Source organism: Streptomyces sp. NPDC006372 (assembly GCF_040612515.1).
In the GTDB taxonomy this organism is placed as follows: domain Bacteria; phylum Actinomycetota; class Actinomycetes; order Streptomycetales; family Streptomycetaceae; genus Streptomyces.
This window is the reverse complement of sequence record NZ_JBEXQJ010000040.1, coordinates 1-56468: the sequence shown is the minus strand read 5'-3', so window position 1 is coordinate 56468 and position 56468 is coordinate 1. Positions and strand designations below refer to the sequence as shown.

Sequence of the window (56468 nt, the reverse complement as noted above, 5' to 3'; positions counted from 1 at the left end):
GCGTCGAAGGCGCGCAGGCGGCCGGACCTGGAGAGGATCGAGCCCTTGACGTGACGGTAGCCCAGGACCTGCGGCACATGGACGGCGGTGGCGCCGACGAGGGCGATGTCGCAGTCACCCATGAGCAGCGACTGGGCGGCCGACTGCACGCCGACGAGGGAACTGGAGCAGCCCGTCTGGAGGTTGACGGCGGGGCCGGTCAGGCCGAGCCGGTAGGCGACACGGGTGGCCGTGAAGTCGGTGTAATTGCCGACCGTGATCTGCATGCCCGCCGTCCAGTCGGAGACGGTCTGGCTGGGCAGGACGTTGTTGAGGAGATAGTGCTGGAAGGTGTAGAGGTGGTACCCGGTGCTGGCGAAGACGCCGACGCGGGTGCCGTCCCGCTCGCCCGGGTACCCGGCGTTCTCCAGGGCGTGCTGGGCGCATTCGAGGAACATGCGGTGCTGCGGGTCGGTGAGCCGGGCCTCGCGGGCGCTCATCGCGAAGTGCTGGGCGTCGAAGCCGGCGATGTCGTCCAGTACTCCGGAGGCTCCGACGAAGTCCTCCGCCCCGTACTCCTCGGCGGGGACACCGGCGGCGGCCAGTTCCTCGTCGGTGAAGCGGGTGATGACGTCGGTGCCGTCCCGGATGATCCGCCAGAGTTCCTCGGGGGTGTCGGCGCCGGGCAGCCGGAAGGCCATGCCGATGACGGCCATCCGCGGGTCCTGATCGGTGCTGCTCATCAGCCGCGTCCCTCCGTCACCGTCGGTTCGTCACGGCCTGCCGCTTCCTCCGCGGGCGGGGCCGGTCTGGTCCTGCCCCGGCTGACCAGCAGCAGGAGCAGGGCCGCGCACAGGACGATGGCGAGGCCGTGGAAGGCGGCCACCACCTGGAGCGGCGAGAAGGTCTCCAGGAGCGCGCCGCTCACGAGCATGCCGAGGCCGAAGCCGGTGTTCTCGGCCGAGGCGGAGAGCCCGAAGAGACGCCCGCGCTGCTCGTCTGGGGCGGTCTGCAGCCTCGACACGTAGACGATCTCGGTGAATCCGTCTGCGGCTCCGGCGACGAGCGCGGCGATGACGGCGGGTGCGGTCGGCAGCCCGCTGAAGACCGCGATGAACCCGGCCGACATCACACAGGCACCGAGCGCGAAGGCCCGCTCCCCCGGTGTCCGCCCGGTCTTCCTGGTGACCCGGCCGATCACCTGCTGGGCGACGATGTTGCCGATGGCCCAGGTGGCCCAGAACTGGCTGATGAACGTGGCCGGATGGTCGGGGTCGAGGCTGCTGGAATAGATGGGGAGGGCGACGTTGTGGGACGAGGACCCCAGCCCGTCGACCGCCCGGATGACGATCATCGCCATCAGCAGTGGCGCCGTGCCCAGCAGGATCCGGGCCGTCAGGCGCGCGGCGTCCGGGGTCTTCGCGGAGCCGGCGGCCGTTGCGTCGGCGGCCGCCCTGGTGCGGACCGGCAGCAGGAACAGCACCGTCGCCGAGACCAGGAACGTCGCGGCGTCCAGCGCGAACGCCGCAGAGTAGCCGAGGTGCGCCACGACAAGGCCCGAGGAGGCGAAGCCGGCGATCATGGCGAGCGAACGGCCGGTCACCAGCAGGGCGTTGGCCCTGACCCGGTGTTCGGCGCCGACGATCTCGGGGATGCTGCTGCGCAGGGCCACCTGGGAGAGTGTCGAGCAGCCGCCGGTGACCACGGCGAGGGCGTACAGCAGGCCGGTGCGCACGCCGTCGGGAGCGAGCAGCAGTGTCAGCAGTGCCACGGCCTGGCACAGGTCGGCGCCGACCATCAGGCGCTTGCGGTCGTAGAGCGAGACGAGCCGTCCGCTCACCCAGCCCGACACGACGTTCGTCGCCAGCCGGACGGCCATGAAGAGGCCGGCGGCCAGCGCACTGCCCGTGGCGTCGTAGACGAAGACGTTCAGCGCCACCATGTTCAGGTAACTGCCGTACGCCGAGATGCCGTTACCCAGGACGAGCAGACGGAAGTACCTCATGCACCTTCCCCAGGGTCTGCATGAAGGGCGTGACCGGTGTGGGACCGGGCCTGCCCTGCCCGCCTGCTCAGTGGTGAGACGGCGTCCGGGCGGGCGGCAGGCCCAGCACGGAAACCGTTCCCCCCAAAGGCCGCCGGACGGCGGCCAGTGATCCGCAACACAAGCAGATGCGGACTGGCGCGTTCAAGACTCGGGAAGTGGTCCAGACGACTTCCGGTCCGGATTTGGCGATTTCGCAGCGCTGGCCGGTGGGGCACCTTTCAGTGCCCCACCGCGGTCGCCGGGTCTCAGGCGGACCGGTTGCGCCGGGTCCTCAGCCACCAGGCACCGCCACCGCCGAGGACGAGCACGGCAGCGACGATGCCCAGCGGCACGGCGACGGGCATACCGTCGTCGTCCTTCGTGTCGTCGGCCACGGGCTGCGCGGACGACGCGTCGTCCGGCTCGTCCGAGGCGGTGCCCTTCGACGGGGCGGGAGTCGTCGGTTCCTCTTCAGGGGCGGGGCTCACGAACTCGGCGCCGGGAGCGGCCGCCTTCAGCTTCAGGCGGGGTGCGGGATGCCCGTGCCCGTGGCCGTCGCCCTCGGCTTCCTCCTCCAGTTGGATCCAGCGGTCGATCTTGCCGTCGCTGTAGCTCTGCAGGGTCTTGAAGACCAGCTCATTCGCGTCGGGCAACTGCCGTACGGTCACGACGTATTCGGCGTCCTCGCCCACGGCGAGCTTCGGTCCGGACACGGTGTAGCCGCGGCCGGTGGGGGCGAACTTCCAGCCCTGGGGGCCTTTTTCGTAGGTGATGTCCTGCGGGGTGATGCCCTCGGGCAGGACCACCTCCAGCTTGCTGATGCCCGCCGAGGCGGACTCCGACTCAGCGGAGAAGGTCAGCGAGACGTTCTTGTCGAGGGCCCGGGCGCCCTCCGCCTCCACCTCGGCGTGGGCTGCGGCCGGGCCCGCGGCGGCGACGGCGATCGCGAAGGCGACCGCGCTGAGCGCGACGGCGGTGGTGCGGGTCTTCCTGGTCACGGTGAGTGCTCCAGTTCTCTGTCGTGCGATGGTGTGTGGGGGCGCCGGCGTGCACGGCGGCGAGCGGCGCGGCGGGCCCGGTGAAGGGGTGAAGTGACGAGGGCCGGGCGTGCGTGTGCCACGGCCGATGCCCGGAGCGCGCCCCGGGAAGCCGGCTGTCGTCAGGCGACAGCTGTCCCCGTGGGTGGACCTCGCGAGGTGATCGCGTGACAGAGGAGAAGCCGCCGCGGCTTTGGAACGGAGCGGTGCCGGACGCGGACGCGCGGCCGGTGCGGCGGTGCGGGCAGTCGCAGGAGCTGGCGCAGCGGCGCCACGAGCCATCCGGCGAGGGCCCTCAGGATGCGGAAGGCGGCGCGCTCACCGTGGGCGAGCCAGAGTCCGCACAGCAGCGCGGCCAGCAGGTGCGCGGCGAGCATGCCGGACGAGGACACGTCGCCCATGCCGTGATCCGGCGCATGGGCGGCCCCCATGTGGTCCAACGACCCCATGGGGTGCGAGGTCCCCGGGCCGTGGCCCGTCGGGTGGCCCGCGGCCGCAGGGGCCATGGACTGGGCGAGTGAGAAGAACGCGTGGAGTACCGCCTGGGTGGCGACGGCGACGGAGCCGACGAGGGCCGGACCGCGTTCCCGGCCGGCCAGTCGCCAGGCCGTGCCGCCGGTCGCCGTCGCTCCCGCGGCCATCGCCCACCAGGGCACGGCGGTTTCGGACATCATGACGTGGCCCAGGGAGGCGAGCAGCACGCAGACCGCCGCGAAGACGGCGGCCCTGAGCGTGCGGGAACACCACCCAGCGGTCATGGCGCCTCATCCTCGCAGTCCGGCTCCCACACGTCAGGGGAGGGTACGGAACCGCCCCCGGTGCCCGACTCAATCCAGCCGCTGTGATCCACGCCACAACGAGGGAGGGTGCGGTCGTTCAGCGTCTCAGGTCGGCGTCGTTCGCGGCCTTGATGACGCGGTCGTGTTCCGTGCGGGTGAACAGGTCCTCCGACAGCCAGCGGCGCGCGAGGGTACGTACGGTGCGCACGAAGTGGGCGTGGTTCTGGAAGGGCGCCTGATCCCACAGGGTGTCGAGGAAGGTCCGGCCGTCGGGGCCGACGCGGTTGGGCACGCCCGAGTCGGTCGTGCCGAACGCGATGACGGGCTCGGAGCGTTTGAAGTAGGCGTGGTAGGGGGTGTCGCTGCCGATGTGGAAGGGGGCCAGGGTCAGGTCGTGCGTGGTGAAGTGCAGGGGGCGGGAGGCTGGTTTGACCGCGTCGGCCAGGTCGCCCCGGAGGGTGAAGTCCTTGTAGAACGAGAAGGTGCGGAACCCCTGTTCGGGGCTCTGGGCCGTCAGGAGGAGGGGGCCGTAGAAGAGTGACTGGGCTGTCGGGTCGTCCAAGGCCCGTTCGATGCGCAGGCGGTAGGGCGTCGAGACGCGGATACGGTCGCCCGGGCGCCAGGTTCTGTTCAGGGTGAGGTAGGTGCCGGGCGCCGCCCGGCCTCCCTGCCTGGTTCCGTTGACCGTGACGGTGACGCCTGCCGTGGCCCAGGACGGGATGCGGAGTTTCACGGCGAGCGGGCCCCCGCCCTCGCGGAAGGTGAGGGTGCGTACGCCGTCGGCCGGGAAGTCGCTGCTCTGCTCGATGACGAGGCCGCGTTCCGGCCAGTGCAGGACCGAGGCCAGGTAGAGGTTGACGTACAGGGCGCTGCCGTCGGCGGAGCGGAAGTAGATCGAGTCCTGGTACTTGGTGTGGTTCTCCATGCCGGTGCCGCCGCAGCAGGTGCCGGTGTTGCCGTACTCGCGGACGACGCCCGGGCCCATGCCGACGAAGTAGGTGACCTCGGGGCCGGTCGTGCTGGGGGCGTCCCGGCGCGAGGCGAGTATGTGGTTCGTCAGGCCCCGTTCGTAGTAGTCCATGTAGGAGGGGTCGGGGTCGCGGAAGAAGAGCTGCCGGCTCAGTTTGAGCATGTTGTACGTCGCGCAGGTCTCGGCGTTCTTGTCGTCGAGGGTCGCCGCGATGGCGCCGCGGGCGCGGAACATCTCACCCTGGCCGGTGCCGCCCAGGGCGTACGTGCGCGGCCCTGCCACCATGCCCCAGAAGTTGCGGGCCGCTGCGGCGTACCTCTCCTCGCCGGTGTGATCGGACAGCCGGAGGTAGCCGGTGAACTGCGGGATGTGCTGGTTGGCGTGCTTGCCCTCCAGGATGTCGCGGTTCTCCGCGCAGGCGTCGAGCAGTGTGGTGTTGTCGAAGCAGCGGGCGGCGGCGAGGTGTTCCTCCCGGCCGGTGAGGGCGTACAGGTCCGTCATGACCTCGTTCATGCCGCCGTACTCACCGGCGATGTAGATCGACCACATGCGTTCCAGCTGGGCCTTCGGCAGCCCGCCCAGGCGGCTGTGCACCCAGTCGCCCATCTTCGCGGCGATGGTCAGGGCCTGCTGGTTGCCGGCCAGGGTGTGGGCGTCCAGCAAGCCGCGCATGATCTTGTGACAGGTGTAGTACGGAGCCCAGATGGTGGGGTACGTCGTGTAGCTCTCCAGGAGGATGAACTGGGTTTCCGGGTAGGCCGCAAGATAGCCGGGGTGGCTCGGTTTCGGGTTGCCGTGGTCGGCGAGGGCCTGCTGGCACTCGCCCAGGGCGGTGACGAGGTGGTCCAGCTTGGACTTGAGTGCGGGCTCGCGTGTGTCGGCGTAGGCCTGGGCGATGAGGGTGAGGAAGTGGCCGCCGTAGTGGCCGCGCAGGTTGCCGTCGGCGGTTTCCCAGCCGCCCGGCGGCCGGGCGCCGCGCGTGTCCAGGCCGGCGTTGGCGCGGAACACCGCGAGGATGCGGTCGGCCGGGTAGGCGCGGGCGTAGTCGAGCATCAGGTCCCGTTTGTCGCGGAAGACTCCCCCGCCGAGTGCCACTTCGTGCAGGGCGAAGGGCCGCACCGCCCAGGCGGGCTGGGCGGGCGGCACGGCGGCAGCGGGGGCTGCCTCGGCCGGGGCGGCCTGCGCCGGCGGGGCGGAGGCCAGGAGCGGGGCCGCGGCGGCGCCGGCGGTGAGGCTCAGCACGCGGCGTCGGGTGGGTGGCTGGGACATGGCGCACTCCGATCGTCGTGGGGTCGTCAGCGGGTGGGAGAGGCCCGCTCGGGTCACGTGGGGGGTGTCACGGTGATCGTGGCGGTCGCGCGGAGGGAGGTGTCCGGCACGGTTCCCTCGACCTCGAAGGTTCCCGGGCCCGCGTACTGGTCCGGGTCCACCGGGTCCCAGGTCACCCGTGTCCGGCTGTCCTTGGAACCGTCGTTGTAGGTGGCGACCACCGTGCCCGGGAGCGTGGGGGGCCTGCCCGGGCGGGTGGTGAGGCGCTCCTCCGCGATGCCGGTGATCTCGACCGCCTCGGTGTGCCGGACCCACACGGTGGCGGTGACCGGCTGTGCGGTGCGGTCGGCGAGGCCGGTGACTGTCACTCGGGTGCCGCCCTCGGCGACCTGGTCCTCGGTCAGGGCCGGCCAGGCCACCGGTGAGCGTGCCGTGGAGCCGTCGGCGTACACCAGCGTCACCTGGGCGGGCAGGGCGGGGACGGTGCCGCGGGTGGTGGGGATGTGGACCTCGCGCACCGATTCCGGGGGCTCGGCGTAGACCTTCCACTCCTGCACGCCCAGGGCGAGGTTCGGGTGCCCGGTGAGTCTCGCCCGTAGGGCGGTGGTGGTGACCGGGGTGAAGGTGGTGCGGTTGTAGCGGTCCTCGGCGGTGCCGTAGCCGCTGGGACCGGGGACTTCTCGCCAGGTGTCGCCGTCGCGGTACTCGATCGCCCAGGAGGCCGGCACTCCCACACCGTCGGACGCGCCGGGCTGCGCGTCACGGAAGAAGTACAGGTCGGATCCGGCCACACGGACCGGGTCGTCCCAGGTGTACTGGATCCACTGGGTGCCCTTCTGGGGCCAGCTGCCCCAGCGCGGGGCGTCGGACGAGGAGGACGGCTCGCGGCCGTCGTTGATCGCGGCAACCGATTCCCAGCCGGAGGTGTAGGAGGCGGTGGGGGTCGCGGACGGAGCCACGTTCACCTGATCGTCCGACAGGCCCTCCACCTTGACGACCACCTTCTTCGACGTCCTCAAGGCGCCGTCGTCGGCGGTGAGTTCGAGGGTGTAGGTGCCCGCCTTGGTGAAGCGGGCGACGGTGGTCGAGGCGTTCGGGGTGCCGAAGATGACGGTGCCGTCCTCGGGGCCGTCCGCCGCCTTCCAGGAGGAGGTGAGCTTCCTCTCCGGGAGGCCGTCGTCCTCGACGATCCCCGTCAGCCTGACCTGACCGGGGCGACTGTAGGTGGTGTCACGCCACGTCTCGACGTAGGGGGCGTGGTTCCGGGCCGCCGGCGGCCGGACACCGGTGGCGAAGGCCTGGATCTCCTTCAGTCCGCTGGTGTGACCGTCCCGGTGGCGCATCAGCACCCGCAGCTTCTCGGTCGTCACCTTCCCAAAGCGCACCTCATTGAGGTTGGCCCGCGGGTCGACGGGCGACTTGACCGGTCCGGCGACGTCCTTCCACTGCCCGCCGCCCTCGTGGTACTGCACGGTGTAGAGGGCGGGCTCGGCGTAGCCGCCCGGCCGTTTGTCGCTGTAGAAGTGGAGCCGGACGTCGTCGACCTCGCGTGGCCGGCCGAAGTCGACCTCGTACCAGTCCTCGGTGTTGCCCGAGCCGCGGGCGCCCCAGAAGGGCTCGTTGATCGTGAAGCCGTCGACGGCTCCGGCCACTCCATGGCCCTGCGCCTCGTGGGAGGCGCGGACGGTGGCGCCGGCGGCGAGGTTCTCCGTCGCCGTGCCTGTCAGGTCCCGGCCCGCCTTGGCGAAGAGGTCGGTGACGCGGTCCTTCCGGCCGTAGGCGACGTCCTGCGGCTCGGCAACGGCCGTACGCAGCCCGGTGGTCCGGGCCTTGGCCCCTTGGCCGTCGGGAAAGGTGACCTTGCGGGTGGCGGGGTCGTAGACGAGGTGGGTGAGGCGGTCGGCGGTGAAGGCGAGCTTCCCGTCGAGGTAGACCGAGTATCCCTCGGGGACCTGGCGGCCGTACGGCCGTTTCCCGTCGCCCGGTTCGTCCCACACCACGGCCGCGTCCGTGCCGCGGTAGTTGATGTCGGTGACGGCGAAGTGGGACCAGTCGACGTCGATCGGCCACAGTTCGATCTTCCGGTCGTCACGCGGCCGAAAGCCCATGGCGTCCTCGATGACGGTCCAGTTGGTGGCGCCGAGGACGGTGTGGTGGATCCAGGAGCGGTAGCCGATCTTCTGCGGGTCGGCGCTGCCGTCGGACCAGAACTCGTTCTGGTCGGGCCACCGGTTGTCGCCGTCGACGTAATGGGCCCAGGCGTTCCAGGACAGCAGCTTCTTGTACCAGGTGCTGTCGATGTACTTGCTGGGGTACTTCCGCAGCACCGAGGACAGGAAGCGGAAGGTGACGGTGGAGTTGATGACGGAGAAGTTGTTGCTCCCGGGATTGCCCTGTTCCGCCGCCTCCGCCTTGTCGGCCTGGTTGGCCGTGAAGAACGGGAAGACGGGGTACTGCTTCGCGTCCGCCCACAGCCGCAGCGCCTCGAGGTACTGCGGGTCCTCGTCGGGGGTGGGCATCAGGCCCACGCTGTACGGGTAGTAGTTGTTGATCTCCTTCCAGGGCACCAGGGTGTCGGTCGCGACGTGCCGGTGCTTGAGGAGCTTGTCCTTCGGGTCCCAGAGGTGTTCCAGGACGGCCTTGCGCACCCGGGCGGCCGTCGCGCGCATCTCGTCGGCCTTCGCCTTCTCGCCGAGCAGGTCGTAGGCGCGGGCCGCCGCTGTCGCGTTGCTGTAGACGTAGGCCGATTCGGTCCGGTCCAGGTTTCCCGGCTTCCAGTGGAACGACACCGCGTCGGCGTCGTTGCCGGTCATGGCGCCCCAGTCGTACTCGATCAGGCCGTTGCCGTCCTCGTCGTAGGTCTCGAGCTGCCCGCGGACGTCCCGCTCGGCGTAGCGGGCGAGGTTGCGCACGATGCCGTCGGGGCCGCCGTGCACCTGGTAGGAGCGCCAGGCCGCCTCGGAGAGGTACTGGGTGTAGCTGTTGGACCAGTTCTCCGGGTCGCCGGGGTTGTCGGAGTACCTGCCGTTCTTCGAGACCTCTCCGGCCGACACCCACGGGCCGTAGGACCAGGCCGGGTCGCGCAGGTACTTGAGGTCGTCGACGAACATGCCGACGGTCAGCGCGATGGCGTTGTTGTAGCCGAGCACGCCCTCCATCGAGGTGGGGAACTGGTAGTCGTTGCCCGGGATGTCGGCGTCGAGGTAGTTGTAACGCAGCAGCCACCAGCGGTAGTAGAGCGTCTTCTCGATGTTGTCGTCAGGGATGTCGAGGTACGGCAGGTTCTCGGCCCACCAGCGGTTGTACGTCTGCACGTGCCGGCGGAAGGCGGTGGCGGGGGACGTGGTGCGCACCGCGTCGTACTCGGGGCGGGATCCGGTGATCTCCTCCGTGACGAAGCCGAGTTGGACCTTGGCGCCGAGAGTGCGGCCCGCCCGCAGGGAGAGTGTGCGGGTCAGTGACGCGCCGTCGGGAGTGAAGCCGTCGCCGCTGAGGCGGGGGAAGACTGTCGTGAGGTTGTTCTTCGCCGGCACGGCACCGGTGAGCTCGCGTCCCTCGGGCGTCGTCGCGTACGGGGACGTGGCGCGCAGCCGGACCTCGCGGCCCCGGGGGCCGGAGTTGGTGACGGCCAGGTTCGTGACGGCGACGTTCGCCTCGGTGATGAACTTGGTCTGGGTCACGTTCAGACCGGTGGCCTCGTGGGTGAACTCGCTGCGCCAGTAGCTGGGAGTCTGCGTGCGGGCGGCGGTGTTCTCCCGGAGGGTGAGGTCCTCGTCGTCGACGTTCAGAGTGATCGTGTAGGCGGAGCTGTTGTCGATGCTCTCCCAGTAGGCGACCTTGCCGGCGAAGCCGAGCCTCGCGGGCTCGTGCTCCTTCATGAACACGGCGCGTCCCCGGGTGAACAGCCAGTCTCCTGCCGGGTCCTCGCCCTTGCGGGCCAGCATCCGGTCCATCCAGAAGTCGGTGCCGTCCCCGGCCGCGTGGTCGGCCTCGTACTGGGCGCGCAGGGTGCGGTGGACGGTGAAGCCGGCCGGGAGGGTGGGGACGGGGTCGTCGGTCCCCGAGTAGACCGGGTAGCCGATCGCCGAGTTGTCCGCCGCGGCCGGGGCCGTGGCGGCGAGCGGGGCCAGCAGGCCCAGGGTCAGCGCCGCGGCCAGTGTGCCGCGGTGGCGTCGTCTTCGCGGTGCGGGCACGGCTACCTCCGGGTGGGCGTCGTCGGGGGCGGGGTCGTCGGCAGCCATACGCGCATGGTCGAGGGACCGCGGTTCGCCCAGGAGTGGTAGGGGACGAGGGTGATCGCCGTGCGGGCGGTGGCGGGTGCGGTGGCCTGGTCGAGTGGCTGGTACGGCCAGGTGGTGTCGCGCGGGCCGGCGAGTCCGCCCTCGGCGACGACCGAGCCGCCCGGGCCGTCCTGCGGTGCGGTGGACGGGTCCACGCGGATCGCGTCGGCCTCGTGGCCGCCGGGCAGGTCGGTGGACTCGGCGCAGTAGACGAGGGGACCGCGCTGGACGGCGACGGTGCCCCGGGCCGCGTCGACACGGGGGTCGGCGCGGATCCAGCGCGGGGCGACGGGCAGTTCGAGGCGGATCTCGTCGCCGGGCCGGAAGGTGCGGGTCAGCTGCGCGGTGCCCGGGGTGACCGTGCGTTGTTTCCCGTCCGGGTCGACCAGCCGGGCGGTGGCGCCCGCCGTCCAGCCGGGGACGCGCAGCGACAGGGTCCAGGGCCGGGCCGGGGACCGGCCGATCCGCACGGTCACGGTTCCCCCGGAGGGGTAGTCGGTCCGGACGCGTAGCGCCACGCCCTGCCCGTCGGCCAGGGAGGTGCTGAGTTCCGCGTCGGCGTACTGGTGCAGTTGTACGCCGTCGCCGTCGGTCGTCGCCAGATAGGCGGGCAGTTGGGCGAGCGTACGCGCCACGTTGGTCGGGCAGCACGACACGGCGAACCAGGGGGCGCGCAGTCCCGAGTCGGCACGCGGGCTGACCCGGTCCGTCGGGGGCGCGACGCCCCGGTGGCGGCGGTGCAGGGTGTTGGCGTAGAAGAAGGACCGGCCGTCCTCGGCCGGGGAGGTGGCGATCACATTGAACAGGGTTCGCTCGGCCAGGTCCGCGAAGCGGGGCTCGCCGGTGGCGAGGAGCAGCCGCCAGGCAAGCATCACGGAGGCGACTCCGGCGCAGGTCTCGGAGTAGGCACGGTCGGGCGGCAGCACGAAGTCGTCGCCGAAGGACTCGTCGCGGTGGTGCGAGCCCATGCCGCCGGTCAGATAGGTCCGCCGGGCGACGGTCGCCTCCCACTGCCGTACGGTCGCGGCGAGCAGGGCGTCGTCGCCGGTCTCCACGGCCACGTCGACGGCACCGGCCGTGAGGTAGAGGGCGCGGACGGCGTGGCCGCGCAGCACCTCGGCCCGGCGGACGGGCACGTCGTCCTGGTAGTAGGCGCGGCCGAACTCGATGTCGGCGAGGGTGCCGTGGCCGCGTCGCTCGACGAACAGGGCGGCTTGGTCGAGGTAGCGCTGCTCCCCCGTCAGCCGGGCGAGTTCCACGAGGGCCGTCTCGATCTCCGGGTGTCCGCAGACGCCCTGGATGCCGCCCGGGCCGAAGGTGTCGCAGACATGGTCGGCGGCCCGGCGGGCGATCCGGGCCAGCTCGCCCTCGCCCCGGGAGCGGGCCTGGGCGACACCCGCCTGGACGAGGTGCCCGTGACAGTAGAGTTCATGGCCCCATTCGAGGTCGCTGTAGCGGGGCGGCTGTCCGGGACGGCCGAAGGCGGTGTTCAGATAGCCGTCCGGGTGCTGGGCCGGGGAGATCGTGCCGGTGAGCGCGGCGACATCCTCGTCGTACGCGGCGCCCTCCCACGCCATGGCCTCGAGGAGCTTGTACACCTCGGAGTCGGCGAACTCCCGGCCGCGCCGGTCCCGGTCGATCCGGCCCTTTGCGGCGGCCCGGAAGTTGCCGGTCCAGCCCTCGCGTTCCATCCAGTCGCGGCAGTGCGCGAGCGTCGCGGTCGCGTTGACGTGGCGGCGCCGGGCCCAGAAACCTCCGGTGATCCTGACCTCGTCGAGACCCAGCGGACGGAGCCGGCCGCGGGTCGGCGCCACGGGCAGGACGAGCGAGCGTGCCGTGTTCTCCCTCACCAGTTCATGCCTTCGGTACGTCCCTTCCGGTGGTCCGTCGATGGTGATGCGGCGCTTCAGCCCTTGAGCGCGCCGGACATGAAGCCCCTGATGTAGTGCCGTTGCAGCAGCAGGAAGAGCAGCAGGCAGGGCACGGCCAGGACGACGACGCCCGCCTCGGTGGCGCCGTAGTCGACGGCGCCCATGCTCTGCTGCCGCAGGTTGGCCACGGCCAGGGGCAGCGGTGCCTTCTCGCCGTCGGAGATGAGGATCAGTGGTGCGATGAAGTCGTTCCAGGCGGCGAGGAAGGCGAACAGCCCCACCGTGATCAGCCCCGGCCGCACCGCCGGCAGGAGCACGCGCCGCAGCGCACCGGCCGTGCCGCAGCCGTCGACGAGCGCCGACTCCTCCAGTTCGCGGGGCACCGCCTCGAAGGAGATCCGCATCATGAAGGTGGCGAACGGCAGTTGGAACATCGCCAGCACCAGGCTCAGCCCGATCAGCGAGTTCTGCAGATGGAGCCGGCCCAGCAGCACGTAGAGGGGGATGAGGAGCGTGGCGTACGGGACCATCAGGATGGCCAACGTCAGCAGGAACAGCAGGTTCCGGCCCGGGAAGTCGAAGCGGGCGAAGGCGTAGCCGCCCAGCAGGGAGACCCCGAGGGTCAGGGCGACGGTCAGTGCCGAGACGACGGTGCTGTTGAGGAGGTAGCGCCACAGGCCCGCGTCGTACTCGAGCAGCGTCCGGTAGTTGCCGAAGCCGTGGCCGGACTGCTGGGCGGTGCCGGGCTGGCCGCTGACCGACGCCCAGGCGTTCCACAGCAGCGGGAACAGGAAGATGACGGCCAGTCCTGCGGCGACGACGTAGTGAGGCGTGCGGCCGAGGGCGCGGGTGAGCACCGTGGGGTCCCTTCTGGGTGCGGCGGTGGTCATGACTCGTCGGCCCGGCGCAGGCCCCGGAACTGCAGGGCGTTCAGCAGGAGCAGCGCGGCCAGCACGACGATCGACAGGGCGGCCGCGGTGCCGAGGTTCATCCGCTGGAAGGCCTCCCGGTAGATCAGCTGGACGACGGTGACGGTGCTGTTGTCCGGTCCGCCCTTGGTGAGGATGAAGAACTGGTCGAAGGCGAGCAGGGAACCGGTCACGCACAGCAGCAGGCACAGGGCGAGGGAGGGCCGCAGCAGCGGCAGGGTGATGGAGCGGAAGATCTGGCCGCGGCTCGCGCCGTCCATCCGGGCCGCCTCGTACACCTCGTGCGGGATGCGCTGGAGGCCGACGAGCAGGATCAGCATGTAGAAGCCGGCGAACTTCCAGACGATGAGGAACACCGTCGACAGCAGCGCCGAGGTCGGTGTGCCGAGAAAGGACACGGGGTCGTCGACGAGTCCGAGTTTTTCCAGGATGCGGCTGAGCGGGCCGGTGGTGGGGCTGTACAGGCCCCAGAAGAGCAGCGAGGCGGAGGCCAGTCCGAGGGCGCTGGGCAGGAAGTAGACGGTGCGGAAGAAGCCGGCTCCGGGGCGCGACTCCTGGACCAGCAGGGCGAGTCCGAGTGCCAGGGCGAGGAGTACGGCCGTGACGATGACGGTGTAGAGGAGGGTGAAGCGGACGGCGGGCCAGAACAGGGTGCTGTCGATGATGTCGGTGTAGTTCTCAGGGGCGTTGACGCCGCGGTCTCCCGCCAGCAGCGGCCAGTCGCTGAGCGACATCTGCCCGACGAGGAGCAGGGGCAGCAGGAAGAAGACGGCGACGAAGACGGCCGTGGGGGCCGCGTAGGCCAGGCCCTGGGCCGTGCGGGACCGCCAGCGGGGCGGGGCGGTCCGGGACGGGCGTGGTGGTGGCGCTTCGGGCTCGGCGGCCGTTCGGTCGGGCGCCTTCACCTGCATGGCTCTCCTCTGCCGTACGACGTGGGAGGGGCTGGGCCGGGCGCTCAGTCGGCCAGCGAGGCGGTCACGGCCTCGTTGTCCTTCGCGACGGACGACCCGTCGCCGAAGACGGCGTCGCGCATCAGGGTCAGCCAGGGCCCGTTGGGATCGTTGAAGGTCTGGCCGAACTTCAGCGCGTACGGGGTGCGGCCGTGCGCGACGAGTTCGTTGATCGTCACGAGCCGCGGGTCGGCCTTGGAGTGCTTGTTGGACGCGAGGTCGGTGCGGGCCACCACGTCCTTGTGGGCGGCGACCACGTCGACCTGGGCCTTCTCACCCAGGGACCAGGCGAGGAAGTTCCAGGCCTGGTCGGCCGAACCGCTCGTGGCGGAGATGCCGACGGCGTCCCCGCCCACGAAGGTGGACCGGCCGCCGTCGGGTCCGGGGATGCCCGCGACGCCGAGGTCGAGGTCCTTGGGCATCAGCCCGAGCGTGGTGGACGGCATGGGCATCACGCCGACCTTGCCCTTGGGGAACACGCCGGTCCAGGTCGTGCCGGTCTCCTCGCGCGCCCCGGGGGCGACGATGCCGTCCCGCACCCAGCCGCGGTAGGTGTCGTAGACCTTCTTCGCGGTGCCGGAGGCGAGGTCGGCCTCGGTGCCCTCCTGGTTCAGGACCTCGTCGCCGGCCGCCCAGATGGACGGCCACCAGGTGAAGACGCCGCAGCCACCGCAGTTGCCGCCGAAGAAGGTGCCGTCGACGCCGCCGCCCAGTTTGTCCACGGCCCGCGCCTGCCGGTCCCACTCCCCCAGCGTGGCGGGTGGCTTCCCGGGGTCCAGCTTCGCCTTGCGGTAGAGCTCCTTGTTGTAGAAGAGCACTGACAGGTCGAGGGTGTGCGGGACCACGTACTTCTTGTCCTCGTAGGTGCCGGCCTTGATGTGCGACGGGGCGAGGTGCTCGGCGAAGGGCAGGGCGTCGACGCGTTCGGTGATGTCGGCGAAGAGGCCGCTGGAGGTGTAGTTGGGCACGAACACGACGTCGGAGGCGAACAGGTCGGGCAGGTCGCGGGAGCCGGCCGCGGCGCCGACCTTGGCCTGGTAGTCGTCGGTGGGGACGACGGTCAGCTCGATCTTGTTCCGGTGACTCGCGTTGTACGCCTCGACCAGGGCCTCGCTCTGCGGCCGGGTCGCCGCGCGCGTCCACATCGTCAGCTTGGTGCCGTCGTCGACACCGCCGGCGGTCGCCGCCTTGTCCCCTCCCCCGCCGGATCCGCCGTCCCCCGAGCCGCAGGCCGTGACCAGGCTCGCGGTGGCGAGCAGGGCGATGGCGGTCGTGACGAGGCGGCGTGTGTGTCCACGCGGTCCGGCCGTGCTCCCCATGGTCGATTCCCCCTTGTGTCGCGGCGGGCCGTGAGCGGGCACGCCGGTCGGGACAATGGATGTGGTGGCACTGAACTCAGCGGCAGAAACGAACCGAAAAGGCTTTCTGAGACGCTAAGGACGCACCCTATGACCCGTCAATCCCCGTGCGTGAAGCGGTTTCTGAGGTGCCGTCGAAACGCAGCCGAGGGCGGTGCCGAAATTTTTCGCGTACTGTGTGGGGTCCCCTCGACGCCGTCGGCAGGCGACGTGAGACAGGAGAAGACGCATGGCACAGGCCACCGGTCCCTCGCGTTCGCAGCCGTCCACGCTCAGCGATGTCGCCCGGCTGGCGGGCGTGTCGATCGCCACGGCGTCCAAGGCCCTCAACGGCCGCAGCCAGGTACGGGCGGAGACCAGGGAGCGTGTGATCGAGGCGGCCGAGCGGCTGGCGTTCCGGCCCAATCAGGTGGCCCGGGGTCTGCTGGCCGGGCGGACGGGCACGGTCGGTCTGCTCACCAGTGACCTGGAGGGCCGGTTCAGCATCCCGATCCTGATGGGGGCCGAGGACGCCTTCGGAGCGGGCGAGGTCGCGGTGTTCCTGTGCGACGCCCGCGGGGACGCGATCAGGGAGCAGCACCATGTGCGTGCGCTGCTGGGCCGCCGGGTGGACGGCCTGATCGTGGTGGGCAGCCGGACCGATCCGCGTCCGTCACTGGGCCGCGAACTGCCGGTGCCCGTCGTGTACGCGTACGCGCCGTCGGAGGACCCGGAGGACCTGTCCATCGTGCCGGACAGTGTCGGGGCGGGCCGTATCGCGGTGGAGCATCTGCTGGCCTGCGGCCGTACGCGGATCGCGCACATCACCGGTGACCCCGGGTACGCCGCGGCGCGGGAGCGGTCCGAGGGTGCCCGGGCCGCGCTCGCCGACGCCGGTCTGGCCCTGGTCGGCGAACCCCGGTTCGGGGCGTGGTCGGAGGGCTGGGGGCGGGCGGCCACCGCGATGCTGCTCGACGGGCATCCGGACGTGGACGCCGTGCTGTGCGGCAGCGACCAGATCGCCCGGGGTGTCATGGACGTGCTGCGCGAGCGCGGTCACCGGGTGCCGGAGGACGTGGCGGTGATGGGCTTCGACAACTGGCGGGTCCTGACGTCGGCGTCCCGGCCGTCGCTGACCAGCGTCGACATGAATCTCGAACAGGTCGGGCGGGCAGCCGCGCACGCCTTGTTCTCGGCGTTCTCCGGCACGCGCCGGTCGGGCGTGGAGAGGCTGTCCTGCCGGGTGGTGATCAGGGGGTCGACGGTGCCGCTGTCGTGAGCCCGTGCCTACGAGGCGAGCCGGCCGAGCGCGGCCAGGACCGGTGCCACGCCGTCCTCCTCGGCCAGTCGGTGTGCCAGGATCTGCGCGCGGTCGCGGTGCACGGGGTCGCTCACGGCCCGGCGCAGGGCGGGTGCGAGGGTCTCGGCGGTGAGGCGGCGCAGGGGTACGGCGCGGGGCGCGGTGCCCAGCCCGACCAGGCGGGCCGCCCAGAAGCCGGCGTCGAACTGCACGGGCACCGGGACGGTGGGGACGCCCGCGCGCAGCACGGCGGCGCTGGTGCCGGCTCCGGCGTGATGGACCACGGCGGCCGTCCGGGGAAACAGGCGTGCGTGCGGCACGTCGCCGACCGTGATCACGTCGTCGTCGCGGGCGGCGAGACCGGCCCAGCCCCGCTGGATCACGCCCCGCAGTCCCGCCGTGCGCAGGGCGCGCACGATCTCACCGCTGAGGCGCTCGGCGTCCGGCACGGTGGCGCTGCCCAGGCCGACGAAGACCGGGGCGGGCCCGGCGGCGAGGAAGTCCTCGAGTTCCCCGGGCAGCGCGCGGGTGTCGTGCGGCCACCAGTACCCGGCGATCTCCAGTCCTGGGCGCCAGTCCCTGGGGCGGGGCACCACCAGTTCGCTGAAGCCGTGCAGCACGGGCCACCGGGCCCGCTCATGGGCCCGGCGGCCGGCGGCGCCGCCGCGCGGGTTCATCCCGTGCTGGATTCGCAGTCTGCGCATGGCCCGGGTGAAGACCCGGTCGACGGCGGTGACGACGGCCAGCCCGCCCAGGTGGTTGCCCACGAGGCCGAGCGAGCGTCCGCCGAGCATGGGAGCCCCGAACTCGCGTGTCGGATGCTGGGGTTGGAGGAACAGACCCAGGCTGGGCAGCTTCAGTCCTTCGGCGATGGCCCGGCCCAGCGGTGCTACGGCACCGGCGGCCAGCACGACGTCCGCGCCGCGGGCCGCCTGGACGAGGGAGTCGGTCATCTCCTCGGCGGCGGACTTCGCCATGGCCACCGCGCGCAGCAGTTTGCCGAGCCCTGTGGTGCTGGCGTGCAGGCTGCGGCCGTGGTGGGAGCGCAGCACGGCGTGCGGGTCGACGGGCGTCGCGTGGAACCGCACCCCGGAACCCGCGGTCAGCGACTCGAACAGGCCGTGGGTGGCGAGCGTGACCTCGTGCCCGCTCCGTGCCAGCCCCGCGCCCAACCCGGTGTACGGCGCGACGTCGCCGCGCGACCCCGCCGTCATGATCACCACCCGCATGCGTCCCAGTGTGGACCGGCCGGACGGGCGACACGCTGTGTACGGCGGCACATGGACGAAAATCGCCGGTCTGGCCGGGCGTGGCGACCGGGACTGTTCACGGCGGGCTCAGGTGCCCGGGCCGGTGTCCGGGGCTTCGCGACCGTGCGAGGCGCCCCTGTCAGGTGCTGGTGTCGGTGCTTGGCCCGGTGCCGATCCGCATGCCCGGGCGGCGGCGGTGGACGGTGACGTAGGACAGGCCACCATCGCCCGCGACCAAGCCGCGGGCACTGCCGTGCGGCAGCCAGACCAGACTGCCGGGAGCCAGGGGCTGCGGGTCAGCTTCCGGGGCCAGGGTGCCGTCGCCGGCGACGACGAGCACGAGGACGTCGAGGTCGGGCTCGGTGTGCGTGGCGATACGCCCTCCGGGCGGGACGCGGATGAGGTTGGCGTCCAGTTGCCGTCCTGGCTCGGCCAGCCGCCACAGCGCACCCGTCGCGGTCGAGTCGGCAGCCATGAGCGACTCGGTGTCGGCCAGAACCCGGGGGCCGGGGGCGCCGGCCGCGCCCGGGGGTGTCTCTGCTTCAGTCATCGATGCGCCACGATGCCACAGCGCCCACCCCGGGACTCGGCCGGGTCCGGCCTGCCGCGCCTCGTTCGGACCGGGACGGCCGGCGGCGAGGACCTGCCGCGCTCGCGCGCCCACCCGCTCCGCATGGCCGCCGAGGCGATCGGGCCAGGCCCTCGCTCTCCTCGTGCCGGAGGTCAGCGCGAGAGTTGTTCGCCGCGGTAGCGCTGGGCCAGCCGGGCCAGGGCGACCGCGCCGAGCAGCAGGCCGAAGTCGCGCAGCGCGATGTCGTAGTAGTCGGGGATGGTCAGCAGGTTGACGATGATGCCGGCCAGCCACCCGGCCACCAGCCAGCCCCCGAAGCGCGGGGCGACGGCCACGACGAGGCCCGCGACGATCTCGATGGCGCCTACGGCGTACATCGCCGCCTGGGCACTGCCGGGCACGATGCCGTCGATCCACGGCGCGAGGTAGTTGGGCCAGTCCACGAGCAGGTTGGCGAACTTGTCCAGCCCGAACAGGATCGGCGCCACGGTGAACCCGACGCGCAGGATGACGAACGCCTGGTAGCCGGGGTCGGTGTACGCAGCCCTCCGGGAGACGGCGGGCTCGGTGGTTGTGGTTGCGGACGACATGACGCCCTTCCTTCTATCGACAACTCTCACTATCGATAGAAGCGCGTGCACCTTCTTTAGTCAATGGCCGTGGGTTTTACACTGGTGTTCGTGGACCACCCGGAAGAAGGACCCGACACGGCCGTCTCCGCGGTCGCCGCTCTGGACGAGCCGACCCGCAGGCGGCTGTACGACCACGTCGTGCGCCAGCCGGCGCCCGTGAGCCGCGAGGATGCCGCCGCCGCCCTCGGGCTGGCACGTCAGACCGCGGCGTTCCACCTGGACCGTCTGGCGGACGAGTCGCTCCTCGACGTCGTCTACGAGCGGCGCAGCGGCCGCACCGGCCCGGGGGCCGGAAGGCCGGCCAAGCTCTACAAGCGCTCCACCACGCAGGTATCCGTCAACCTGCCCGAGCGGCACTACGAGCTGGCCGGACGGCTCCTCGCACAGGCCGTGGAGGAATCCGAGGCCACCGGCGAACCGGTGCGTGCCGTGTTGCACCGCAAGGCCCACGACCTCGGTGAACAGCTCGCGGGACAAGGCCGCACGACCGTGCTCGGCCTGCTGGAACGGCACGGCTTCGAGCCCCGCCCGGACGGTGAGGCGATCGTGCTGGGCAACTGTCCCTTCCACACGCTCGCCCGCGAACACACCGAGACCGTCTGCGGCATGAACCTCCATCTGCTCCGCGGCGCCCTCGCGGGCCTCGACGAGAGCGGTCTGCAGGCCTGTCTGGCCCCGAGTCCCGGCCACTGCTGCGTTCGCCTGGAGCCGGTCCCCTCCCCGCCCGCGGGGCCCGCGCCCGCCCGGGGCAACCCGGACGGCGCGCACGGCGTCTTCCCCGACGGACGGGACGGATCCGCCTCCGGTCCACCACGAGACGGGGACCACCATGAGTGACAAGGCCCGCAGACTGTTCGAGGCGCTGGACCTCGATCAGGACGGCATGCTCACCCGGGAAGAGGTGATCGTCGCCCTGCGGACCAAGGGGCCGTCCCTGGCCGCCTCCGGTGTGGTGCCGTACTGGGGGGTGCAGGACGCCGAAGCCTCCTCCGCGCTGTTCGACACCGCCGACCGGAACGGGGACGCGGTGGTGACGCTCGAGGAGTTCGCGGCGGTGGTGGACCGCCGGTTCGGCTGGTCCTGACACCGCTGTCCGCAACGCTCGCGGAAGCGATGCGGATCATCGCGTGGCGGCCGGCCTCCCGTGGAACTCCATGGTCAGGCGGTCCGGCTTGACGGTGACGACGGCCTGGGCACGCGGCTCCTCGGAGGTGAGCTCGAAGGACGGCCATGTCCGCAAAACGGTGGCCAGGATGATCTGGAGTTCGGCCCAGGCGAAGTTCTCGCCGATGCACTTGCGGCGTCCGTCACCGAAGGCGAGGAACGAGCCGCGGGTGGCCGACACGTTCTCGTGTGTCCAGCGGTCCGGGTCGAAACTGTCGGGGTCGGCGAACACCCGGGGATCGTGCTGGTGCAGGTAGGGACTCCAGACCACGTCGGCGCCCCGGGGGACGAGATGCCCCCCGAGGTCGATGTCACGGGTGGCGGTCCTGGTCACCAGCCAGGCCGGCCCGTACTTGCGGATGGCTTCCTGCAACACCCGGCGGGCGTACGGGAGGTGCTCGAGGTCGTCGTAACGCAGCGGGCGGTCCCCGCACACGGCGGCGAGTTCCTCGCGCAGCCGCTGTTCGACACCGGCATGACGGCTGATCTCGTACAGCGTCCAGGCGAGCGTGGTACCGGTGGTCTCGATCGCTCCGGTCAGCAGGGTGATGGCCTCGTCCTGGAGCTGCTGCCGGGTCAGCGGATCCTCGGCGGTGAGCAGGGTGTCGAAGAGGCCGGTCCGCTGCTCGCGGGCCGTCGCGTGCGGGCATCCCGCCTCAGCCGCGGCCGTCTCGGTGTCGGAGGACCGCCCGGTCGCCCGGCTCGCCCGGTGGTCGATGGCCTGGTCGATGAGGGCGCGCAGGCGTGCGACGCGCTGGGCGTGGGCGCGGTTGGCGGGCAGGGGCAGCCGGGTCGCCCAGGGCGGCAGGATGGTCTGCCGAATCGTTCCTTTCATGATCTCGGGCATGAGCGCGGTGAACTCGCCCTCCAGATGCTCGGGCAGGTCCGCGCCGAACAGGGCGACGAGGAAGGCCGCGAGGGTGACTTCGTTCATGTCCTCGTACACGTCGCGCGGCCGCGCTTCGGGCCACGCGCCGACCAAAGCGGAGACCTGCTCGATCATGGCGTCGCCGCGATCGGCGATGTGCGCCTTGTTGAACATGGGCTGCATCAGGCGCCGGTTGCGCAGGTGGGCGTCGCCGTCCGCGATCGTGGCGAGCCCGTCCCCGAAGAACACGCGCAGGGCGTCGATGATCTTGCCGCCCTTGGCGTAGTGCGCGGCGTCGGTGACCAGGACCTTGCGAGTGAGGGCGGGATCGGTGACGACGTAGGCGGGGGTGGGGCCTATGCGGATGCGCACGACGGAGCCGTGGTTGCGCAGGGAGCTGATGAACGGCAGGGGGCTGCGGGCGAGTTGGATGCCGTGGCCGATCAGGGGGAGCCCGCCGGGGGCGGTGCGGGTGGGCGACGTCGCTGGAGCGTTCATGGCCGGTTTCACTCCTTGTGGGGGCGTCGGCAAACGGTCGATGCATGCCCACCGCACGGTCGCGGAATTCCCGTCCGCGATGATCAGTGCGTCACACCGGTTCGCCGGAGACCGGGTGGGTAGGAGGTTCCCTCTCAGCACCGGAGGTGGACGATGGACATCGGTATTGGCCTTCCCAACACGGTTCCGGGGACCGAGGGTTCGGTTCTCGTGGAGTGGGCCCGGCGGGCCGAGGAGACGGGGTTCAGCACGCTCGGCACGATCGGGCGGCTGGTGTACCCGGGGTACGAGGAGCTGGTCGCGCTGAGCGCGGCCGCGGCGGTCACCAGCCGGATCCGGCTGACGACGAGCGTGCTGCTGGGGCCGCTGTACACCAACCCCGCCCTGCTGGCGAAGCAGGCCGCCTCGGTCGACCGGCTGTCCGGAGGGCGGTTCGTCCTCGGTGTGGGACTCGGCGGGCGTGACGACGACTTCGCCGCGAGCGGTCTGTCCACCGAGGGCAGGGGGCGCCGGCTGGAGGAACAGCTGACGGAGATGAAGCGTGTCTGGTCGGGTGAGGAGCGGGGGTTCGCCGGTGCGATCGGGCCGGAGCCCGTACGCGAAGGCGGCCCCGAGCTCCTGCTGGGCGGCTCGACCCCGGCCGGTTTTCGACGGGTGGCCCGGCTGGCCGATGGCTGGATCATGGGCGGGGGGACGCCGGAGATGTTCGCGGAGGCCTCAGCCGGCGTCGACGCGGCGTGGAAGGAAGCGGGGCGCGGCGGCACGCCGCGGAAGCTCTCACTCGCCTACTTCGCGCTCGGCCCGGACGCCCGGGCGCACGCGGACGGCTACCTCCAGCACTACTACGGCTTCCTGGGCGACGCCGCCGCACAGATCGCGGCGAGTGCCGCGGTGAGCGCGGAGATGGTCAGGTCGTACGTCGACGCGTTCGCCGCCGCCGGCTGTGACGAGCTCATCCTCGTTCCGACGTCGTCGGGACTCGAACAGGTGGGGCTGCTCGCCGAGGCGACCGGCTGAACCGCCGAAGCACGGCCGCTCACCGCTCGGTGCGGTCCGTCGGGCACGTGCCCGGAGGCGGGGCCTCCCCCACGGTCCGGAGGAGGGCCCGGTTGCCATGCCGCCGGTGGCTCAGGAGGACTGCGCGCTCTGGTACAGGTTCTGCGCGTCCGCGCCGAAGTACGGGCCGTACATGGCGTTCGGCAGGAAGTTGTACTTGAAGCTGTTCACCGAGGACTGCAGGCCTTTCCCGGTGGCCTCGTCGAACTGGGTGAACCACGGGCCCCCGCTGGCGCCGCCGGTCATGTTGCAGGTCAGGCCGTGGTCGCCGGACAGCAGGAAGTCCCGGAAGGTGGTTCCGCTGCAGTAGATGAACTTCTCGCCGTCGTACGGAGCGGCGGCGGGGAAGCCGAAGGAGTACATGGCCTTGTTGTAGCCGGTGTTGAAGGCCAGCCCCTGACCGCCGACGACATCGGTCAGGTTCTTGCCGTCGAGCGGGGCGACCACGGCCGCGCCGATGTCGTAGTTGATGTCCTCACTGGCCGTCCACTGCGGTGTGGAGGAGGTCTTGGCCGCCGTCCAGGTGCCGTACGGACGTTGCCCGTCGTGGTAGCCGGGGACGAAGACCCAGTTGGTGTGCCAGGTCCCCTCCAGCTTCACGCAGTGGCCGGCGGTGAGCACGGTGCTCTTGTTGGCGCTGGTGACAGCGTTGCCGGAGCAGGACGCGGTCCGGCCCTGGTAGGTGAAGAACACGCGCCCCGCGGTGGCGCTCACCGCTCCGCCTTGGGACCAGGGGCCGCCGCCCTGGGGGAACGCCAGCGGGCCCACGGCGGAGGCGGGTGCGCTGGGTGAGCTGGGTGCGACGACGGTTGCCCTCCCCTTGCGGGGTGCCGATGCCCGCACGTCGGACCGGTCGACGGACAGGACGTCGAGCGGGGTGGCCTCGCGCATCCGCTGCGGGGTCCAGAAGGCGAGGGCGCGTTCCTGCGCCGAGGGGGCGACCGCTCCGGGTTCGGGCGCGGCGCTCGCCGGTGTGGCGGTGACGCCGGTCGCCAGCAGCGCGGCGACGCCGGCGAGTGCGCCGAGGACGGTGTGCCGAACGCGGGCGCCGCCGGACGAGCGGAGGCTACGGGGGCTGCCTATCACGCGGTCTCCTTCTGCTGTGGGGGCCGGGTGATGGGGCCCATCCACCCGGTCAGGCAGGGGTGTCACTGCGCGCAGTCAGGGGGCAGCGTGCCACCGGGAGACCGAATTGGACAGGTGCATGTCACAAGGATGGCCGAAACGCCACCCACTGCTCGTCGGGGACCGCCGGGCACCGCCGGGCATGAGAAAACCCGGCCTCCACTGGGTGGAGGCCGGGTCCGGAAGGCGGGGCCGGGGGTGTCAGATGGTGGGACCGGTGCTGCCACCCGGCTGGATGCGTCCGCGCCAGGCGCCGGACTCGGCTCCGCGCTCCTCGATGTACTGCTTGAAGCGCTTCATGTCGCCCTTGACGCGCCGGTCGATCGTTCCGAGCATGTCAGCGGCCTTCTCGGCGGCTCCGCTGGTCTCGATGTCCATCACGAGCTCCACCCGGGTGTGGGTGTCGTCCACTCGCTCGAAGCGGACCGAGCCCTTCTGGTGGGTGTCCCCGCCCGTCGTGCGCCAGGTGACACGCTCGTCGGGCAGCTGGTCGACGATCTCGGTGTCGAACTCGCGCCGCACCCCACCGACCTTGGTGGTCCAGTGGTTGTGGCGGTCGTCCAGTTGCCTGACCTCCTCGACGCCCTCCATGAAGTTCGGGAACTCCTCGAACTGCGTCCACTGGTTGTAGGCGGTGTGCAGGGGGACGTCGACTTCCACGGTTTCCTTGACGGTGCTCATCTTCACGCCTCCGTTTTCCCTGATCGACTGCTGGAGGCCCATCGGCCCACACAGGTCCGGGCCCGGGGCGACGGGTACCCGGGATCTTCCGGTTGCCACACGGATCGGGTCGGGCGGATCAGACGGCGGGCACCGTCGTCCGGGCCGTCTCCGAACGGAATCCGTGGCCGAGCTCGGGGGCGAGGCCGTGGTAGTGGCGGAAGTTGTAGATGAGCGGGCTCCAGACGGCCGGGTCGATGTGGTGCGTGCCGGGTACGACGACGCGTTCGGCGGCATGGACGCGGAGGACCTCGCACTCGACGCTGAAGAAGAGCCCCCCGCCACCCGGTGTCAGCGCGCTGACCCGTGCCTCCAGCTGCAGGGCGCACTCCGCGACGCGCGGCGGCGCGACCAGGTCGGAGGCGGCGGGAGTGAGCCCGGCGGCGGCGAACTTGTCCCGCTCGGACCGGTACAACCCCCGCTTCGCCTCCGGCACCGGGCTCGCGCCGGTGAGCGGTGCGAGACGTTCCACCTGCTCCCAGAGCTCGGGTGAGGCGACGTTGACCACGAGCTCCGGGCGTTCGGCGAGGTTGCGGGCGGTCTGGCTCTCGCTGCCCAGGCCCAGGACGATGTGCTGTCCGAGGGCCCACACGGAGGAGATCGGAGCGAGGTTGTGGGTACCGTCGGCGTTCTCGGTGGTCAGCAGCACCACGGGGGTGCCGAAGTAGAGAACGCTCGGCCGGATCACTCGGTGGGTGTCGATCTTCATGGTCCAGGACGCTACGGGCGGGACGTTTCGGGCCGCGCCGAAGTATGCCCGGACCAGGACCCGCGACCGGCGGGTCCGCCGGCAGGGGGCCGCTCAGAACCTGTGCTGCTGCTGCGGCTGCCCGTGCGGACGGCCGCCGGGGCCGTCGCCCGCGCCCTGGGCCTGCAGCTGCTCCGCCTGCTCCTTGGTCACCTTCTGTTCCGCCCCGCAGAAGGTGCACTGCGTCAGGTACTTCGTCGAGATCGGGAACAGCGGTACGAAGAACAGCGTGAACTTCGTGACGCGCTTCCTGAGCGTGTGGGCGGCGGGGTTGCCGCACTGTCCGCACACCAGCGTCAGTATCGCCAGCTGGTACAGGTATCCCTTGGTGCCGAAGATGATCACGTGACATCCTTCCCGGTCGGATCTACGCCCAGTGTCCTGTATCGCGGTGCACCAGGACGAGCCGGCACCCGCCGGGGCCCGGGCCGCCCCGATGCGGTCCGGGCCGTACCGTGCCGGTGGTCAGTCCGACAGGGCCGTCAGCACCACGGTCTTGGCCTCCTCCTGGACCCGGCCGAGGTGGTCGGGGCCGAGGAACGACTCGGCGTAGATCTTGTACACGTCCTCGGTGCCCGAGGGGCGGGCCGCGAACCAGGCGTTGTCCGTGGTCACCTTGATGCCGCCGATGGCCGCGCCGTTTCCGGGGGCCTCGGTGAGCACCGCGGTGACCGCGTCACCGGCCAGGGTGTCGGCGGTGACCTGTGCCGGGGAGAGCTTGGCGAGGAGGGCCTTCTCCTCACGGGTCGCCGGGGCGTCGATCCGGGCGTACGCCGGTGCGCCGAAGCGGTCGGTCAGACCGGCGTAGTGCTCCGACGGGGTCCTGCCGGTGACCGCCGTGATCTCGGAGGCGAGCAGCGCCAGGATGATGCCGTCCTTGTCGGTGGTCCACACGGAGCCGTCCCGGCGCAGGAAGGACGCCCCGGCCGACTCCTCCCCACCGAAGCCGATGGTGCCCTCGACCAGCCCGTCCACGAACCACTTGAACCCGACCGGCACCTCGACCAGTTCGCGGCCGAGGTCGGCGGCGACCCGGTCGATCATGGCGGAGGACACCAGGGTCTTGCCGATGCCGGTGGCGGCCGGCCAGCTGTCGCGGTGGGCGTAGAGGTAGGAGATGGCGACGGCGAGATAGTGGTTGGGGTTCATCAGGCCCGCGTCCGGGGTGACGATGCCGTGCCGGTCGGCGTCGGCGTCGTTGCCGGTGGAGATCTGGAACCGGTCGCGCTGCTCGATGAGCGAGGCCATCGCGTACGGCGACGAGCAGTCCATACGGATCTTGCCGTCCCAGTCCAGCGTCATGAACCGCCAGGTGGGATCGGTGTGCGGGTTGACCACGGTGAGGTCGAGGCCGTGCTGTTCGGCGATACGGCCCCAGTAGGCGACGGACGCCCCGCCCAGGGGGTCCGCGCCGATGCGCACTCCGGCCGAGCGGATCGCGTCCAGGTCGAGCACGCTCGGCAGGTCGGCGACGTAGGTGCCGAGGAAGTCGTAGCGGCGGGTGGTGGGGGCGGCGAGGGCCCGGGCACAGGGGATGCGCCGTACGTCCTTCAGACCGCCCCGGATGATCTCGTTCGCCCGGTCCTGGATCCAGGACGTCGCGCCCGAGGCGGCCGGGCCCCCGCTGGGCGGGTTGTACTTGAACCCTCCGTCGGCCGGGGGGTTGTGGGACGGGGTGACCACGACGCCGTCCGCGAGACCCGTGCTGCGGCCTCGGTTGTGGGTGAGGATGGCGTGCGAGACGGCGGGGGTCGGTGTGTAGCCGTCCGCCTCGTCGATCAGCACGGTCACCTCGTTGGCGGCGAACACCTCCAGCGCGGTGACCCGCGCGGGCTCCGACAGGGCATGGGTGTCGGCGCCGAGGAACAGCGGGCCGTCGATGCCCTGGTCGGCGCGGTACTCGCAGATGGCCTGGCTGGTCGCGGCGATATGGTCGTCGTTGAACGCGCCGGCCAGTGACGAACCCCGGTGTCCAGAGGTCCCGAACGTGACGCGCTGCCCCGGATCGTCCAGGTCGGGGTGGAGCGCGTAGTACGCGGTGACCAGACGGGCGACATCGACGAGATCTTCGTGACCGGCCGGACTGCCCGCTCGCTCGTGCTGCATGGGCCCGCTCCTCCGCATGGGTTGATCCTTCGCTTGCGGTCTCATCCTTCCTCGTCAACGCCGTGAAGCGCGAGAGGGGCACCATGTCGAGGACCGGATGTGCGCGAAGCCACGCGACGAACGGGAGTCGACTCCGGTGTCCACAAGCAGGCGGCGCCGCAAGGAGGCGGCGCCGCGTACCACCGGGACGTCCGGTGATGCGCCGCGCCGCCTGCCGACCTTGCGGGCGTCGTGTCGAGCGCCCTTCGCGAGGGTCAGATCCGCCCGCCGGTCATCCGGGTGAGGGGACCGTACGTGTGGCGTTCCGCTCGACGTCCCACTGCGTACGAGGCGGCGCTCAGGGCGGTCAGGCCGGCCCCGACACCCGCGGCGACGAGCTTGCGGTGGGCGATGACCGTCCAGGCGGTCTTGGCCGTGGCCACGACATGGCCCGAGGCCGTGACGACCGCCTGGCGGCCCGCCTCGACACCCTTGGCCGCGGTCTGCACGGCCGCCGACGCCGTCTCGGCGGAGCGTTCGGCGCCGGACTTGACCGCTGACGCCGCGTCATCGGCCTTGGCCGAAGCGCCCTTCGCCGCCCGGGATGTCGACGTGCTCGCCTTGTCCGCGGCGCTGCGGGCCTTGGACTGGGTCGTCTGCATGGTTGCCGGCTTCTGATTCGTGCGCTTGTTCTCATCCGTCATGGACACCGACTTGCCTCTGACTCCGACGGCAAACACGTTCGGTCGCGCACCATCCGGCGGGCACAGGGCTGAGTACCTCGCCCGGGGGGTAGGCGAACCCCAGGCAGGACGACGTCAGACACGAAAGAAGGTGCGGCATGGCCGGCATTCTGAATCGCATCAAGCAGTTCGCCCGGAGCCCGCAGGGGCAGCGGGTCGTCGCGGAGGCACGGCGGGCCGCGGCCGACCCTCGTAAGCGGGCCCAGGCGCAGCGCCTGCTGGGCAAGTTCCGCGGCCGCCACTGACCGGACCCCCGCCCTGCGCATCCCCGACTCCAACTCCGCGCGCGGCCAGGTGTGTTCATGCCCGGCATGGGCACTTGGGTCGCACCACACCGGAGAGGAGCTGGTTCGATGAACAAGGCGGGCAACGGCAGGAGGGTCTGTGCCTTAGGCGTCGCCGGGGTGTTGGCGGGAACGGCACTGGCCGGCTGCGGCGACGACGACGGAAGCGCATCCTCACAGCGGAGCGGCACTCAGGAGCTGGGCACCCAGGCGGTGCGCTCGGCCTACGACAGGACGGCCGAGGAGGACACCGCCAAGGTGAAACTGCGGGTGCAGACCTCGGCCCAGGGGCGTTCGGAGACCGCGAACGGGCAGGGCGCCGTGGACCTGGAGGACGGCGACAGCGTCCTGACGCTCACGGTGCAGGGACAGCGGATCGAGCAGCGGGTGATCGATCAGGTGCTGTACCAGAAGATGCCGAAGGGGCAGGCACCGCGCGGCAAACCGTGGATCAAGATCGACCTGGGGAAGGTCGCGGCACAGCAGGGTGCGGGAGATCAGTCCCTGAGCGATCCGGCACGATCCGCCGCGTACGCCAAGGCGATCACCGACAAGGACGTGACGAAGAAGGGCACGGCCACGATCGACGGCGTGCGGACGACGCACTACCGCGTCTCCGTCGATGTCGCCGAACTGCCCGACGGCGACACCCTGAGCAAGCAGGTCGGCCCGACCCTGCCGATGGACGTGTGGCTCGACGACGAGGGCCGTATGCGCCGTCAGCAGATCGACATGGCCGTCAAGGCCGAACCGGGTGCGGCGCAGCGGTCCTCGACCGGTGCCTCGTCCTCCCCCGGGAAGGTCACGGTGCGCACCGTCATGGACTTCACCGACTTCGGCACCGAGGTGGAGGCGGACGCGCCGCCCGCCGGGCAGGTGACCGACATGACCGGTCAGGCGCTGGAGCAGGGCAGGAAGGGCAAGGGGCAGAGCTGATCCCGGCTCAGTGATCCGCGCGCCTGCCGCGCAGCCGCCGTACGAGGTCGTCCGCGGCGTCCGGCCAGTCGGGGTGATCGAAGGCGAAGCCCGCGTCGAGCAGCCTGCCGGGGACGACGCGGCGGCTCTTCAGCAGCAGTTCGGTGTCCGAACGCAGGACGAAGGCGCCCGCCTCGGCCATCCAGCGCGTCGCGGGCAGGCCCACCGGGACGCCGCACGCGGTCCGCAGGGCGCGCATGAAGGCGCGGTGCGGCAGGGGCGCGGGAGCGGCGAGGTTGACGGCACCCGCGATGTCGTCCCGGGCGGCGAGGAACTCGACCGCGCGGACGAAGTCGTGCTCGTGGATCCATGACACGTACTGTGCGCCGCCGGCGACCGGGCCGCCGAGACCGAGCCGGGACAGACGCAGCAGGACGTCCAGGACACCACCGCGGTCCGGGCTCATCACCATGGCGGCGCGCAGGGCCACCTTCCGGGTGCGCGGGGTGCCGGCCGTCTCCAGTTCCCGCTCCCAGGCCTTGGCGATGTCGACGCTGTAGGACCAGTAGGCGGGGACGTCGGGTTCGGTTCCGCCGATCACGCCCGTGGCCTCGTCGTTGGGGGCGTCGAAGCGGTGGGCGTAGACGGTCGCGGTGCTCATCTGGAGCCAGACCCGGGGCGGCCGGGCCGCTGTCGCGATCGCCTCGCCCACGACCCGGGCGGAGTGGACCCGTGAGTCCATCATCTCCCTGAGGTTGGCCGGGGTGTAGCGGCAGTTCACACTGCGGCCGGCCAGGTTGACCACGAGGTCGCTGCCGTCGATCTCCCTCACCCAGGGCCCGAGCGTCGCGCCGTCCCAGGGCACTTCACCGGGCCGGCGCGGGCGCCTGCTGAGCACCACGACCTCATGTCCGGCCGCGCTCAGCGCGCGCTTCAGGACCGTGCCGACCTGTCCGGTCCCGCCCGGTATCACGATCTTCATGCGGCCTCCCCCATGGATGTGTGACAGCAAGCGTAGCCCAAATTTGAACGCGTTCAAAACCTTCGGGAAGGTCGTGCCGGGTCGCTTAACCGGGGCAGATGCGCCATCGGGCAAGATGGGGCCCATGAGCGTAGTCAAGATCAATGTGCTGACCGTGCCCGCCGAGCAGCGAGAAGTCCTGGAGAAGCGGTTCGCCTCCCGCGCGCACACCGTCGAGGGCTCCGACGGCTTCGAGTGGTTCGAGCTGCTCCGCCCGGTGGAGGGCACCGACACCTACCTCGTCTACACCCGGTGGCGCGACGAGGAGTCGTTCAAGGCCTGGATGGAAGGGCCGATGAAGGCCGCGCACCAGGGCGGCGGCGAGGGCGGCGAACGCCCCAGGCCCGCCGCGAGCGACTCCACCCTCTGGTCCTTCGAGGTCGTGCAGCAGGCAGGCCCGAAGGGCGCCTGACCCGCGGCGGTGCACGCAAGAGGTCCCTCGTGCCACCGGCACGAGGGACCTTCGCGCAGGGCCGATCCTCGCGCTCAGGGGCGCCAGGAGCGTGAGGGCGCGGCGGTACGGCCGACCGCTGCCGCCAGCTTGCGGAGCCGGCGCCAGTCCAGGCGCGGGGGTGCCTCGGGGACGCCGGGACGGTCGCGGGGCACCCGGACACGCAGGGCCCGGCGTGCGATACGGCAGTGCACAGGTGCGGGCAGGGTGAGCGCCTCGCCGTCCAGGCCGACCTCCAGGCTCGGTTCGTCGCCCTGGACGACGACGTGCTGGGCGGTGAGGACCGTGAGGCCTTCCGGGCGCGGGGACAGCAAGAGTTCGGCCGCTTCCACCGCGCTGTCCACGCGGACGGCGAGCACGCCCAGCTTCCCGGAGTTGAGCCGCTCGCGCCGGCCGAAGCCGAACGGGTCGTCCATGCGGTACGGGTTGTTGCTCACCAGGATGGCCTGTGGGTCGGCGACGGTGGTGCCGTCGGCCGTGGCCGTCAGGCGCGGCCCGCTCTGCCGGGTGAGCAGTTCGGGCAGCCGCTCCAGCGCCGCGCCCACCTTGTCCTCGCGATAACCGGGGCTCTGGACGACGGCCCCGTACACGCCGAACGACGCGTTGTTGACGAAGGGCCGGTCGTCGGCGAACCCGAGGTCCACGCGGAGTTCGACCCCGTCGGTGAGGGCGTCCAGGCAGGTGGACGGGTCGTCGCGGTCGAGGCCCAGGTCCATGGCGAAGTGGTTGCGGGTGCCGGCCGAGATGACGAGGAACGGAAGGCCGTGTTCCGCCGCGACGGCCGCGACCAGGGCCTGCGTGCCGTCGCCTCCGGCGACGCCGAGCAGATCGGCTCCGTCGGCCACGGCTGCTCTGGCCAGCTCGGTGACGTCCTGCTGCTGGTCCGGGTCGAGCAGGAAGACCTGGGCGCCCAGCGCCTCGGCCTTCTCCTTGAGGGAGAACTTCTCGACCTTGCCGCCGCCGGAGCGCGGGTTGAGCAGCAGGAAGGGCCGCCGCGGCGGTGGTGTGCGGTACTCCTTGACCCGGACCGGCCGCAGGCCCGTGCTGCGCAGCGCGTAGCGGCCGCTCCACACCGCGAGGCACCACAGCAGCAGGGACACGAAGACGACCCACAGCAGATTGGCCGTCGCGAAGAGGGTGATGACGGCGACGGGGGTGGCGGCTGCCAGCGTGGCCGCCGCGACGCGCACCGGTCCCCGGCGGGACAGGACCCACCAGAGCGCGGCCGCGGTCACGGCGAGGCCCGCGATGCCCGCCGCGAGCAGCAGCAGTCCTTTCAGACCGCCGGAGACGAGCGGCAGCGCAGCCGCCAGGGCGACCGCCGCCAGGGCTCCCCGGGCCGCCCATCTCTGGCGGTGGTGATACCGCTCGCTCATCGCCGACGCCATCTCGTCCTCCGCTCGAAGACCGGTGCGGGCACCCCCTCGGAGACCGCGCCCGGCCATGCAACATGGTGCCCGCCGACGGATCGGCTCGGCCACTGCCGTCCCTGATGACTCCCCCGCCGGCGGGTACGTCGGGCGTGAAGATCCCCGGGGCGGAGCCACCGGTAGCGTACGCGGCTCTTCGAGCACGGTTCCCCGCACCGGGGCACATCGGCGCTCGCCTGCGTCATCACCTGATGCGGAACATCTTCATCGCCTCTTGACCTGTTCAGTCTCATTACGAAACTCTGTCGGCACAGTCCCTGTCGACGAGGAGGCCGGCAATACGATGCAGTGGACGGGCGCGCGCTACGCGGACGGACCGACGGTCGAGGTGACGACGTGGATCGCCGCCCCGCCGGGAAGGGTGTGGGCGCTGGTGTCGGACGTGACGCGGATGCCCGGGATGAGCGAGGAGTTGCAGTCGACGCGGTGGGTCGACGGGGCCGTCGGGCCGGTCGTCGGGGCGCGGTTCGTCGGGCGGAGCAGCCACGAGGCGTTCGGCGAGTGGGAGACGACGTCCACGGTCGTCGCGTGCGATCCCGAGCGGGTGTTCTCCTGGGCGGTCGGCGATCCGGCCGAGCCCAGTGCGGTCTGGCGGTTCGGGCTCGAGCCCCGGGACGGCGGAACCGAGCTGTCGCAGTGGATGCGGATGGGGCCCGGCCGCTCGGGCCTCTCCTTCGCGATCGACGCGACGCCGGAGAAGGAGCAGAAGATCGTGTTCGTGAGGATGCGGGAGTTCGAGCGCGGCATGACCGCCACGCTGGAGCACATCCGGCGGCGGGCGGAGGCGTGATGCGGACGGCGACGACCGTCGAGGCGGCGGCCCTCGGCTCCTGGTCCCGGCAGGCCGACTTCGTCGTGGAGGCCGAGAAACTGGGGCTCGACATCTGCTGGGTGGCCGAGGCGTGGGGCTCCGACGCCCCGTCCGTCCTCGGCTACTACGCGGCCCGCACGGAACGGATGCTGCTCGGCTCCGCGGTCATGCAGGTCGGGACACGCACACCGGTGGCTCTCGCCCAGACGGCGATCACCCTGTCCAACCTCTCCGGCGGACGCTTCCTGCTGGGGCTGGGTCCCTCCGGGCCCCAGGTGATGGAAGGCTTGCACGGGGTGTCGTTCGCCCGCCCCCTGGTGCGCGTGCGCGAGACGGTGGAGATCGTGCGTCAGGTGATCGCGGGCGGCAAGATCTCCTACACGGGCTCGGAGTTCACGATTCCGCTGCCTGGCGGGGACGCGGTACCGATGCGCCTCTCCATGCGGGCCGAGCACGCCGTGCCCGTCTACGTGGCCGCGCTGTCGCCCGCGATGCTGCGGCTGACCGGCCGGATCGCGGACGGCTGGCTCGGCACGAGCTTCGTGCCGGAGGGCGCGGCGGACGCCTACTTCGCGCCGCTGGACGAGGGACTGGCCGCCGCCGGGCGCGACCGTGCCGGCTTCGACGTCTGCCAGGGCGCCGAGGTGGCCTTCGCCCCGGACGAGGAGGCGCTCGGCGCGATGGTCGCGGACCGGAAGAAGGAACTCGCCTTCAGTCTCGGCGGCATGGGTTCCGCCTCGACCAACTTCTACAACCGGGCCTACAGCCGTCAGGGCTGGGCCGAGGTCGCGGCGGAGGTCCGGGAGCGCTGGCAGGCGGGTGACCGGGACGGCGCCGCCGGTCTCGTCACCGACGAGATGGTGCTCGCCACCACGCTCATCGGCACGGAGGAGATGGTGCGCAGGCGGCTGCGCGTCTGGCGGGACGCCGGTGTCGACACGGTCCGCCTCTACCCCGCCGGTAACACCCTCGAAGAGCGGCTCGACACCCTCGGCAGGGCGATCGAGCTGGTTCGCGAGAGCGACGAGGAGAGGTGAGCCCGCAACGCCCGTCTCCCCTCCACCGGGATACCTGTAGGCTCCCGTGCTGATCATCGGCTGACACGACCAACAGGGGGGCTCCGTGCGGGCCATGGCTACCGCGACAACCGCGCTCGCATGCCTGCTGGCGGGCGCCGTCCTGGCCGGGTGCGGCGACGGCGGCGACGGCGAGGAGAAGTCCGCCGGCGCCCTCCTCGACGAGGCCAACGCCACGATGCGGAAGCTCGGCTCCGTCACCGTCGACATCACCAACCGCACGACCCGCGGATCCGTCACCAGCCACCTCGTGACCGACCTCGACAGCCGGTGCAGGTCCCGGACCACGTGGTCGGCCGGCGGCACCCTGGAGCAGATCCGGCTCGGCGGGACGGACTACGTCCGGCCGGACCGGGCCTACCTGCAGAAGTGGAAGAAGTACCCGGGAGTCACCGGTGAGCAGAAAGTGTGGGTGAAGACGCCGGTGGACCAGTCCGGTTCGGGCGACGGTCTCACCTCCTGCGAACGGCCCTTCGACTCGTTCGGCACGGCGAAGAAGGGCGGCTCCACCCGCGTCGGGGACACCGAGGCCCTCCGGCTGATCGTGACCGACAAGGCGGACAAGGAGGGGACGTACACCTTCTACGTGGCCGCCGAAGGCAAGCCGTACCTGCTCAAGACGGTCTACAAGAGCGACGCGCAGCAGACCACCACCGCGTTCAGCGGCTTCGACGCACCGCTCGGCGTCCAGGCGCCGAAGGCGGGCGAGGTGCTGAGCGTGCCCGGCGGCAGCCGCTGAACCGGTCCCGCGGGAGGCAGCGCTTTCCGTTGGAATTCGGCAGGAACCGGCCCAGCGGGGCGAATCGGCCCACGAGGGCTTGACGGGGCGCGACGCGCTCGGCCTACTGGAAGGCGCGGCCGGCCGAGTCGGGGGAGCCGGTCCGGCGCCGGCCCTCCAGGGCCGCAGTACTCTGCCCTCCCCGCCGAGTCACAGGTCAGGGGTCCGATGGTGCGGCGACGATGGGCAGCGGTGGTGGGCCTGGTGGCCTGCCTGCTGTTGCTGCCGCTCGTCGTCCCGGGGCCCACGCACGGTGAGCGTGCGGCGGAGACCCCCGTCACGGCGGCCGTCGACGTGGACGTGCTGGAGACACTTGAGGCCTCGAGCGCCACGAGCGCCACGAGCGCCACGAGCGCCACGAGCGCCGGAGGCGAAGCCGCCGGGGAGCCCTGTCCGTGCGGGAAGGAGCCGTCGGTTCGGCAACCGGTGGCACGGACGCCACGGGCCGCGGGAGCGGCCGGGGCGAGCGCCGTGGGGACGGCCACGCCCGGCGTGGACCGGGGTGGCACGGACATCGGCGCGGCGAGAACGAGCCGGCGTACGGGGCCGGTCGCATCCGCCCCGAACGCAGTCGAACTGCAGACGTTCCGCTGCTGAGTGACGGCGGTACCGACAAGGGCCTGCGCCGTGCGGCCCGGGTACTGCCTGGTGCCGGTACGCCGTGATGTGCGGGCCTTCGTGTGTCCCCATGCCGATGACACAGGAGGCAGAGTTGCCTGGAAAGCGCGTTCTCGTTGTGCGGCCGGACGAACTCGGCCCGAACGACCGGAAGATGTGGCGGGAGATACGGACGGAGTCCCGAGCCCCCTCGAATCCCTTTCTCGACCCGGTGTTCACGACGGCCGTCGGTCAGGTCAGGCCGGGAGCCAGGGTGGCGGTACTGCAGGACGACGGATCCCCGGTCGGGTTCTTCCCGTACGAGCGGGGCCCCTTGGGGCAGGGCCGGGCCATCGGGCTCGGTGTGTCCGACAGTCAGGGGGCCGTGTTACGTCCCGGGATCCGGCTCGACGCCCGTGGGTTGCTGCGGTCCTGCGCGCTGTCGTCCTGGGAGTTCGACAACCTCGAGACCGGTCAGGGGGCGTTCGTGCCCCATGCGGTCGAGGAGCTCGCCTCACCGGTCGTCGACCTCGGGGAGGGATTCGAGCGGTACGCGGAGCGGCTGCGCGCGAGGTCGGCGAGCTTCCTCAGACAGACCCGGGCCAAGGAGCGCAAGCTGGCCCGGCAGGCCGGCGAGGTGCGGTTCGTGTACGACGCCCGGGACCCGGGCGCGCTGCGGGCGCTGATGGGCTGGAAGTCGGCCCAGTACCGGCGGACCGGCCGGCGCGACCGGTTCGCGCAGGAGTGGATCGTCCGGCTGGTGGCGCTGCTCGGCGAGAGCGAGGAACCGGAGTGCCGGGGCGTGCTGTCCGTGCTGTACGCAGGGGACCGGCCGGTGGCCGCGCACTTCGGGCTGCGCTCGCGCACCGTGCTGTCCTGGTGGTTTCCGGCGTACGACCGCGCGTACGCCAAGTACTCCCCCGGGCTCGTCCTGCAGCTGAGGATGCTGGAGGCCGCGGCTGCCGACGGCGTCGAGACGGTCGACCTGGGGAGCGGCCCCGCCCGCTACAAGGAGTCGCTCAAGACCCGTGACCTGCGAGTGTACGAGGGTGTGGTGGTGCGTCCGGTACCGGGCGGGGCCGCCCACTGGCTGGGCCGGGAACCGGCCCGGGCCGCCCGTCGCTTCGTACGCAACCGGCCCCGTCTGGCCGGCGCGGCGGCACGGACACTGGCGGAAGCGGGACGGCTGCGCGACCGCTGAGCACCGGCCGACGACGCCCTCCGGCCGCACGGCCCGGGCCGGCGGGGCGCCCGGCTCCGGAGAACCGGGCGCAACCGCGGTCAGCCGGTGGCGGTCCAGCTGTGGGCGACGTCCACGATGACGCGGCCGTCCAGCTGCAGGACCCGGAAGGGCAGCCGGGCACGGACACCGAGCCCGATCTGGGTCTCGCCCTCGAAGCTGCCGGCGAAGCGGGTGTCCCGGAACGTCCGGTAGCCGGCGAGGTCCACGCCCGGCAGCGGCCTCCCCGCCCGTGCGGGGTACGTGGCGGCCCCGGTCTCCGGGTCGTAGGCGGGCGCCGCCACCCGCACCTCGAGGACGGCTCCACCGGCCACGGGGATGTGCCGGCCCGAACCGTCCTGGTGGAGCTGGTCGACGTAGCGGACCGAGTAACCGACATCGCCGCCCGCGCCCGGCAGATCGATGACCATCCGGTCGAAGCAGTCGTGGCGGCCGGTCCGGATGTCCCGCACCGGTGTGAGCGTGGCCCCGGTGTCGGTCTTGGCGACGCTCCCCCAGCCGGTCGGGCATGCGGTGGCCGTCGCGGACCGGGCGGCGGCCGGTGCGGCACCCGCGGGGACCGCCGCCACGCCCACCGTGGCGCCCACGAGCGCGAGAGTCGCGCATGCTCTGCTGATTCGTACCATTACCGCCCCCGAGGCTCGTATGTTGCTGGTATGGGGTGAGACGGTCGGCGGGACCGAAAGGTTGCGCTGGCCGCGCCGGACCGCCTCGCATGGCACATCCTGGTGGAGAGCGATGGAGTCCGGTGCGTCCGTACCGGGAGGACGCGAGATGGATGAGGCAACCGCCGTACCGGACGGGCCGCGGCCACCCGGTGGCCGGAGCCGGCGCGGTGGCGAGGGCCGGTTCCGGACCGGGGACACCGGCCGGTTCGAGGACGCCCTGTCAGCGCCGCTGATCGAAGCCGTCCGGGATCTGGGAGGCTACGGCGGACTGGTGTACCTGCGTTCCCGCGATCTCCGTTCGCTCGTCCTCGCGATGGTGACCGGAGTGCCCCGGTCGCTGCTGCGGGCCTGGTGGCGGGTGCCGATCAGCGGTGCCCTGCCCATGGCGGAGGCCTACCGGCGCGACGAGACCCTGTGGCTGCCGGACGAGCGCGCCACCATGGTGCGCTTCCCGCACTTCACCGCCGGGCTGCCGTACTCCTTCGGCTCCGCGCACCAGCCCGTCCGGTCCGGTGGTGAGGCGGTGGGCGTCCTGGTCGTGCTGCGCTCGGCCGCCCGGACGCCGATGGAGGCGGAGGCCGTCGATCTCGCACTGCGCCCGGCCGAAGGGGACATGGAGGCGCGCCTCGGCCGCCTCGCCGCCGGCCGGTCCGGCGCGGGGAGGGCCGCGTACCGGATCGAGTACGACGACGAACCGGTCAGCGTGCGGCTGCCCACACCCTCCTTCGACCCCGTCCGGGTCGGGCTCATCGACTGGGACCTGGACAGCGACCGCTGCGCACCGGACGACGAGGCCCTCGCTCTCCTCGGCATCGACCGCGTGGACTTCGGCGGCGGGATGGCGGACATCGAGGCCCGCCTCAGCCCCGACGACCTGCACGAGCTGCGGGCCGCCCGGCACGACGCGGTCACCCGGGGGCGGGTCAGATCCCGGCGCTTCCGGGTGCGGGACGAGTCCGCCGACGGCCGGGAGAGCAGCTACCGGCCCGTCGAGCTGTGGGGCCATCTCGCCGAGGGCGGAGCCGGGTCCGCGCGGGTCCTGGTGGGGGCGCTCGTCGACGCCGTCGGCGGACTCACCGCGGCCGAGGCCGCCGAGCGGCTGCCCGACGGGCTGTTCTCCCTGGACCAGGACGGCCGCCTGACGTACGCCAACCGCCGCTGCGAGGAACTGCTGGGCTCCGGCCGGGAGGAGCTGCTGGGCCGCTATCCGTGGGAAGTGATCACCTGGCTGCGGGACCCCGCGTACGAGGACCGCTACCGGGCGGCGATGCTGTCGCAGGAGCAGGTGTCCTTCCTGGTGCGGCATCCCGCCGGGAACTGGCTGAGCTTCGTGCTCTACCCGGACGTGCACGGACTGACCGGGAGGGTCCATCCGACCGTCGCGCCCTACGGAGCCGAAACGGGCGGGCCGGGACCGGGTGGCACGGCCCCGGCGCGGCCGCCCAAGCCGGTCGCCACGGCCCGGGCCGGGGCGCTCTACCACGTGGTGCAGATGGCGAGCGTGCTGACCGAGGCGGTCACCGTACGGGACGTGTGCCGTGCGGTGTCCGAGCAGCTGCTGCCGGCGTTCGGGGCGACGGAGCTGGCCCTGTACACGGTCCGCGAGGGCCGGATGTTCCTGCTGTGGGAGTCGGGCTACCCGGAGGGGTTCCTCACCCAGTTCGAGGGTGTCACTCTCGACACGCAGCTGCCCGGCGTCCACGCGCTGACCACGCGGCTGCCCCTCTTCTTCGAGTCGCCCGAGGACCTCTCGATCGCCTACCCGGGCATCGCCATGGACCGCATGAGCGCCTGGTCGTTCCTGCCGCTGATCGCCTCCGGTCATCCCGTCGGCTCGTGCATCCTGGGCTGGGACGTCCCGCACCGCTTCACTCCCGACGAGCGCTCCGCCCTCACCGCGCTGAGCGGGCTGGCCGCACAGGCCTTGGAGCGGGCGCGGCTCTACGACTCGGAGTCCGCCGTCGCCCGCGGCCTCCAGGAGGGGCTGCTGCCGCACCGGCTGCCCGCCGTCGAAGGGCTGCGCACCACCGGCCGCTATCTGCCGGGCACGCGGGGGATGGCCATCGGCGGCGACTGGTACGACGTGATCACCACGGGACGTGGAGTGGCTCTGGTGATCGGGGACGTCGAGGGCCACAGTGTCGGCGCCGCCGCGGTGATGGGACAGTTGCGCAGTGCCGTGCACGCCTTCGCCGCGAGCGAGAGCCCGCCGCAGGAGGTCATCACGCACACCAACCGGCTGCTGGCCGAGCTGGACGCGGACGCCTTCGCCACCTGCTGCTACATCGAACTCGACCCGCGGACGGGGCGTGCCCTCGCCGTGCGGGCCGGGCACCCCCCGCCGCTGCTGCGCCGTCCCGACGGGCACGCCGAGACGCTGGACCTCGCGGGCGGTGTCATGCTGGGAGTGCAGCCCGACGCGGTGTACCCCGTCACCGCGCTCACCCTGGATCCCGGCAGCGTGCTCGCCCTGTACACCGACGGGCTCGTGGAGCAGCCCGGCAGTGACATCGAGACGGGCATCGAGGATGTCCGCCGCCGTCTGGCCGAGACCCCGGCGGACTCGGTGGACCATCTCGCCGACCATCTGGTGCGGACCGCGCGGCGGGCGAGGGAGCGGCCGGATGATGTGGCGCTGTTGCTGACGGCCTATCGCTGAGGGGTGGTCACAGCGGCCGCGGGCGGTCGACGAGGACGGCGGAACCGGGGGGTACGGTGGTCGGGACGGGCGAGCGAGGCGGTGATGACGTTGGACTGGCAGCGGTACGCCGAGCAGATGGCGGTGCTCGCCCGGGACCTGCTGGCGCAGGATTCCGTGCAGGCGACGCTGGACGAGATCGCGGCCTCGGCGGTGAAGCTGGTCGAGGGCTGTGACGCGGCGGGAGTCCTGACGGTGTCCAAGGGCCGTGCCGTGACGCTGTCGGTGTGCGGCGACATGGTCGAGGAGTCCGACCGGATGCAGGGCGAGCTGGGAGAGGGGCCGTGTTTCGACGCGGCGCGCCGGGTGGACGGTGAGCGGCTGTTCCGCATCGCCGACATGACCGAGCCCCAGCCGTCCTGGCCACGGTTCTCGCAGGCGGCCCGGGATCTCGGGATCGGCAGCATGACCGGCGTGCTGCTCTACACCGCCGACGAGGACTTCGGCGCGCTGAACCTCTACTCGCGCCGTCCCGGGGCCTTCGGCAAGGACATCGAGGCCGCGGGCTGGCTGCTCGCGTCCCACGCCGCCGTCGCGCTGGCCACCGCCCGTACCGTCGATCAGCTCGAGCACGCCCTGGAGACCCGGCACGCCGTCGGCGAGGCCATGGGGATCCTCATGGAACGTCACCGGCTGGGCGAGGACGAGGCCTTCGACGTGCTGCGGCGCATCTCCCAGCACCACAACATCAAGCTGCGCGACGTGGCCCGGCACGTGCGCTCCGACCACCCCGAGAAGGCCTGACTCACGCGGTGCCGTCGGCCCGCAGGAGGAGTACGGCGATGTCGTCCGTGTGCCGTCCGGTGGGTGCCGTGTGCCGGACGAGCCGGTCGATGAGCCGTTCCAGGTCGTGGCCGTCGCCGGTGTCCAGGTGCCCGGCGAGGTCGGACGTGGTCCGGGTGGCGTCGGTGCCGGGGAGCTCGACCAGCCCGTCGGTGTAGAGGGCGAGGGTGGTGCCGGGGAGCAGGGGCGCGCTGGTGACCGGGTAGTGGACGGCGGTGTCGATGCCCAGCAGCGGACCCGGCTCGACGTCGAGGACGCCGGCGGGGCGGCCGGCGTTGCGCAGCAGCGGTGGCACGTGTCCGGCGCTGGCGAAGGCCGCCTCCCGGCGGGCCAGGTCGAGATGGACGTAGAGGCAGGAGACGAGCAGTTCGGAGTCGAGGTCGCCCAGCAGCCGGTTGGTGCGGGCGAGAACCTGGTCGGGTGCGGCGCCCGCGGTGGCGTGGGCGTGGATGGCGGTGCGGACCTGGCCCATCAGCGCGGCGGCGGCGATGCTGTGTCCCTCCACGTCGCCGATGACGGCGGCCGCGGTCGTGCGGCCGAGGCGCAGGAGGTCGAAGAAGTCGCCGCCGACCTCGAGCCCATGGCCGGCGGGCAGGTAGCGGGCGGCGACCTGGAGGCCGGGGAGCCGGGGCAGAGCCCGGGGCAGCAGGGCGCGCTGGAGTTCGTGGACGAGACGGTGCTGGGCGTCGTAGAGCCGGGCACGGTCGAGGGCCTGGGCGATCAGGCCGGACAGCGAGGTCAGGACGGCGCGTTCGTCGGCGGTGAAGGTGTGCGGGTGGTCGTAGGTCAGAATGCAGCAGCCGACCGGCCGGCCCGAGATGATCAGTGGGAGGAACGCCCAGGCCTGTTTGCCGCTGATCCGGGGTGCCCGGGGGTAGGTGGCGGCCAGCTCGGCCGGGTCGGCGAAGAAGGCGGGAGTGCCGCTGGCCAGGACCTGGCCGGCGGGGGTGAGGTCGGTGTCCAGGGACAGGGCGTCGAGTCGTTCCATGACGTCGGCCGGGTAGCCGTAATGGCCGGTGATCTTCAGCCGGCCGGCGTCGGCGGCGGAGAGCACCATGCCCTGGGCCCGGAAGGCGGGCAGGATCTGGTGGGTGAGCAGTGCCACGAGGTCGTGCACGGTCACCGTTTCGGTGAGGGCGGCGGCCAGGTGCACGAGTTGGTAGAGGCGTCCTGTCGGTGCCGCCACGGCGCCGCGTGCGGGGGCGGTGGGCGGCGGGTTCTCGGTCCGTTCGCGTGTCGGGAGGACGCGGACGCTGATGCCGCTGGTGTCGGGGTGGAGCTGGAAGGTCAGCCAGTGGTCCGGTGGGCGGAGCGCGGTGAAGGACACGGGCGCCCGGCTGAGGACCGCCGTGCGGTAGTGGTCTTCGAACACGGGGTCGTCCAGCCAGGACAGGGACTGCCAGGGCCGTGTGCCGAGCAGCCGGTCGGCATGGCGTCCCATGAGGCGGGCCGCGGTGGAGGTGACGAAGGTGATGCGGCCCTCCAGGTCCAGGGCCAGGGCGCCTTCGGGGAGGCGTTCGAGGTAGTCGGCGGCGGCCAGGCCGGTCTGCACGGGGTGATGCGCCGCCTCGACGGGGACGATGCGTGGCTGGTCGGGCAGGGTGGGCGGCCGGGGGGCCTCGTCCAGCAGGCGTGCCATGCGGCGGGCGCTGGCGACGAGGTGGCCGCGTTCGCGGGGTGTGACCTCTCGTGGACGCGCCGCGGGCCACATCAGCACGATGCCGCCCCAGCGGCGCCGGACGCCGGTCAGCGGGACCGCGGCCAGGGCGAACGGATAGGGCAGGGTGGCGGCGGCCCGCGGGTAGCGGCGGGCCATCTCGTCCTGGCTGCCGATGGACACCAGTGTGTCGTCGTGGATGGCGTCGGTGACCGGGACGGGCGCGGTGAGGGGCAGACGCTGCCACGGGGCGCTGAAGGCCACCGGCAGGCCGCACAGCGCCACCAGGCGCAGCACGGGCTCCGTCTCCTCGATCAGGTACAGGCCGCCGATGGAGGCGCCGGAACCGCGCACGGTGTCGGCCAGGGCCGCCCCCAGGGCGTCGTCCAGCGACCCGGCGCCCCTGGGCGGCTCGTTGCCTCCGGTCATGCTCGCCTCCCGCTCTAACCCGGACGCTACGCCCAGCGGGTCGCGGGGGCATGTCGTCGGTGCGCCTCTGTGCCCGGAAACCGCGGGGGAAGCGGCACGACCTGCTGGCAGAATCGGAGGTCCGAGACGGAGACCGGGAGGCCGATCTTGCAGACGCTGACATCGCGGGACCCCCTGGCCGTCGCCGTCACCGAAGCCATCCGGCACGGCGATCTCCCCGGGCTCCGGCGCCTGCTCTCCGAGCATCCCGGACTGGCCACCGCTCGTATCGTGGAGCAGGAGGAGAACTGCAGGGGCACGCGAAGCCTGCTGCACATCGCGACCGACTGGCCCGGTCACTTCCCGCACGGGCCCGAGGTGATCGCCGCGCTGGTCGCCGCCGGGGCCGATCCCGACGCACGCTTCGACGGCGCGCACGCGGAGACGCCGCTGCACTGGGCCGCGAGCAACAACGACGTGGCCGCACTGGACGCCCTCCTCGCCGCCGGGGCCGACATCGAGGCCCCCGGGGCGGTGATCGCCGGCGGCACCCCGCTCGCCGACGCCCGCGCGTTCGGCCAGTGGCGGGCCGCGCACCGGCTCGTGGAGCACGGTGCCCGCACCACCCTCCAGGACGCCGCCACGCTCGGCCTGCTCGACCGGGTCCGGGCGTATGTGGAGGCCGACGGGCGGCCGTCGCCGGACGAGATCACCAGCGCCTTCTGGGGTGCCTGCCACGGCGGTCATCTGGCCACCGCGCAGTACCTGCATCGGCACGGCGCAGACATCGACTGGTGCGGCTACGACGACAGGACCCCGCTCGACATCGCCCGCGCCCAGGACGCCGAGGACGTCGTGCGGTGGCTGCGCGGCCTGGGCGCGAAGAGCGGGTCATAGCCCGGGGGCTCGTCACCCGGCCGACGGGGGGCCGGTCGCCTCACAAGCAGTAGCGCACCAGCCATTCGTCCTGGTTGTACGCGGTGCGGGCCGGGTCGGGCGTGCCGGCCGGCCGCTCCTCGACCATGTCCTCCACACGCACCGGCTCCGGCAGTGCCCCGAAACGGGCCCGGCGTACGGCGGCCTCCGCCTCGCTCCCCTGCTGCGAAGTCGCGTCGTCCACGGCGATTCCCCTCTCCAGCTGGTTTCCCGGCCGATCTGCCTCCCTGGGCAAAGAGTTGACGCACGAGGCGCGTCCATGGTTCCCGTGGCCTCGCCCAGCCTTGACCTCGGCTCCGCCCTTCGACCCCACGAACTTCGCCCTCAGCTCTTTCCTTCACACCCCCTGAGTGATAGTAAACCTTCCTATCAGTTCTGCACGGCCCGCCCTTCCACCCCCCACCCTGTTCGGAGGCACCGTGAGACACCCCTCAACCCCGGCAGCGCGCCGCACCGTCCTGGCGTTGTTCGGAGCCGCCCTCGTGACCGCCCCGCTGCTGAAGCCGTCGCACGCCACGGCCTCCGTCCGGGCCGTCGGGCTCGACGACCCGGCAAAGAAGGAGATCGCCATGCGGCTCGTGTCGAGCGCGGAGAACTCCTCGCTCGACTGGAAGGCGCAGTACCCGTACATCGAGGACATCGGGGACGGCCGGGGCTACACCGCCGGCATCATCGGGTTCTGCTCCGGCACCGGCGACATGCTCGACCTCGTCGAGCTCTACACCGGCCGCAAACCCGGCAACGTCCTCGCGAGATACCTGCCGGCGCTGCGCGAGGTCGACGGTTCCGACTCGCACGACGGGCTCGACCCCGGCTTCCCCGGCGACTGGCGCAGGGCGGCGCGGGACGACGTGTTCCGGCGGGCGCAGGACGACGAGCGCGACCGGGTCTACTTCGATCCGGCGGTGCGTCAGGGGAAGGCGGACGGGCTGCGGGTGCTCGGCCAGTTCGCGTACTACGACGCCATCGTGATGCACGGCGACGGCGGCGACCGGCTGAGCTTCCGCAACATACGCAAGCGTGCCCTGCGCACGGCGAAGCCACCGGCCCAGGGCGGTGACGAGGTGGCCTACCTCAACGCCTTCCTCGACGCGCGGGTGTGGGCCATGAAACAGGAGCCGGAGCACGAGGACACGAGCCGGGTCGACACGGCCCAGCGGGTCTTCCTCCGCAAACGGAACCTCGACCTCGACCCGCCGCTGGACTGGAAGGTCTACGGCGACAGCTACCACATCGGCTGAAACCCCACTGGTTCGCCGGAGCAGGGGCACCTCGTCCTGCTCCGGCGAACCGATTGGTCCGTCAAAGCGCCGCGTAAGTGGCCCTCCAACCGGACCGCTCCACTGCCTAACGTCGCCGGCATGAACGCCACCGCCACGCGGGGAGCCCTGCTCGCCGCGTTCGCCTGTGTCCTCGTCGGAGGGTCCTTCACGGCCAACAGCGTCCTGGGCCACTACCCGTACGCGGGCGGCCAGTTCCTGCGCTACGGGACGGCCTGTCTGCTGCTGGTCCCGTGGGCCGGGAAGGGCGCGACCGGCCGGCTGAGGGCGCTGACGCCCCGTCAGTGGCTCCGTCTCGCCCTGCTCGCCGCGGTCGGCATGGTGGGTTTCAATCTGGCCGTCATCGCCGCGGAGCGCACGGCGGAACCCGCTGTCCCCGGCGTGTTCGTGGGCTGCGCGCCGGTGGCCGTCGCCGTGCTCGTACCCCTCCTGGACGGGCGCAGGCCCCGACGGGCGGTTCTGTACGGGGCGTTGCTCGTGGCCGTCGGCGCCTTCACCGTCCAGGGATGGGGGCGTACGGACGGCGCCGGCATCGCCTTCTCCGTGTGCGCCCTCGCGGGGGAGGTCGGGTTCGCCGTGCTCGCCGTACCCGTCCTGCGCCCCCTCGGGCCCCGGTTGCTGTCCGCCACGGTGTGCGCGGTCGCCGCGCTGGAGTCGGCGCTGGTCGCGGTGGCGGCCGACGGCGCCGGGTGGCTGCGGCGACCGGACGGTGTCGAGGCCGCCGCGTTGCTGTGGCAGGCGGGGGTGGTCACCGTGGTCGGCTTCGTGTGCTGGTACATGGGCATGCAGCGGATCGGTGCCGAACGCGCCACGCTGTTCTCCGGCCTCATCCCGGTCGCGGCGGCCTGCACCGCCCCGCTCGTCGGCACCGGCTCCTACGGCCTCGCCCAGGCGGCGGGCAGCGCGCTGGTCGGCCTCGGCGTCGCTCTCGGGTCGGGGGCGCTGTCGCGGGCGGGGCGCGAAGAGGACGAACCGCGAGCGGCCCGCGCACGCCGCTCACCCGGACGGGACGACGAACGGGGCCGGGCGGCGGCAGGTGTCGGTGACCCGGACTGACAGCCGTGCTCTCCGGCGACCGCCTTTCGGGGGAACGGCCGCCCGGAGGGGCGTGGCGACGCCGCGTCCGACATGCCGGAGCGATCCGGCGCGCATCTAATGGACGGCATCGAACGTCTCGGCCGACACGGGAGGCCACGTCCATGCCGCACACCCGCACCGGTGGGGGGACCGAGGACGCCGCGCGTGCGGGCGTGCTGCGACGGCTGGGCGAGTGGTGTGCTCACCACTTCGTGATCGTCATCCTCGCCTGGCTCGTGGCGCTGGTGGCTCTGCAGGTCGTCAGCCGTGAGTTCGGTGGAGCGTACTCGGACAACTTCAGCCTGCCCCAGGCGCAGGCCCAGAAGGGCCTGGACGTGCTGAAGGAGCACGATCCACAAGCCGGCGGCTACAGCAGCCAGATCGTGCTGCACGACGACCGGCAGCCGCTGACCGCGCTGAGCTCCCAGATGTCCGCCACGGTCGCCGACCTGGAGAAGCTCCCGCACGTCCTGTCCGCCCAGAACCCGCTGTCCGCCCCGAGCACGCCGAGCGGTCAGCAGAACGTGGGGCCGCTGTCGGACGACAAGAAGACGGCCTACATCACCGTCCGTTTCAACGAGCAGCCCTCGACGCTCGGCAGCGACTACCTCAACGGGGTCGACACCGCCGTACAGCCGTTGCGGTCGGCCGGGGCCGAGGTCGAGTACGGCGGACCACTCGGCGAGCTCGCCCGGCCGTCCGCCGACGACCGGGTGAGCGAGCTGATCGGTTTCGGCGTGGCCGTCATCGTGCTGCTGGTCGGGTTCGGCAGCGTGATCGCCGCCGTCGTCCCGCTCCTGAGCGCGCTGATCAGTGTCGTCGGCGGTCTCGCCATCCTCGGCCTGCTGGCGGCGGCCTTCACCTTCGCGACGGTCTCACCGACCCTGGCCACGATGATCGGCCTCGGTGTGGGAATCGACTACGCGCTGTTCATGCTCACGCGGCATCGGCAGAACCTCATCGACGGCATGGACCCGGTGCGTGCCGCCGGTCAGGCCGCGAGCACCAGCGGCCATGCCGTCCTCGTCTCCGGCTGTACGGTGATCATCGCGCTGGCGGGCCTGTCCGCGTCCGGCGTCTCCTTCATCTCCCTGCTCGGTCTCGCCGCCGCCGTCACCGTCGTCTCGGCCGTCGCCGGCGCGCTCACCCTGGTGCCGGCCCTGCTCGGCCTCATCGGCCGGCACATCGACCGCTACCAGGTGCGCCGCCCCATCGCCGAGAGCGACGCCGAGGGGGGTGAGACGCAGCAGGGCACCTGGCACCGCTACGCGCAGCGGGTGGAGCGCAGGCCGTTGTGGTTCCTGTCCGGCGGTGTCGCCGTGGTCGTGATCCTGGCGATCCCGTTGTTCTCCATCCAGCTCGGCCACATCGGTGACGGCGCCGACCCGACCTCCTTCACCGACCGGCGGGCGTACGACCTGATGAGCGACGCCTTCGGGCCGGGCTCGAACGGCCCGCTCACGGTCGTCATCGACCAGACGGACGTACCGCAGTCGCAGCGCTCCGCTCTGGCGTCGAAGGCCCAGCAGACGCTCGACAAGGTCGAAGGAGCCGCCGTCGTCACTCCCCTGATGCCCACGCAGGACGGGGACGTCCTGATCGGCACGGTCTACTCGACCAAGTCCCCGCAGAACTCCGCGACCACGGATCTGACCAACCGTCTCGTCGACGACACGCTGCCGGACGCGGTCCAGGGCACGGACGCCAAGGGGTACGTCACCGGTACGACGGCGACACAGGTCGACTTCCGGAACATCGTCGCCTCCCAGCTGCCCGTGATCATCGCCGTCGTGGTGGGCCTGGCGTTCCTGATCATCCTCGCCGTGTTCCGGGGGCTGCTCGTCGCCCTCAAGGCGGCCGTTCTCAACGTGCTGTCGATCGCCGCCTCGTACGGGGTGGTCGTCGCGGTCTTCCAGTGGGGCTGGGGCGGGCCCGCGCTCGGCGTCCACGGCAAGGTGCCCATCGAGAGCTATGTGCCGATGATGATGTTCGCCATCGTCTTCGGCCTCAGCATGGACTACGAGATCTTCCTGCTGTCTCGCGTCCACGAGGCCTGGCTCCGCACCGGGGACGCCAAGGGGTCCGTCGCGCACGCCCTGGAGATCACGGCCCGGGTCATCACCTGCGCCGCGCTGATCATGGTGAGTGTGTTCGCCGCGTTCCTCATCAGCGACAACATCGTGGTCAAGATGCTCGGGCTGGGGCTGGCCGTCAGCGTGCTGATCGACGCCACCGTCGTACGACTGCTCATGGTGCCGGCCGTGATGACGCTGCTGGGGCGGCACGCCTGGTGGACGCCGCGGTGGCTGGACCGGGTGCTGCCCCACATCGACGCCGAAGGGGGACGGGCGTAGCCCGTGACGTGGGTGTCAGTGCAGCACGAGGTGGACCAGGGCGACGGTGCCGACCGAGACGATCAGGGTCCGCAGGACGGCCGGGCTGAAGCGGCGGCCCGTTCTGGCTCCGACGAGACCGCCGAGGGCGGATCCGGCGGCGATGAGCACGACGGCTGTCCAGTCGAAGTCGGCGAAGAAGAGGAAGAGCACGGCGGCGACGGTGTTCACCACGGCGGCCAGGACGTTCTTGACGGCATTGAGCCGCTGGAGCGTGTCGTCGAGCAGCATGCCCATGAGCGAGACGTAGATGATGCCCTGCGCCGCGGAGAAGTAGCCGCCGTAGACACTGGCGAGTGTCAGCCCGCTGAACAGCAGCGGGCCGCCGTCGCGGTGGCCGGAACCGCCTTCACTGCGACGGCGGCGCACTCGTCCGGCGATCAGGGGCTGGCAGGCGACCAGCACGAGGGCGATGCCCACCAGGGCCGGGACGATCCGCTCGAAGGCCGACGTCGGCAGGGTCAGCAGCAGGACCGCCCCCGTGAGGCCGCCCAGCGCGGCACCGATGCCGAGCAGCAGGACGCGTCGCCGCTGCCCCTTCAGTTCCTCGCGGTACCCGATGATCGCGCTGATGGAGCCCGGGACCAGCCCGAGCCCGTTGGACACCGTGGCGGTCACCGGCGGCAGGCCGGTGGCGAGCAGCACCGGGAAGGTGATCAGTGTTCCCGACCCGACGACGGCGTTGACGGCGCCCGCGCCCGCACCCGCTCCGAACACGGCCGCCATCTCCCCCGGCGTCATGCCGCCCCTCCCCCGGCGGCAGCGCCGCGTGTCGCGTCCTTGGTGATGTTCATGGGGTCACGCTAGAGGGTGGGCGGTTCGGCGGTCGCCGAAGGGTTTCGGGCCGGAGACCTGAGCTCCGGACCAGGGCCCGCTCGAGCAGCGGGAGCAGGCGGTCCCAGTGACGCCGCAGCCCGGACGGGTCGAAGGCGTCGGTGTCCGACATGGTGAAGCCGTGTCTGGTGCCGGGGTAGATCTCGGTGGTGTGGCCGACACCTGCGGCGTCGAGGGCACGGTCGAGCTCGCCGAGAGCCTCGGGCGTCATGTCGCCCTCGGCGAGGCCTATGTGGACTTCGGCGGTGAGCTCGGGGACGAGGCGGTGCGGGCTGTCGGGCGCGTCGGTGACCAGGAAGCCGGGGTGGAATCCGGCCATGGCGGCCACCCGGTCGGGGTGAGCCGTCGCGGTGCGCATCGCCAGTGCGGCGCCGATGCAGTAGCCGATCACGCCGACCGGTCCCGGGCGGACCTCGGGCCGGGTGGTGAGGAACTCGAGGTAGGCGTCGGCATCGCGCAGTACGCGTTCGGAGGTGTGCGCCTCGATCAAGGGCATCAGCCGGGCGATGACCGCGGGCCTGATGTCCTCCCCGATGTGCTGGGGAAGTTCGGTCACGGGTGCCGGGCCCTGCCGGTAGTAGATGTTGGGGACGAGCACGTAGTACCCGTGCTCCGCCAGTTCGCGGGCCCTCGCCTCCAGTTCGGGCCGCACGCCGAAGGCGTCGGTGTACAGCAGCACTCCCGGGTGCCGCTCGGCCCGGTCGGGGAAGACGGCGAGCGCGTCGGCCTCGCCGTCCGGGGTGGTGATCTGCAGTTGCTCGATGGGCAAGATCTTCCTTCCTGGACGTGATCATGACCAGTGAAACGGCTGTTCGCTCGATCCTCAACCCCCGGAAACCGGCCACGACAAAAGCGGCGGCGGGACCCGTCGGGGTCCCGCCGCCGTTCCCTGGTGTACCGGTGACGCGGTGTCAGCCGCGCCTGACGCGGCGGAGGACCACGAAGCCCGCGATGACCAGCACGGCTCCTGCCGCGGCCGGCCAGAGCTGGGCGCCGGTCTCGGCGAGGCCGCCGCCCACCGCCTGGGGCTCGGTCCGGGGCGGGACCGACGGGGTCGGGGCGGAGCTGGTCGCGGTGCCGACCGCCTGGGACTGGCCGAGACCGTCCGTGTCCTCGCCCGTGTCGTCCTTCGAACCACCCTGTTCTGCGGCGTTCGCGGTCCCGGCCGCGGTCGTCGCCCGTACCTCGGGGGCGCCGGTACCCGGGGCCTTGCCGCCCTGGTCCGCTTCGGGGGCCGGCTTGTCCGTCGCAGACGGCTTGGAAACGCCGCCTCCCTTGCCGTCCTCGGCGCCGTCGCCCGCGTCCGTGGGCTTTCCACCGGGGTTTTTGCCCTGCGCGGTGTCCGGCGTGCGCGTGGGCTGCTGCTGCGGTGCCTCGGGAGTCTTCGTCGGCTGCTCCTGGGGGGCCTCCGGAGTCTTCGTCGGCTGCTCCTGCGGGGCTTCCGGCGTCTTCGTCGGCTCGGCTCCGGGCTCCTCACCGGCCCCGGGCTCTTCGCCCGGCTCGGCTTCCGCTCCGGCGCCGCACGTGCGGCCGTCGTTGATGCAGTCGACCATCTCCCGCATCAGGCCCTCGTCGAACACGTTGATGAAGTCGCCGTGGTCCGTGACCGGCTTGTGCAGCTGCTCCGGGAAGGAGTCCACCGCGAACAGCGGTGTCGTACGGCCGCCGTCCTCCAGGCTCGGCGCGTCGACGTCGTAGACGATGCGCTGGACCAGCTGCGGGACGGGCCGGAAGCCGGACGGGCAGTTGCCGGCGGCGTCGGCGAAGGCCATGTGGGTACGGTGGTTGGCGCTGTCGATGTTGCGCCCGTCCCAGCAGCTCTGGAACTTGAAGGTACGCACCACGTCGCTGCCCTGCGGGCAGAGCGGGTACTTGTCCTTCAGCTGCCGGTCCTCGAAACCGGTGCAGCTCCAGGAGGCGTTGGCGTTGGCGGGACCGTTGACGAACGACTTGGCGTCGCCGGTGATGATGCGCAGCAGCCGCGGCATCGCGGTGACCTTGCCGCGCGGGTTCCCCACGAAGTTCAGCGTGACCTGCTTGGGCGTGACGATCTCGCCGGCGTTGCCCTCGATGCCGCCGCCGGGCTTCTCGGCGTCCTGCTCCTTGCTGCCGTTCTGGAGGCGCAGGACGGGCCAGTAGTAGGAGGACTTGTCGCCGTCGTCGGCACAGCTGGTCTCGGCGTTCGCGAGGTCCTGGTCACTGGCGAAGGCGTTGTTGGCCTGGTTGCCGACGTAGTCGTGGAAGTGGTGGGCGCCGTTGGTGACACCCGGGGCGGCGATGATGTTGTCGGAGTTGAACAGGCCGTTCTCGTTCACGCCGCAGTCGGTGGCGAAGGTGCCGCGGGAGGCCTGCTTCCCCTGGCTGGGGCTGCCGCCACCCGGCTGGACGCTGGTGATGGGTGCGAAGTCGGTGGCGACGGGTCCGTTTCCGGCCTGGCCGCCGTTGTTGCCCTGGCCCTGCCCGGCGCCCTGTCCGCCCTGTGCGCCGTCGGCCGGCTCCTGGCCGGGCTGCCGGTCGCCGTCTCCTCCCTGGCCTTCGCCCTGCGCGGGGGCCTGGTTGCCGGAGTCGCGTACGGCGCAGGCGGCGAGGGCGTCGAGCCCTTCGGGGCGGTCCCCGACGCGGTCGATGGCGATCGCGATGCGCTCGAGGGTCGCGGTCCTCTTCTCCTTCAGCGGGTTCATGACGGCGCTGTCGGCGAAGCCCGGGTCCTGCTGCGTCTGTTGCGCCGACTCGCTCAGCCGCTGGTAGGCCTTGGCGATCTGCTCGTCCAGGAGGGCGAGTTCCTTGTCGACCTCCGCCCTGGCCGGTTCGGGCACCGAGGTCAGCCGGCTGCCGACGTCGGGGCAGTCGATCGTGGTGCCCTCGGTCCGAACCCCCGTGTCGGACCGCGTCCGGGCAGGATCGGTGCCCGAACCGCCGTCCGTGGCCGAGGCGTAGACGCTCGCCGCCATCAGACCGCCTCCGCCCAGGATCAGCGCGACTGCGGCGAAGGTCGCGCGCCGTGGGCCTGTTGGGCGTCTTCGCGTATTGCGTCCCAAGGGTGCTCTCCTGCGTTTCGTGGCGTGCGGGGCATGAAAATCCCCTCGCCCCATACGTACGGGAGCGCCGGAGCGTTCAAGTCTTTCGAGGATTCTTCGGAAACTCTCAGGAAGCACACAGGACGCGAGCCCCGCCGGACCACACCGCCCGGCGGGAGCCGCAGGTCAGCGGAAGTTCACGTCACTGCACAGGAAGTAGGTCTGGTCCATGTGCGAGGCCTGCCAGATCGTGTAGACGACGTGCCGGCCGCTCAGCCCCGAAGTGCTCACCGGGATCTGGTAGTTCTGGCTGGGCGCGTACTTGCCGGTGCGTGCGACGAGCCGGAGGTCGTTCCAGGTCAACGGCTGGGTGGTGGGGTCGAAGCCCTGCCGTGTGACGTACACCAGGAAGTAGTCGGCGCCGTGACTGGCCTGGTCGTACAGCTTCACGGTGAAGTTGCCGGAGATGTCGGTCGTCTTCCAGGCGCCCACCGTGTCGAGGGAGTTGTACCGGCCGCCCTCGGTGCGTCCGCCGCTGCACAGCTGCCCGTCGGGGACCGCGGCCGGGAAGTTGCCGGCGGAGCCGTTGCGGTACAGGCCGTTCCAGTTCCACATGGCGTTGGGGTTGTCCTGCCACGCCTGCCAGCACATGGGGTCCAGCCGGGCCATCTCGGGGTTCTGGAAATCGCTGCCCCAGCGCAGCCAGCAGCCGTAGTTGCGGGAGGCCGGGTCGACGACCGAGCCGTGGGCGACGGCCGTGCCGCTCCACGGGATCAGGCTCAGCAGGGCGGCGATCAGCACACTCAGGGCGAGCGTCAGACGGGACCGGACCTTGCCCCGTGGCTTATCATGACCATGACAATCCATGATCTCCTCTTTCGGATGTGGGGGTTGTCGGTGCTTCGTGGGGAGTGCGGGAGCTCTCGTGGGAGCGCTCCCGCAGTGCACAGGCTGCGCCCGATGCCCCCGGTCGGCAACCGGCCGATTGCGCCACTTCCGTGCCTCCTGGCGCGTTCGATGCGTTCGACGTTCGACGGGGAGCCGTCAGAGCCGGTCGAGTTCCTTAGTGGTGCGTCCGAGATAGGTGGCCGCTCCCGGCTCGGGGACGTCGAGCCGGTGGAAGCCCATCCGGTCGTAGAAGGCCGCGGCCCGGGTGTTGGCGGTGGCCATGGCCAGGTGGACCGCCGGCACTCCACGGTCCTGGAGCGCTTGGAGGAACGCCCGCAGCAGACGGCGTCCATGGCCGCTCCCCTGCCACTCCGGCAGCAGGTCGATGTGCAGGTGCGCGGGATACGCGGCCAGTTCGGGGACCACCATCCGCTCGGGGTGGTGCAACAGATGGGCGATGACTTCGTCCGGGGTGCCCGGCGGTGCGAGTGGCTCCGGGTAGCGGTCGGCGACCAGGGGCAGCCAAGTGGTGCGGAAAGCCTCCGCGAAGCGTTCGGTGTCGGCCGTGCCGAGGATGTAGCCGACCGCGTGGCCCTGCCCGTCGTCCAGTACGAAGACCAGTTCCGGCTCCAGATGGGCGTAGGGCGTCGCGAAGGCGGCCGGGAAGACGCCCGGGTCCGTGTAGTGCGGGCGGCTGTCCTGGCCGTTGTGCGCGGTGCGGACGCAGATGTCGTCGAGGGCCGGACGGTCCTGGGGGCGGTAGGGGCGGACGAACGGGGAGGTGGTCATGACGGCATCGTGCCCGGCGCGAAAGCGCTCCCTCAACCCGCACACCGGCATGCTTTGCTCGGCTTAAGGGCATCGGCCGGGGTTACCCGGTTCCCATGGTGAAGCTGCATATTCCGGGACGAAAAGAACACCACGCGACCGAGGCCCCGCCTGAGGACACCGACCCGGGGCGAGCTCCATCCTCTGGTCCGGTCCCGGCCCCGGCGCCGGACGAGCCCGGTCCGGGCCCCGAGGTGGAGCGTGCCGCGCCGGACACGCCGAGCGACTTGCCCCGGAAGTCGTGGGGTGCGGTGCTGAAGGGGAGCCTGAGGGAGTTCAAGGACGACGAGCTGACCGACCGGGCGGCGGCGCTGACGTACTACGGAGTGCTGGCGCTCTTCCCTGCGCTGCTGGTGCTGGTGTCGATTCTCGGCCTCACCGGCAGGTCGACCACGGACAAGGTGCTCGACAACCTCCAGCAGCTCGCTCCCGGCTCGGCCCGCGACATCATCACCCGGGCCGTCGAGCAGTTGCAGGGCAACGCCGGTATCGGCTCCCTGATGGCCGTCGTCGGTCTCGTCCTCGCGGTGTGGTCGGCCTCCGGCTATGTCGGAGCCTTCATCCGCTCCGCCAACGCCGTCTACGACATCCCCGAGGGACGGCCGGTGTGGAAGCTGCTGCCGGTGCGGGTGGGTGTGACGGTGGTACTGCTGGTGCTGGCCGTGTTCAGCGCGCTGATCGTGGTGTTCACGGGCGGGCTGGCCCGGCAGGCCGGAGACCTGCTGGGCCTCGGCGACACCGCGCTGACGGTGTGGTCGTTCGCCAAGTGGCCCGTCCTGGTCCTGCTCGTCGTGCTCATGATCGCGATCCTGTACTGGGCGGCTCCGAACGCCAAGGTGAAGGGGTTCCGCTGGATCACGCCCGGCAGTCTGCTGGCCCTGCTGATCTGGATGGTGGCGTCCGCGGGCTTCGCCGTCTACGTGGCCAACTTCGCCTCGTACAACAAGACCTACGGCACCATGGCCGGTGTCATCGTCTTCCTGGTGTGGCTGTGGATCACGAACCTGGCGATCCTGCTGGGCCTGGAGTTCGACGCGGAGACGATGCGGCAGCGGGCCATCGCCGGCGGTCATCCGCCCGAGGCGGAACCGTACACCCAGCCCCGGGACACCCGGGCGTGGGACGAGGAGGACCGGCGCCGCCTGGAGGAGACCTGAGCGGGCCGCTCAGTCCATGAGTCCGGCGGCTACCGTCGCGCCCAGTTCCCAGCACCGCTCGACGTCGTTCTTGTCCGGCTCGCCGGTCACGGTGACGGCCTCGGCGGTGCGGCGCCAGTCGAGGCCCTTCGTGATCGACTCGATGCCCCGCACCGCTCCGGTGACGTCGTTCCCGCCGTGCACCCAGTAGCCGAAGGGCCGGCCGCGGGTCGCGTCCAGGCACGGGTAGTAGACCTGGTCGAAGAAGTGCTTCAGGGCGCCCGACATGTAGCCGAGGTTCGCGGGGGTCCCGAGGAGGTAGCCGTCGGCGGCGAGGACGTCGGAGGCGGTGGCGGACAGCGCCGGCACACGGACGACCCGCACGCCCACGATCTCGGGGTCCGTCGCGCCGGAGACGACGGCTTCGAACAGCGCCTGGCAGTTCGGCGAGGGCGTGTGATGGACGATCAGCAAGGTGGCCACGTCGTCCGACCCTACAAGTCGTGAGGACCAGGAGTGACCGGCGCGAGATCTGGTACCCGGCCGTGGCTCTCCGTACGAGAAAGGGAGGTAACCGCCTTGTCCCAGGTAGAGGAATCCATCGAGGTCCGCGTCCCGGTGCACACCGCGTACAACCAGTGGACGCAGTTCGAGACGTTCCCCGAGTTCATGGACGGCGTCGAGCGCATCGAGCAGCGCACCGACACCCTGACGCACTGGGTGACGAAGGTCGGCGGCCAGGAACGGGAGTTCGACGCGGAGATCACCGAGCAGGTGCCCGACGAGCGCGTCGCCTGGACGACCGTGAGCGGCGAGGCCAAACAGGCCGGTGTGGTGACCTTCCACCGCATCCAGGACGACACGACCAAGGTCATGCTCCAGATGGACTTCGACCCCAGCGGTGTGGCCGAGACGGTGGGCGACAAGCTGGGGTTCGTCAAGCGGCAGGTCTCCGGTGATCTGCAGCGGTTCAAGCGGTTCATGGAGGCCCGTGGGTCGGAGACGGGCGCCTGGCGCGGCGAGGTCTGAGCCGGAGCGGGACGAGGGGCGGCCGCCACCACGCGCGCGTGGTGGC

51 protein-coding genes (1 of these 51 running past the window's edge) are annotated in these 56468 nt (G+C 71.6%); 20 read left to right on the top strand and 31 right to left on the bottom strand.

What is annotated here, in order from left to right:
• From ABZ016_RS37030 to ABZ016_RS36985, 10 genes are all read right to left on the bottom strand, one after another.
• Positions 1-722, bottom strand: the beginning of a protein-coding gene (locus ABZ016_RS37030; RefSeq protein WP_356921130.1) for a beta-ketoacyl synthase N-terminal-like domain-containing protein. Its footprint begins 2566 nt before the window's first position; the window shows 722 of its 3288 coding nt (coding positions 1-722); it begins with the start codon at positions 720-722; the stop codon falls past the left edge of the window.
• The gene (locus ABZ016_RS37025) at positions 722-1984 is read right to left on the bottom strand and encodes an MFS transporter (protein ID WP_356921129.1); all 1263 of its coding nucleotides are present in this window, start codon (positions 1982-1984) and stop codon (positions 722-724) included. The genes ABZ016_RS37030 and ABZ016_RS37025 overlap by 1 nt, the downstream gene beginning before the upstream one ends.
• Positions 1985-2271: 287 nt before the next feature.
• Positions 2272-3003, bottom strand: a complete 732-nt coding sequence (locus ABZ016_RS37020) for a DUF1775 domain-containing protein (RefSeq protein WP_356921128.1) — start codon at positions 3001-3003, stop codon at positions 2272-2274.
• Positions 3004-3164: 161 nt separating this feature from the next.
• On the bottom strand, positions 3165-3800 hold the full coding sequence (locus tag ABZ016_RS37015) for a hypothetical protein (protein WP_356921127.1): 636 nt from the start codon (positions 3798-3800) through the stop codon (positions 3165-3167).
• Between the two features lie 118 nt (positions 3801-3918).
• A complete protein-coding gene (locus ABZ016_RS37010; RefSeq protein WP_356921126.1) occupies positions 3919-6060 on the bottom strand; it encodes a beta-L-arabinofuranosidase domain-containing protein in 2142 nt (713 codons plus the stop codon).
• Positions 6061-6113: 53 nt separating this feature from the next.
• Complete coding sequence (locus tag ABZ016_RS37005) at positions 6114-10301, bottom strand: Ig-like domain-containing protein (RefSeq protein WP_356921125.1); 4188 nt, start codon at positions 10299-10301, stop codon at positions 6114-6116.
• Positions 10256-12190, bottom strand: a complete 1935-nt coding sequence (locus tag ABZ016_RS37000) for a beta-L-arabinofuranosidase domain-containing protein (RefSeq protein WP_356921124.1) — start codon at positions 12188-12190, stop codon at positions 10256-10258. Before ABZ016_RS37000 ends, ABZ016_RS37005 begins: the two co-directional genes overlap by 46 nt.
• A gap of 56 nt (positions 12191-12246) precedes the next feature.
• Positions 12247-13068 (bottom strand): carbohydrate ABC transporter permease, encoded by an 822-nt coding sequence (locus ABZ016_RS36995; RefSeq protein WP_356921143.1) that lies wholly within the window; start codon positions 13066-13068, stop codon positions 12247-12249.
• 29 nt (positions 13069-13097) lie between these two features.
• Entirely contained in the window at positions 13098-14051 is a 954-nt protein-coding gene (locus ABZ016_RS36990) for a sugar ABC transporter permease (protein WP_356921123.1), read from the bottom strand.
• 44 nt (positions 14052-14095) lie between these two features.
• Positions 14096-15409 (bottom strand): sugar ABC transporter substrate-binding protein, encoded by a 1314-nt coding sequence (locus tag ABZ016_RS36985; protein ID WP_356921122.1) that lies wholly within the window; start codon positions 15407-15409, stop codon positions 14096-14098.
• A gap of 268 nt (positions 15410-15677) precedes the next feature.
• On the opposite strand from ABZ016_RS36985, the gene ABZ016_RS36980 reads away from it, so the two are divergent.
• The gene (locus ABZ016_RS36980) at positions 15678-16706 is read left to right on the top strand and encodes a LacI family DNA-binding transcriptional regulator (protein ID WP_356921121.1); all 1029 of its coding nucleotides are present in this window, start codon (positions 15678-15680) and stop codon (positions 16704-16706) included.
• An 8-nt stretch (positions 16707-16714) separates the two neighbouring features.
• Here the strand turns inward: ABZ016_RS36980 and ABZ016_RS36975 are convergent, their stop codons facing one another.
• The 3 genes from ABZ016_RS36975 to ABZ016_RS36965 all read right to left on the bottom strand — a co-directional run bounded on the left by ABZ016_RS36975 (position 16715) and on the right by ABZ016_RS36965 (position 19138).
• A complete protein-coding gene (locus tag ABZ016_RS36975) occupies positions 16715-17956 on the bottom strand; it encodes a glycosyltransferase (RefSeq protein WP_356921120.1) in 1242 nt (413 codons plus the stop codon).
• A gap of 160 nt (positions 17957-18116) precedes the next feature.
• Positions 18117-18527, bottom strand: a complete 411-nt coding sequence (locus ABZ016_RS36970; RefSeq protein WP_356921119.1) for a hypothetical protein — start codon at positions 18525-18527, stop codon at positions 18117-18119.
• Between the two features lie 173 nt (positions 18528-18700).
• Positions 18701-19138 carry a hypothetical protein gene (locus ABZ016_RS36965; RefSeq protein ID WP_356921118.1) on the bottom strand — a complete coding sequence of 146 codons (438 nt, stop codon included), beginning with the start codon at positions 19136-19138 and terminating at the stop codon, positions 18701-18703.
• A gap of 90 nt (positions 19139-19228) precedes the next feature.
• Between ABZ016_RS36965 and ABZ016_RS36960 the strand changes: the two genes are divergently transcribed.
• Positions 19229-20017 carry a helix-turn-helix domain-containing protein gene (locus tag ABZ016_RS36960; RefSeq protein WP_356921117.1) on the top strand — a complete coding sequence of 263 codons (789 nt, stop codon included), beginning with the start codon at positions 19229-19231 and terminating at the stop codon, positions 20015-20017.
• The gene (locus ABZ016_RS36955) at positions 20010-20264 is read left to right on the top strand and encodes an EF-hand domain-containing protein (RefSeq protein WP_356921116.1); all 255 of its coding nucleotides are present in this window, start codon (positions 20010-20012) and stop codon (positions 20262-20264) included. Before ABZ016_RS36960 ends, ABZ016_RS36955 begins: the two co-directional genes overlap by 8 nt.
• A gap of 36 nt (positions 20265-20300) precedes the next feature.
• On the opposite strand, the gene ABZ016_RS36950 is transcribed toward ABZ016_RS36955, so the two are convergent.
• On the bottom strand, positions 20301-21710 hold the full coding sequence (locus tag ABZ016_RS36950; RefSeq protein ID WP_356921115.1) for a cytochrome P450: 1410 nt from the start codon (positions 21708-21710) through the stop codon (positions 20301-20303).
• A 153-nt stretch (positions 21711-21863) separates the two neighbouring features.
• Here ABZ016_RS36950 and ABZ016_RS36945 point away from each other — a divergent pair, with 153 nt between their 5' ends.
• Positions 21864-22727: an LLM class flavin-dependent oxidoreductase gene (locus tag ABZ016_RS36945; RefSeq protein WP_356921114.1), complete on the top strand. Its 864-nt coding sequence runs from the start codon at positions 21864-21866 to the stop codon at positions 22725-22727.
• 111 nt (positions 22728-22838) lie between these two features.
• Here ABZ016_RS36945 and ABZ016_RS36940 read toward each other — a convergent pair whose 3' ends face one another.
• The 6 genes from ABZ016_RS36940 to ABZ016_RS36915 form a co-directional block, all read right to left on the bottom strand.
• A complete protein-coding gene (locus ABZ016_RS36940; RefSeq protein ID WP_356921113.1) occupies positions 22839-23852 on the bottom strand; it encodes a peptidase in 1014 nt (337 codons plus the stop codon).
• Positions 23853-24092: 240 nt separating this feature from the next.
• Entirely contained in the window at positions 24093-24572 is a 480-nt protein-coding gene (locus ABZ016_RS36935) for an SRPBCC family protein (RefSeq protein WP_356921112.1), read from the bottom strand.
• 118 nt (positions 24573-24690) lie between these two features.
• Positions 24691-25320, bottom strand: a complete 630-nt coding sequence (locus ABZ016_RS36930; RefSeq protein ID WP_356921111.1) for a flavin reductase family protein — start codon at positions 25318-25320, stop codon at positions 24691-24693.
• 93 nt (positions 25321-25413) lie between these two features.
• Positions 25414-25704 carry a zinc-ribbon domain-containing protein gene (locus ABZ016_RS36925; protein WP_356921110.1) on the bottom strand — a complete coding sequence of 97 codons (291 nt, stop codon included), beginning with the start codon at positions 25702-25704 and terminating at the stop codon, positions 25414-25416.
• Positions 25705-25824: 120 nt separating this feature from the next.
• The gene (gene pgm / locus ABZ016_RS36920) at positions 25825-27465 is read right to left on the bottom strand and encodes a phosphoglucomutase (alpha-D-glucose-1,6-bisphosphate-dependent) (RefSeq protein ID WP_356921109.1); all 1641 of its coding nucleotides are present in this window, start codon (positions 27463-27465) and stop codon (positions 25825-25827) included.
• A 254-nt stretch (positions 27466-27719) separates the two neighbouring features.
• A complete protein-coding gene (locus tag ABZ016_RS36915) occupies positions 27720-28148 on the bottom strand; it encodes a hypothetical protein (protein ID WP_356921108.1) in 429 nt (142 codons plus the stop codon).
• A 137-nt stretch (positions 28149-28285) separates the two neighbouring features.
• Here ABZ016_RS36915 and ABZ016_RS36910 point away from each other — a divergent pair, with 137 nt between their 5' ends.
• Entirely contained in the window at positions 28286-28432 is a 147-nt protein-coding gene (locus tag ABZ016_RS36910) for a hypothetical protein (protein WP_356921107.1), read from the top strand.
• Between the two features lie 108 nt (positions 28433-28540).
• The gene (locus tag ABZ016_RS36905) at positions 28541-29407 is read left to right on the top strand and encodes a hypothetical protein (protein WP_356921106.1); all 867 of its coding nucleotides are present in this window, start codon (positions 28541-28543) and stop codon (positions 29405-29407) included.
• A 7-nt stretch (positions 29408-29414) separates the two neighbouring features.
• Here the strand turns inward: ABZ016_RS36905 and ABZ016_RS36900 are convergent, their stop codons facing one another.
• On the bottom strand, positions 29415-30368 hold the full coding sequence (locus ABZ016_RS36900; RefSeq protein WP_356921105.1) for a DUF1731 domain-containing protein: 954 nt from the start codon (positions 30366-30368) through the stop codon (positions 29415-29417).
• Positions 30369-30492: 124 nt separating this feature from the next.
• On the opposite strand from ABZ016_RS36900, the gene ABZ016_RS36895 reads away from it, so the two are divergent.
• A complete protein-coding gene (locus tag ABZ016_RS36895; protein ID WP_003987766.1) occupies positions 30493-30819 on the top strand; it encodes an antibiotic biosynthesis monooxygenase in 327 nt (108 codons plus the stop codon).
• A gap of 74 nt (positions 30820-30893) precedes the next feature.
• Here the strand turns inward: ABZ016_RS36895 and ABZ016_RS36890 are convergent, their stop codons facing one another.
• Positions 30894-32246: a diacylglycerol kinase family protein gene (locus ABZ016_RS36890; protein ID WP_356921104.1), complete on the bottom strand. Its 1353-nt coding sequence runs from the start codon at positions 32244-32246 to the stop codon at positions 30894-30896.
• A gap of 325 nt (positions 32247-32571) precedes the next feature.
• Between ABZ016_RS36890 and ABZ016_RS36885 the strand changes: the two genes are divergently transcribed.
• The 5 genes from ABZ016_RS36885 (at position 32572) to ABZ016_RS36865 (ending at position 36751) form a co-directional block, all read left to right on the top strand.
• Positions 32572-33078, top strand: a complete 507-nt coding sequence (locus ABZ016_RS36885) for an SRPBCC family protein (protein WP_356921103.1) — start codon at positions 32572-32574, stop codon at positions 33076-33078.
• Positions 33078-34136 (top strand): LLM class flavin-dependent oxidoreductase, encoded by a 1059-nt coding sequence (locus tag ABZ016_RS36880; RefSeq protein ID WP_356921102.1) that lies wholly within the window; start codon positions 33078-33080, stop codon positions 34134-34136. Before ABZ016_RS36885 ends, ABZ016_RS36880 begins: the two co-directional genes overlap by 1 nt.
• Positions 34137-34230: 94 nt before the next feature.
• Entirely contained in the window at positions 34231-34914 is a 684-nt protein-coding gene (locus tag ABZ016_RS36875) for a hypothetical protein (protein ID WP_356921101.1), read from the top strand.
• A 207-nt stretch (positions 34915-35121) separates the two neighbouring features.
• Complete coding sequence (locus ABZ016_RS36870; RefSeq protein WP_356921100.1) at positions 35122-35550, top strand: hypothetical protein; 429 nt, start codon at positions 35122-35124, stop codon at positions 35548-35550.
• Between the two features lie 97 nt (positions 35551-35647).
• The gene (locus tag ABZ016_RS36865) at positions 35648-36751 is read left to right on the top strand and encodes a GNAT family N-acetyltransferase (protein ID WP_356921142.1); all 1104 of its coding nucleotides are present in this window, start codon (positions 35648-35650) and stop codon (positions 36749-36751) included.
• An 80-nt stretch (positions 36752-36831) separates the two neighbouring features.
• Here the strand turns inward: ABZ016_RS36865 and ABZ016_RS36860 are convergent, their stop codons facing one another.
• Positions 36832-37416: a hypothetical protein gene (locus ABZ016_RS36860; protein WP_356921099.1), complete on the bottom strand. Its 585-nt coding sequence runs from the start codon at positions 37414-37416 to the stop codon at positions 36832-36834.
• 148 nt (positions 37417-37564) lie between these two features.
• Between ABZ016_RS36860 and ABZ016_RS36855 the strand changes: the two genes are divergently transcribed.
• Both ABZ016_RS36855 and ABZ016_RS36850 read left to right on the top strand, forming a co-directional pair.
• On the top strand, positions 37565-40117 hold the full coding sequence (locus ABZ016_RS36855) for a SpoIIE family protein phosphatase (protein WP_356921098.1): 2553 nt from the start codon (positions 37565-37567) through the stop codon (positions 40115-40117).
• Between the two features lie 84 nt (positions 40118-40201).
• On the top strand, positions 40202-40900 hold the full coding sequence (locus tag ABZ016_RS36850; protein ID WP_356921097.1) for a GAF and ANTAR domain-containing protein: 699 nt from the start codon (positions 40202-40204) through the stop codon (positions 40898-40900).
• Position 40901: 1 nt separating this feature from the next.
• Here ABZ016_RS36850 and ABZ016_RS36845 read toward each other — a convergent pair whose 3' ends face one another.
• The gene (locus ABZ016_RS36845) at positions 40902-43025 is read right to left on the bottom strand and encodes a SpoIIE family protein phosphatase (protein ID WP_356921096.1); all 2124 of its coding nucleotides are present in this window, start codon (positions 43023-43025) and stop codon (positions 40902-40904) included.
• 147 nt (positions 43026-43172) lie between these two features.
• Between ABZ016_RS36845 and ABZ016_RS36840 the strand changes: the two genes are divergently transcribed.
• Complete coding sequence (locus tag ABZ016_RS36840; RefSeq protein ID WP_356921095.1) at positions 43173-43901, top strand: ankyrin repeat domain-containing protein; 729 nt, start codon at positions 43173-43175, stop codon at positions 43899-43901.
• 40 nt (positions 43902-43941) lie between these two features.
• On the opposite strand, the gene ABZ016_RS36835 is transcribed toward ABZ016_RS36840, so the two are convergent.
• Positions 43942-44124 (bottom strand): hypothetical protein, encoded by a 183-nt coding sequence (locus ABZ016_RS36835; RefSeq protein ID WP_356921094.1) that lies wholly within the window; start codon positions 44122-44124, stop codon positions 43942-43944.
• Positions 44125-44359: 235 nt separating this feature from the next.
• Between ABZ016_RS36835 and ABZ016_RS36830 the strand changes: the two genes are divergently transcribed.
• The 3 genes from ABZ016_RS36830 (at position 44360) to ABZ016_RS36820 (ending at position 48651) form a co-directional block, all read left to right on the top strand.
• On the top strand, positions 44360-45181 hold the full coding sequence (locus tag ABZ016_RS36830) for a chitosanase (RefSeq protein ID WP_356921093.1): 822 nt from the start codon (positions 44360-44362) through the stop codon (positions 45179-45181).
• A 120-nt stretch (positions 45182-45301) separates the two neighbouring features.
• Positions 45302-46276: a DMT family transporter gene (locus ABZ016_RS36825; protein ID WP_356921092.1), complete on the top strand. Its 975-nt coding sequence runs from the start codon at positions 45302-45304 to the stop codon at positions 46274-46276.
• 143 nt (positions 46277-46419) lie between these two features.
• Positions 46420-48651, top strand: a complete 2232-nt coding sequence (locus ABZ016_RS36820) for an MMPL family transporter (RefSeq protein ID WP_356921091.1) — start codon at positions 46420-46422, stop codon at positions 48649-48651.
• Between the two features lie 15 nt (positions 48652-48666).
• Here ABZ016_RS36820 and ABZ016_RS36815 read toward each other — a convergent pair whose 3' ends face one another.
• From ABZ016_RS36815 to ABZ016_RS36795, 5 genes are all read right to left on the bottom strand, one after another.
• Entirely contained in the window at positions 48667-49431 is a 765-nt protein-coding gene (locus ABZ016_RS36815; protein ID WP_356921090.1) for a sulfite exporter TauE/SafE family protein, read from the bottom strand.
• Positions 49432-49480: 49 nt separating this feature from the next.
• Positions 49481-50293: a dienelactone hydrolase family protein gene (locus ABZ016_RS36810; protein WP_356921089.1), complete on the bottom strand. Its 813-nt coding sequence runs from the start codon at positions 50291-50293 to the stop codon at positions 49481-49483.
• A 142-nt stretch (positions 50294-50435) separates the two neighbouring features.
• Positions 50436-52475 (bottom strand): DUF1996 domain-containing protein, encoded by a 2040-nt coding sequence (locus ABZ016_RS36805; RefSeq protein ID WP_356921088.1) that lies wholly within the window; start codon positions 52473-52475, stop codon positions 50436-50438.
• A 252-nt stretch (positions 52476-52727) separates the two neighbouring features.
• Positions 52728-53408 (bottom strand): lytic polysaccharide monooxygenase auxiliary activity family 9 protein, encoded by a 681-nt coding sequence (locus ABZ016_RS36800; protein ID WP_356921087.1) that lies wholly within the window; start codon positions 53406-53408, stop codon positions 52728-52730.
• Between the two features lie 177 nt (positions 53409-53585).
• Entirely contained in the window at positions 53586-54218 is a 633-nt protein-coding gene (locus ABZ016_RS36795; protein ID WP_356921086.1) for a GNAT family N-acetyltransferase, read from the bottom strand.
• Between the two features lie 95 nt (positions 54219-54313).
• Between ABZ016_RS36795 and ABZ016_RS36790 the strand changes: the two genes are divergently transcribed.
• The gene (locus ABZ016_RS36790; protein WP_356921085.1) at positions 54314-55414 is read left to right on the top strand and encodes a YihY/virulence factor BrkB family protein; all 1101 of its coding nucleotides are present in this window, start codon (positions 54314-54316) and stop codon (positions 55412-55414) included.
• Positions 55415-55423: 9 nt separating this feature from the next.
• Here ABZ016_RS36790 and ABZ016_RS36785 read toward each other — a convergent pair whose 3' ends face one another.
• Entirely contained in the window at positions 55424-55876 is a 453-nt protein-coding gene (locus ABZ016_RS36785) for a flavodoxin family protein (RefSeq protein ID WP_356921084.1), read from the bottom strand.
• 96 nt (positions 55877-55972) lie between these two features.
• Here ABZ016_RS36785 and ABZ016_RS36780 point away from each other — a divergent pair, with 96 nt between their 5' ends.
• Positions 55973-56422 (top strand): SRPBCC family protein, encoded by a 450-nt coding sequence (locus ABZ016_RS36780; protein WP_356921083.1) that lies wholly within the window; start codon positions 55973-55975, stop codon positions 56420-56422.
• Positions 56423-56468 lie beyond the last annotated feature (46 nt).

Coding starts and splice junctions, on each gene's coding strand:
- ABZ016_RS37025 (WP_356921129.1), bottom strand. CDS start 1,984: ATGAGGTACTTCCGTCTGCTCGTCCTGGGTAACGGCATCTCGGCGTAC.
- ABZ016_RS37015 (WP_356921127.1), bottom strand. CDS start 3,800: ATGACCGCTGGGTGGTGTTCCCGCACGCTCAGGGCCGCCGTCTTCGCG.
- ABZ016_RS37010 (WP_356921126.1), bottom strand. CDS start 6,060: ATGTCCCAGCCACCCACCCGACGCCGCGTGCTGAGCCTCACCGCCGGC.
- ABZ016_RS37005 (WP_356921125.1), bottom strand. CDS start 10,301: ATGGCTGCCGACGACCCCGCCCCCGACGACGCCCACCCGGAGGTAGCC.
- ABZ016_RS36990 (WP_356921123.1), bottom strand. CDS start 14,051: ATGCAGGTGAAGGCGCCCGACCGAACGGCCGCCGAGCCCGAAGCGCCA.
- ABZ016_RS36985 (WP_356921122.1), bottom strand. CDS start 15,409: ATGGGGAGCACGGCCGGACCGCGTGGACACACACGCCGCCTCGTCACG.
- ABZ016_RS36980 (WP_356921121.1), top strand. CDS start 15,678: ATGGCACAGGCCACCGGTCCCTCGCGTTCGCAGCCGTCCACGCTCAGC.
- ABZ016_RS36975 (WP_356921120.1), bottom strand. CDS start 17,956: ATGCGGGTGGTGATCATGACGGCGGGGTCGCGCGGCGACGTCGCGCCG.
- ABZ016_RS36970 (WP_356921119.1), bottom strand. CDS start 18,527: ATGACTGAAGCAGAGACACCCCCGGGCGCGGCCGGCGCCCCCGGCCCC.
- ABZ016_RS36965 (WP_356921118.1), bottom strand. CDS start 19,138: ATGTCGTCCGCAACCACAACCACCGAGCCCGCCGTCTCCCGGAGGGCT.
- ABZ016_RS36955 (WP_356921116.1), top strand. CDS start 20,010: ATGAGTGACAAGGCCCGCAGACTGTTCGAGGCGCTGGACCTCGATCAG.
- ABZ016_RS36950 (WP_356921115.1), bottom strand. CDS start 21,710: ATGAACGCTCCAGCGACGTCGCCCACCCGCACCGCCCCCGGCGGGCTC.
- ABZ016_RS36945 (WP_356921114.1), top strand. CDS start 21,864: ATGGACATCGGTATTGGCCTTCCCAACACGGTTCCGGGGACCGAGGGT.
- ABZ016_RS36935 (WP_356921112.1), bottom strand. CDS start 24,572: ATGAGCACCGTCAAGGAAACCGTGGAAGTCGACGTCCCCCTGCACACC.
- ABZ016_RS36930 (WP_356921111.1), bottom strand. CDS start 25,320: ATGAAGATCGACACCCACCGAGTGATCCGGCCGAGCGTTCTCTACTTC.
- pgm (WP_356921109.1), bottom strand. CDS start 27,465: ATGCAGCACGAGCGAGCGGGCAGTCCGGCCGGTCACGAAGATCTCGTC.
- ABZ016_RS36915 (WP_356921108.1), bottom strand. CDS start 28,148: ATGACGGATGAGAACAAGCGCACGAATCAGAAGCCGGCAACCATGCAG.
- ABZ016_RS36910 (WP_356921107.1), top strand. CDS start 28,286: ATGGCCGGCATTCTGAATCGCATCAAGCAGTTCGCCCGGAGCCCGCAG.
- ABZ016_RS36905 (WP_356921106.1), top strand. CDS start 28,541: ATGAACAAGGCGGGCAACGGCAGGAGGGTCTGTGCCTTAGGCGTCGCC.
- ABZ016_RS36900 (WP_356921105.1), bottom strand. CDS start 30,368: ATGAAGATCGTGATACCGGGCGGGACCGGACAGGTCGGCACGGTCCTG.
- ABZ016_RS36895 (WP_003987766.1), top strand. CDS start 30,493: ATGAGCGTAGTCAAGATCAATGTGCTGACCGTGCCCGCCGAGCAGCGA.
- ABZ016_RS36890 (WP_356921104.1), bottom strand. CDS start 32,246: ATGGCGTCGGCGATGAGCGAGCGGTATCACCACCGCCAGAGATGGGCG.
- ABZ016_RS36885 (WP_356921103.1), top strand. CDS start 32,572: ATGCAGTGGACGGGCGCGCGCTACGCGGACGGACCGACGGTCGAGGTG.
- ABZ016_RS36880 (WP_356921102.1), top strand. CDS start 33,078: ATGCGGACGGCGACGACCGTCGAGGCGGCGGCCCTCGGCTCCTGGTCC.
- ABZ016_RS36875 (WP_356921101.1), top strand. CDS start 34,231: ATGGCTACCGCGACAACCGCGCTCGCATGCCTGCTGGCGGGCGCCGTC.
- ABZ016_RS36870 (WP_356921100.1), top strand. CDS start 35,122: ATGGTGCGGCGACGATGGGCAGCGGTGGTGGGCCTGGTGGCCTGCCTG.
- ABZ016_RS36865 (WP_356921142.1), top strand. CDS start 35,648: ATGACACAGGAGGCAGAGTTGCCTGGAAAGCGCGTTCTCGTTGTGCGG.
- ABZ016_RS36860 (WP_356921099.1), bottom strand. CDS start 37,416: ATGGTACGAATCAGCAGAGCATGCGCGACTCTCGCGCTCGTGGGCGCC.
- ABZ016_RS36855 (WP_356921098.1), top strand. CDS start 37,565: ATGGATGAGGCAACCGCCGTACCGGACGGGCCGCGGCCACCCGGTGGC.
- ABZ016_RS36850 (WP_356921097.1), top strand. CDS start 40,202: ATGACGTTGGACTGGCAGCGGTACGCCGAGCAGATGGCGGTGCTCGCC.
- ABZ016_RS36845 (WP_356921096.1), bottom strand. CDS start 43,025: ATGACCGGAGGCAACGAGCCGCCCAGGGGCGCCGGGTCGCTGGACGAC.
- ABZ016_RS36825 (WP_356921092.1), top strand. CDS start 45,302: ATGAACGCCACCGCCACGCGGGGAGCCCTGCTCGCCGCGTTCGCCTGT.
- ABZ016_RS36820 (WP_356921091.1), top strand. CDS start 46,420: ATGCCGCACACCCGCACCGGTGGGGGGACCGAGGACGCCGCGCGTGCG.
- ABZ016_RS36815 (WP_356921090.1), bottom strand. CDS start 49,431: ATGACGCCGGGGGAGATGGCGGCCGTGTTCGGAGCGGGTGCGGGCGCG.
- ABZ016_RS36805 (WP_356921088.1), bottom strand. CDS start 52,475: ATGGCGGCGAGCGTCTACGCCTCGGCCACGGACGGCGGTTCGGGCACC.
- ABZ016_RS36800 (WP_356921087.1), bottom strand. CDS start 53,408: ATGGATTGTCATGGTCATGATAAGCCACGGGGCAAGGTCCGGTCCCGT.
- ABZ016_RS36795 (WP_356921086.1), bottom strand. CDS start 54,218: ATGACCACCTCCCCGTTCGTCCGCCCCTACCGCCCCCAGGACCGTCCG.
- ABZ016_RS36790 (WP_356921085.1), top strand. CDS start 54,314: ATGGTGAAGCTGCATATTCCGGGACGAAAAGAACACCACGCGACCGAG.